Annotated in this window: 58 protein-coding genes, 6 tRNA genes and 3 rRNA genes (2 of these 67 cut by a window edge); 41 read left to right on the top strand and 26 right to left on the bottom strand. The window is 58.5% G+C overall.

Annotation, left to right across the window (positions count from 1 at the left end):
* Nucleotides 1-221, bottom strand: partial view of a DUF1823 family protein gene (locus SynPROS71_RS03185; protein ID WP_186596561.1) — the start only. Its footprint begins 244 nt before the window's first position; 221 of the gene's 465 nt are visible here — the first part of the coding sequence; its start codon is at nt 219-221; the stop codon falls past the left edge of the window.
* Nucleotides 222-300: 79 nt separating this feature from the next.
* On the opposite strand from SynPROS71_RS03185, the gene SynPROS71_RS03180 reads away from it, so the two are divergent.
* Genes SynPROS71_RS03180 through SynPROS71_RS03170 form a run of 3 tightly spaced genes read left to right on the top strand, consistent with a single transcriptional unit; the run spans nt 301 to nt 3,962 of the window.
* On the top strand, nt 301-882 hold the full coding sequence (locus SynPROS71_RS03180; protein ID WP_186596559.1) for a hypothetical protein: 582 nt from the start codon (nt 301-303) through the stop codon (nt 880-882).
* 51 nt (nt 883-933) lie between these two features.
* Nucleotides 934-1,950 carry a tRNA dihydrouridine synthase DusB gene (gene dusB / locus SynPROS71_RS03175; protein ID WP_186596558.1) on the top strand — a complete coding sequence of 339 codons (1,017 nt, stop codon included), beginning with the start codon at nt 934-936 and terminating at the stop codon, nt 1,948-1,950.
* A complete protein-coding gene (locus SynPROS71_RS03170; RefSeq protein ID WP_186596556.1) occupies nt 1,947-3,962 on the top strand; it encodes a glycosyltransferase in 2,016 nt (671 codons plus the stop codon). Before dusB ends, SynPROS71_RS03170 begins: the two co-directional genes overlap by 4 nt.
* 9 nt (nt 3,963-3,971) lie before the next feature.
* Here SynPROS71_RS03170 and SynPROS71_RS03165 read toward each other — a convergent pair whose 3' ends face one another.
* Both SynPROS71_RS03165 and SynPROS71_RS03160 read right to left on the bottom strand, forming a co-directional pair.
* Entirely contained in the window at nt 3,972-4,580 is a 609-nt protein-coding gene (locus SynPROS71_RS03165; protein ID WP_186596554.1) for a DUF4079 family protein, read from the bottom strand.
* Between the two features lie 14 nt (nt 4,581-4,594).
* The gene (locus SynPROS71_RS03160; RefSeq protein WP_186597836.1) at nt 4,595-5,320 is read right to left on the bottom strand and encodes a precorrin-2 C(20)-methyltransferase; all 726 of its coding nucleotides are present in this window, start codon (nt 5,318-5,320) and stop codon (nt 4,595-4,597) included.
* Nucleotides 5,321-5,439: 119 nt separating this feature from the next.
* Between SynPROS71_RS03160 and SynPROS71_RS03155 the strand changes: the two genes are divergently transcribed.
* Nucleotides 5,440-5,976, top strand: coding sequence for an acireductone dioxygenase (locus SynPROS71_RS03155; RefSeq protein WP_186596552.1), 537 nt, complete (start codon nt 5,440-5,442; stop codon nt 5,974-5,976).
* 96 nt (nt 5,977-6,072) lie between these two features.
* Here SynPROS71_RS03155 and SynPROS71_RS03150 read toward each other — a convergent pair whose 3' ends face one another.
* Nucleotides 6,073-6,309, bottom strand: coding sequence for a hypothetical protein (locus SynPROS71_RS03150; RefSeq protein ID WP_186596550.1), 237 nt, complete (start codon nt 6,307-6,309; stop codon nt 6,073-6,075).
* Between the two features lie 346 nt (nt 6,310-6,655).
* Here SynPROS71_RS03150 and SynPROS71_RS03145 point away from each other — a divergent pair, with 346 nt between their 5' ends.
* Complete coding sequence (locus SynPROS71_RS03145; protein ID WP_186596548.1) at nt 6,656-6,838, top strand: hypothetical protein; 183 nt, start codon at nt 6,656-6,658, stop codon at nt 6,836-6,838.
* A 51-nt stretch (nt 6,839-6,889) separates the two neighbouring features.
* Here the strand turns inward: SynPROS71_RS03145 and SynPROS71_RS03140 are convergent, their stop codons facing one another.
* The 3 genes from SynPROS71_RS03140 to aroQ form a co-directional block, all read right to left on the bottom strand.
* The gene (locus SynPROS71_RS03140) at nt 6,890-8,218 is read right to left on the bottom strand and encodes a hypothetical protein (protein ID WP_186596546.1); all 1,329 of its coding nucleotides are present in this window, start codon (nt 8,216-8,218) and stop codon (nt 6,890-6,892) included.
* A gap of 335 nt (nt 8,219-8,553) precedes the next feature.
* Complete coding sequence (locus SynPROS71_RS03135) at nt 8,554-9,204, bottom strand: tRNA-(ms[2]io[6]A)-hydroxylase (protein ID WP_186596544.1); 651 nt, start codon at nt 9,202-9,204, stop codon at nt 8,554-8,556.
* Nucleotides 9,201-9,644, bottom strand: coding sequence for a type II 3-dehydroquinate dehydratase (aroQ, locus tag SynPROS71_RS03130; protein ID WP_186596542.1), 444 nt, complete (start codon nt 9,642-9,644; stop codon nt 9,201-9,203). The genes SynPROS71_RS03135 and aroQ overlap by 4 nt, the downstream gene beginning before the upstream one ends.
* Before the next feature lie 77 nt (nt 9,645-9,721).
* Between aroQ and SynPROS71_RS03125 the strand changes: the two genes are divergently transcribed.
* Nucleotides 9,722-9,803: transfer RNA gene (locus tag SynPROS71_RS03125), tRNA-Tyr, on the top strand.
* Between the two features lie 10 nt (nt 9,804-9,813).
* Nucleotides 9,814-9,885, top strand: a tRNA-Thr gene (locus SynPROS71_RS03120).
* Here the strand turns inward: SynPROS71_RS03120 and SynPROS71_RS03115 are convergent.
* Nucleotides 9,867-11,321, bottom strand: a complete 1,455-nt coding sequence (locus tag SynPROS71_RS03115; protein ID WP_186596540.1) for a glycoside hydrolase family 13 protein — start codon at nt 11,319-11,321, stop codon at nt 9,867-9,869. The genes SynPROS71_RS03120 and SynPROS71_RS03115 overlap by 19 nt on opposite strands.
* A 52-nt stretch (nt 11,322-11,373) precedes the next feature.
* Between SynPROS71_RS03115 and SynPROS71_RS03110 the strand changes: the two genes are divergently transcribed.
* Together SynPROS71_RS03110 and SynPROS71_RS03105 are read left to right on the top strand one after the other, a co-directional pair.
* Complete coding sequence (locus tag SynPROS71_RS03110; protein ID WP_186596538.1) at nt 11,374-12,879, top strand: glycerol kinase GlpK; 1,506 nt, start codon at nt 11,374-11,376, stop codon at nt 12,877-12,879.
* Nucleotides 12,872-14,446 (top strand): glycerol-3-phosphate dehydrogenase/oxidase, encoded by a 1,575-nt coding sequence (locus SynPROS71_RS03105; protein ID WP_186596536.1) that lies wholly within the window; start codon nt 12,872-12,874, stop codon nt 14,444-14,446. The genes SynPROS71_RS03110 and SynPROS71_RS03105 overlap by 8 nt, the downstream gene beginning before the upstream one ends.
* 20 nt (nt 14,447-14,466) lie before the next feature.
* Here SynPROS71_RS03105 and SynPROS71_RS03100 read toward each other — a convergent pair whose 3' ends face one another.
* Nucleotides 14,467-16,137, bottom strand: a complete 1,671-nt coding sequence (locus SynPROS71_RS03100; RefSeq protein ID WP_186596534.1) for an alpha-amylase family protein — start codon at nt 16,135-16,137, stop codon at nt 14,467-14,469.
* An 87-nt stretch (nt 16,138-16,224) separates the two neighbouring features.
* Between SynPROS71_RS03100 and SynPROS71_RS03095 the strand changes: the two genes are divergently transcribed.
* Nucleotides 16,225-17,649 (top strand): aldehyde dehydrogenase family protein, encoded by a 1,425-nt coding sequence (locus SynPROS71_RS03095; RefSeq protein ID WP_186596533.1) that lies wholly within the window; start codon nt 16,225-16,227, stop codon nt 17,647-17,649.
* Between the two features lie 78 nt (nt 17,650-17,727).
* Nucleotides 17,728-18,762, top strand: a complete 1,035-nt coding sequence (locus SynPROS71_RS03090; protein ID WP_186596532.1) for a LysM peptidoglycan-binding domain-containing protein — start codon at nt 17,728-17,730, stop codon at nt 18,760-18,762.
* An 8-nt stretch (nt 18,763-18,770) separates the two neighbouring features.
* On the opposite strand, the gene SynPROS71_RS03085 is transcribed toward SynPROS71_RS03090, so the two are convergent.
* Together SynPROS71_RS03085 and SynPROS71_RS03080 are read right to left on the bottom strand one after the other, a co-directional pair.
* Nucleotides 18,771-20,258: an ATP-dependent DNA helicase RecQ gene (locus SynPROS71_RS03085; RefSeq protein WP_186596531.1), complete on the bottom strand. Its 1,488-nt coding sequence runs from the start codon at nt 20,256-20,258 to the stop codon at nt 18,771-18,773.
* A 42-nt stretch (nt 20,259-20,300) separates the two neighbouring features.
* Nucleotides 20,301-21,308: a hypothetical protein gene (locus SynPROS71_RS03080; protein WP_186596530.1), complete on the bottom strand. Its 1,008-nt coding sequence runs from the start codon at nt 21,306-21,308 to the stop codon at nt 20,301-20,303.
* A gap of 169 nt (nt 21,309-21,477) precedes the next feature.
* Between SynPROS71_RS03080 and SynPROS71_RS03075 the strand changes: the two genes are divergently transcribed.
* From SynPROS71_RS03075 to mtnC, 4 genes are read left to right on the top strand one after another with little or no spacing between them, the layout of a single operon-like run.
* Entirely contained in the window at nt 21,478-21,687 is a 210-nt protein-coding gene (locus SynPROS71_RS03075; RefSeq protein WP_011932452.1) for a photosystem I reaction center subunit IV, read from the top strand.
* Between the two features lie 5 nt (nt 21,688-21,692).
* On the top strand, nt 21,693-22,544 hold the full coding sequence (locus SynPROS71_RS03070) for a DNA-formamidopyrimidine glycosylase (protein WP_186596529.1): 852 nt from the start codon (nt 21,693-21,695) through the stop codon (nt 22,542-22,544).
* Between the two features lie 3 nt (nt 22,545-22,547).
* Nucleotides 22,548-23,165, top strand: a complete 618-nt coding sequence (gene mtnB, locus SynPROS71_RS03065) for a methylthioribulose 1-phosphate dehydratase (protein WP_186596528.1) — start codon at nt 22,548-22,550, stop codon at nt 23,163-23,165.
* Nucleotides 23,132-23,890: an acireductone synthase gene (mtnC, locus tag SynPROS71_RS03060; protein ID WP_255442319.1), complete on the top strand. Its 759-nt coding sequence runs from the start codon at nt 23,132-23,134 to the stop codon at nt 23,888-23,890. Before mtnB ends, mtnC begins: the two co-directional genes overlap by 34 nt.
* Nucleotides 23,891-23,958: 68 nt before the next feature.
* On the opposite strand, the gene rrf is transcribed toward mtnC, so the two are convergent.
* The 5 genes from rrf to SynPROS71_RS03035 all read right to left on the bottom strand — a co-directional run bounded on the left by rrf (nt 23,959) and on the right by SynPROS71_RS03035 (nt 29,329).
* Nucleotides 23,959-24,075, bottom strand: a 5S ribosomal RNA gene (gene rrf / locus SynPROS71_RS03055).
* A 115-nt stretch (nt 24,076-24,190) separates the two neighbouring features.
* Nucleotides 24,191-27,056: ribosomal RNA gene (locus SynPROS71_RS03050) — 23S ribosomal RNA — on the bottom strand.
* A 448-nt stretch (nt 27,057-27,504) separates the two neighbouring features.
* Nucleotides 27,505-27,577 (bottom strand) — tRNA-Ala (locus SynPROS71_RS03045).
* 9 nt (nt 27,578-27,586) lie between these two features.
* Nucleotides 27,587-27,660 (bottom strand) — tRNA-Ile (locus SynPROS71_RS03040).
* Nucleotides 27,661-27,844: 184 nt separating this feature from the next.
* Nucleotides 27,845-29,329 (bottom strand): 16S ribosomal RNA (locus tag SynPROS71_RS03035).
* The 16S, 23S and 5S rRNA genes sit together here with 2 tRNA genes alongside, the layout of an rRNA operon.
* Before the next feature lie 676 nt (nt 29,330-30,005).
* On the opposite strand from SynPROS71_RS03035, the gene SynPROS71_RS03030 reads away from it, so the two are divergent.
* On the top strand, nt 30,006-31,502 hold the full coding sequence (locus SynPROS71_RS03030; RefSeq protein ID WP_186596525.1) for a glycoside hydrolase 100 family protein: 1,497 nt from the start codon (nt 30,006-30,008) through the stop codon (nt 31,500-31,502).
* Nucleotides 31,503-31,722: 220 nt separating this feature from the next.
* On the opposite strand, the gene petD is transcribed toward SynPROS71_RS03030, so the two are convergent.
* Both petD and petB read right to left on the bottom strand, forming a co-directional pair.
* Entirely contained in the window at nt 31,723-32,205 is a 483-nt protein-coding gene (petD, locus tag SynPROS71_RS03025) for a cytochrome b6-f complex subunit IV (RefSeq protein WP_186596524.1), read from the bottom strand.
* A gap of 75 nt (nt 32,206-32,280) precedes the next feature.
* Nucleotides 32,281-32,937, bottom strand: a complete 657-nt coding sequence (petB, locus tag SynPROS71_RS03020; protein WP_006042106.1) for a cytochrome b6 — start codon at nt 32,935-32,937, stop codon at nt 32,281-32,283.
* A gap of 67 nt (nt 32,938-33,004) precedes the next feature.
* Here petB and ctpZ point away from each other — a divergent pair, with 67 nt between their 5' ends.
* From ctpZ to SynPROS71_RS02985, 7 genes are all read left to right on the top strand, one after another.
* A complete protein-coding gene (ctpZ, locus tag SynPROS71_RS03015; RefSeq protein ID WP_186596523.1) occupies nt 33,005-34,300 on the top strand; it encodes a carboxyl-terminal processing protease CtpZ in 1,296 nt (431 codons plus the stop codon).
* Complete coding sequence (locus SynPROS71_RS03010) at nt 34,301-35,557, top strand: HD domain-containing protein (RefSeq protein WP_186596522.1); 1,257 nt, start codon at nt 34,301-34,303, stop codon at nt 35,555-35,557. It begins immediately after the preceding gene.
* 18 nt (nt 35,558-35,575) lie between these two features.
* Complete coding sequence (minC, locus tag SynPROS71_RS03005) at nt 35,576-36,277, top strand: septum site-determining protein MinC (RefSeq protein ID WP_186596521.1); 702 nt, start codon at nt 35,576-35,578, stop codon at nt 36,275-36,277.
* A gap of 33 nt (nt 36,278-36,310) precedes the next feature.
* The gene (gene minD / locus SynPROS71_RS03000) at nt 36,311-37,126 is read left to right on the top strand and encodes a septum site-determining protein MinD (protein ID WP_186584164.1); all 816 of its coding nucleotides are present in this window, start codon (nt 36,311-36,313) and stop codon (nt 37,124-37,126) included.
* A 5-nt stretch (nt 37,127-37,131) separates the two neighbouring features.
* The gene (gene minE / locus SynPROS71_RS02995) at nt 37,132-37,413 is read left to right on the top strand and encodes a cell division topological specificity factor MinE (RefSeq protein ID WP_186596520.1); all 282 of its coding nucleotides are present in this window, start codon (nt 37,132-37,134) and stop codon (nt 37,411-37,413) included.
* Nucleotides 37,414-37,447: 34 nt separating this feature from the next.
* Nucleotides 37,448-37,693, top strand: a complete 246-nt coding sequence (locus SynPROS71_RS02990) for a response regulator transcription factor (protein ID WP_186596519.1) — start codon at nt 37,448-37,450, stop codon at nt 37,691-37,693.
* Nucleotides 37,684-37,755, top strand: a tRNA-Thr gene (locus SynPROS71_RS02985). Before SynPROS71_RS02990 ends, SynPROS71_RS02985 begins: the two co-directional genes overlap by 10 nt.
* A 20-nt stretch (nt 37,756-37,775) precedes the next feature.
* Here SynPROS71_RS02985 and SynPROS71_RS02980 read toward each other — a convergent pair.
* From SynPROS71_RS02980 to SynPROS71_RS02960, 5 genes are all read right to left on the bottom strand, one after another.
* A complete protein-coding gene (locus SynPROS71_RS02980; RefSeq protein WP_186596517.1) occupies nt 37,776-37,946 on the bottom strand; it encodes a hypothetical protein in 171 nt (56 codons plus the stop codon).
* A 4-nt stretch (nt 37,947-37,950) separates the two neighbouring features.
* The gene (locus tag SynPROS71_RS02975; protein WP_186597835.1) at nt 37,951-38,550 is read right to left on the bottom strand and encodes an L-threonylcarbamoyladenylate synthase; all 600 of its coding nucleotides are present in this window, start codon (nt 38,548-38,550) and stop codon (nt 37,951-37,953) included.
* Between the two features lie 20 nt (nt 38,551-38,570).
* The gene (gene prmC / locus SynPROS71_RS02970; RefSeq protein ID WP_186596515.1) at nt 38,571-39,470 is read right to left on the bottom strand and encodes a peptide chain release factor N(5)-glutamine methyltransferase; all 900 of its coding nucleotides are present in this window, start codon (nt 39,468-39,470) and stop codon (nt 38,571-38,573) included.
* 9 nt (nt 39,471-39,479) lie between these two features.
* The gene (locus SynPROS71_RS02965) at nt 39,480-40,481 is read right to left on the bottom strand and encodes a DNA-processing protein DprA (protein ID WP_255442317.1); all 1,002 of its coding nucleotides are present in this window, start codon (nt 40,479-40,481) and stop codon (nt 39,480-39,482) included.
* A gap of 116 nt (nt 40,482-40,597) precedes the next feature.
* Nucleotides 40,598-41,044 carry a thioesterase family protein gene (locus SynPROS71_RS02960; RefSeq protein WP_186596513.1) on the bottom strand — a complete coding sequence of 149 codons (447 nt, stop codon included), beginning with the start codon at nt 41,042-41,044 and terminating at the stop codon, nt 40,598-40,600.
* A 52-nt stretch (nt 41,045-41,096) separates the two neighbouring features.
* On the opposite strand from SynPROS71_RS02960, the gene SynPROS71_RS02955 reads away from it, so the two are divergent.
* Nucleotides 41,097-41,945: a universal stress protein gene (locus SynPROS71_RS02955; protein WP_186596512.1), complete on the top strand. Its 849-nt coding sequence runs from the start codon at nt 41,097-41,099 to the stop codon at nt 41,943-41,945.
* A 24-nt stretch (nt 41,946-41,969) separates the two neighbouring features.
* On the opposite strand, the gene psbM is transcribed toward SynPROS71_RS02955, so the two are convergent.
* Both psbM and SynPROS71_RS02945 read right to left on the bottom strand, forming a co-directional pair.
* Nucleotides 41,970-42,074: a photosystem II reaction center protein PsbM gene (gene psbM, locus SynPROS71_RS02950; protein ID WP_011932433.1), complete on the bottom strand. Its 105-nt coding sequence runs from the start codon at nt 42,072-42,074 to the stop codon at nt 41,970-41,972.
* A 58-nt stretch (nt 42,075-42,132) separates the two neighbouring features.
* Nucleotides 42,133-42,621 carry a 2Fe-2S iron-sulfur cluster-binding protein gene (locus SynPROS71_RS02945; protein ID WP_186596511.1) on the bottom strand — a complete coding sequence of 163 codons (489 nt, stop codon included), beginning with the start codon at nt 42,619-42,621 and terminating at the stop codon, nt 42,133-42,135.
* Nucleotides 42,622-42,881: 260 nt separating this feature from the next.
* Between SynPROS71_RS02945 and psbB the strand changes: the two genes are divergently transcribed.
* The 11 genes from psbB to SynPROS71_RS02890 all read left to right on the top strand — a co-directional run bounded on the left by psbB (nt 42,882) and on the right by SynPROS71_RS02890 (nt 51,256).
* Complete coding sequence (psbB, locus tag SynPROS71_RS02940; RefSeq protein ID WP_186596510.1) at nt 42,882-44,441, top strand: photosystem II chlorophyll-binding protein CP47; 1,560 nt, start codon at nt 42,882-42,884, stop codon at nt 44,439-44,441.
* A gap of 21 nt (nt 44,442-44,462) precedes the next feature.
* Nucleotides 44,463-44,558 carry a photosystem II reaction center protein T gene (locus SynPROS71_RS02935; RefSeq protein ID WP_006042122.1) on the top strand — a complete coding sequence of 32 codons (96 nt, stop codon included), beginning with the start codon at nt 44,463-44,465 and terminating at the stop codon, nt 44,556-44,558.
* Between the two features lie 116 nt (nt 44,559-44,674).
* Nucleotides 44,675-45,151, top strand: a complete 477-nt coding sequence (gene nrdR / locus SynPROS71_RS02930) for a transcriptional regulator NrdR (protein ID WP_186596509.1) — start codon at nt 44,675-44,677, stop codon at nt 45,149-45,151.
* A gap of 104 nt (nt 45,152-45,255) precedes the next feature.
* Nucleotides 45,256-46,359, top strand: a complete 1,104-nt coding sequence (locus SynPROS71_RS02925; RefSeq protein WP_186596507.1) for a 30S ribosomal protein S1 — start codon at nt 45,256-45,258, stop codon at nt 46,357-46,359.
* A 14-nt stretch (nt 46,360-46,373) separates the two neighbouring features.
* The gene (locus tag SynPROS71_RS02920; protein ID WP_186596505.1) at nt 46,374-47,156 is read left to right on the top strand and encodes an HAD family hydrolase; all 783 of its coding nucleotides are present in this window, start codon (nt 46,374-46,376) and stop codon (nt 47,154-47,156) included.
* A gap of 58 nt (nt 47,157-47,214) precedes the next feature.
* Entirely contained in the window at nt 47,215-48,474 is a 1,260-nt protein-coding gene (gene metK / locus SynPROS71_RS02915) for a methionine adenosyltransferase (RefSeq protein ID WP_186596504.1), read from the top strand.
* Nucleotides 48,475-48,491: 17 nt separating this feature from the next.
* On the top strand, nt 48,492-49,760 hold the full coding sequence (locus tag SynPROS71_RS02910; protein WP_186596503.1) for an FGGY-family carbohydrate kinase: 1,269 nt from the start codon (nt 48,492-48,494) through the stop codon (nt 49,758-49,760).
* A 164-nt stretch (nt 49,761-49,924) separates the two neighbouring features.
* On the top strand, nt 49,925-50,212 hold the full coding sequence (locus tag SynPROS71_RS02905) for a DUF2470 domain-containing protein (protein ID WP_186596502.1): 288 nt from the start codon (nt 49,925-49,927) through the stop codon (nt 50,210-50,212).
* A 22-nt stretch (nt 50,213-50,234) separates the two neighbouring features.
* Nucleotides 50,235-50,897, top strand: coding sequence for a ComF family protein (locus SynPROS71_RS02900; protein ID WP_186596501.1), 663 nt, complete (start codon nt 50,235-50,237; stop codon nt 50,895-50,897).
* Between the two features lie 30 nt (nt 50,898-50,927).
* Nucleotides 50,928-51,000 (top strand) — tRNA-Phe (locus SynPROS71_RS02895).
* 16 nt (nt 51,001-51,016) lie between these two features.
* Nucleotides 51,017-51,256 carry a hypothetical protein gene (locus SynPROS71_RS02890; RefSeq protein ID WP_186596500.1) on the top strand — a complete coding sequence of 80 codons (240 nt, stop codon included), beginning with the start codon at nt 51,017-51,019 and terminating at the stop codon, nt 51,254-51,256.
* Between the two features lie 17 nt (nt 51,257-51,273).
* Here SynPROS71_RS02890 and SynPROS71_RS02885 read toward each other — a convergent pair whose 3' ends face one another.
* Complete coding sequence (locus SynPROS71_RS02885; RefSeq protein WP_255442314.1) at nt 51,274-51,702, bottom strand: hypothetical protein; 429 nt, start codon at nt 51,700-51,702, stop codon at nt 51,274-51,276.
* A gap of 65 nt (nt 51,703-51,767) precedes the next feature.
* Here SynPROS71_RS02885 and SynPROS71_RS02880 point away from each other — a divergent pair, with 65 nt between their 5' ends.
* The 6 genes from SynPROS71_RS02880 to SynPROS71_RS02855 form a co-directional block, all read left to right on the top strand.
* Nucleotides 51,768-52,439, top strand: a complete 672-nt coding sequence (locus SynPROS71_RS02880) for a chromophore lyase CpcT/CpeT (RefSeq protein ID WP_370586849.1) — start codon at nt 51,768-51,770, stop codon at nt 52,437-52,439.
* On the top strand, nt 52,436-52,894 hold the full coding sequence (locus tag SynPROS71_RS02875; protein ID WP_186596499.1) for a hypothetical protein: 459 nt from the start codon (nt 52,436-52,438) through the stop codon (nt 52,892-52,894). The genes SynPROS71_RS02880 and SynPROS71_RS02875 overlap by 4 nt, the downstream gene beginning before the upstream one ends.
* 351 nt (nt 52,895-53,245) lie before the next feature.
* A complete protein-coding gene (locus SynPROS71_RS02870) occupies nt 53,246-53,968 on the top strand; it encodes a phycobilisome rod-core linker polypeptide (RefSeq protein WP_186596498.1) in 723 nt (240 codons plus the stop codon).
* Complete coding sequence (locus SynPROS71_RS02865) at nt 53,965-54,669, top strand: pentapeptide repeat-containing protein (RefSeq protein WP_186596497.1); 705 nt, start codon at nt 53,965-53,967, stop codon at nt 54,667-54,669. The genes SynPROS71_RS02870 and SynPROS71_RS02865 overlap by 4 nt, the downstream gene beginning before the upstream one ends.
* Nucleotides 54,670-54,820: 151 nt before the next feature.
* On the top strand, nt 54,821-55,705 hold the full coding sequence (locus SynPROS71_RS02860) for a phycobilisome linker polypeptide (RefSeq protein WP_186596495.1): 885 nt from the start codon (nt 54,821-54,823) through the stop codon (nt 55,703-55,705).
* Between the two features lie 115 nt (nt 55,706-55,820).
* Nucleotides 55,821-55,823 carry the beginning of a phycobilisome rod-core linker polypeptide gene (locus SynPROS71_RS02855; RefSeq protein ID WP_186596494.1) on the top strand. The gene runs 1,614 nt beyond the window's last position, so only the first 3 of its 1,617 coding nucleotides appear in the window; it begins with the start codon at nt 55,821-55,823; the stop codon falls past the right edge of the window.

Genomic DNA, 55,823 nt, shown 5'->3' with positions numbered 1-55,823 from the left:
ACTGACGCCGGCCGAGTGGCCACGACCTCAGGAGCTTCGGGAAATGCATCGCGCCAGGCCTCAGGCGTTTGAGGCCCGGCCAACCAGGGACCTCCACCTCCTGACTGCTGCCGATAGCCCAGACGCTCCCAGACCAGCTCAGCAACCAATCGGTCGCTGAGACGATCCGCAAGCACGGCATCCAGAAGCGGTCGGCTCAAAGGCCAGGACAGGGACTCCATGGTTTTGAGCCTAAAACCCCCAAAAAGACTGGAGCCGATCACCCTGGCGACTCCTTAAAGAGTCCATTACCTTCGAGGGATGTATGTGTTCGACACCTCCCTCGAGGACTCCACGACCCTTCATGGGACCGCGCATCTTCAGAGGCTGGTCTTCCGCCTGCCCCGAGAGGTGATGAAAGCGGCCAAGCGCGATCACGCCCGCCTGCTGGCAGCGCGTGATTCAGAGCAAGTCGCCAGCACGCCCTGGAACGAGGAGGGGCTTGTCACCTTCAGCTTCAGTGCCGCCAACGGGAGCAGCGCGCCTGTGTTCTCCGACCGCCGCGATCACCCTCTGAGCCGCAGCGCCGTTCAGCGCATTCGCATGGGAAGCAGGGTGAGGCTCTCCATCCGTCAGGTGCGACGGCGCCATCCCCGTCCTGGCAGCCGACTGCAGGTGCTCAAAGTGCAGGTACTCGACCTGGACGCAATTCCGAAAGGAGGCCCAGCTAGCCCTCACAGCATCCAGAGTGTGAGCCTCCAGCTTCCCCTCGACCTCATGCAGGAAGTGGAACGACTGGCGACGCAGGAGGACTGGTCGACGCAAGCTTGGTTGCGCAATGCGATCGAGTCCCAGGCGCGTCGCAGCCGTCAACGGCTGGGGCTGGATGAGTCGGTTGCCTGAACCAATCGTCTGCGCTGATTGGCCAGAATGAAAAGGATTAGGTCACGTTCGATGCCCCCGAACCTGCATTCGGATTTGCATCTGAGCGGCCGTAGCCAGTGTCGTGTTCTCACAAGCAGAGTGCTGCAGTCACCGCTTGCAGGCGTCAGCGACAAAATTTTCCGGGCCCTGGTGCGCCGTTGGAGCCGTGATGCACTGCTCTTCACCGAAATGGTTAATGCCACCAGCCTCGAGCTCGGCCATGGCCGCGGAAAGGTGGAGGAACTCCAGCAGGAAGCCGGGCCCATCGGCGTGCAACTCTTTGACCACAGGCCTGAGTCGATGGCTGATGCAGCGCGGCGGGCTGAAGCTGCCGGTGCTTTTCTGATCGACATCAATATGGGCTGCCCGGTGCGCAAGATCGCCCGAAAGGGCGGAGGCAGCGGCCTGATTCGTGATCCCGACCTGGCCTGCTCAATCGTGGAGGCCGTGGTTGCCGCCGTCGGCATCCCCGTCACCGTGAAGACCCGCCTTGGGTGGTGCAGTGATCCCCAGGGCGCAGACAGCCACGCCGCGGCCATGGCCTGGTGCCGCAGGCTCGAAGCCGCCGGGGCTCAGTTGCTCACCCTGCACGGCCGCACCCGGGAACAGCGGTTCAGCGGTCGCGCCGACTGGGAGGCAATCGCAGCCGTGAAACGCACCCTGAGGATTCCTGTGATCGCCAACGGCGATGTGTTCAGCCCAGAGGATGCCCGGGAGTGCCTTGGCGTCACCGGCGCTGATGGTGTGATGGTCGGCCGGGGAACCATGGGTGCTCCCTGGCTGGTCGGTCAGATCGACGCCGCACTGAAAGGGTTGCCGGTCCCCCCCACACCCGGAGCGAGTGAACGACTGATGCTCGCTGCAGATCAGCTCCAAGCCCTCGTGGCCGAACGCGGCGATCACGGTCTGCTGATCGCCAGGAAACACATGAGCTGGACCTGCACAGGATTCAGTGGAGCCTCCCAGTTTCGCCAGCAACTGATGCGAGCCCCCACTCCAGATCAAGCCCTCAGCTTGCTGCGCCGGCAGCAGGAGCAGCTGGCATGAGCTGGCTACCGCTGCTGGCCCTGATCTGGCCAGCCTGGCTAAGCCGAACTCCGGAGCAACTGAGCCCGATCTGGCGCAGGCGAAGCCTGATTGTTCTGATTGGTTTCTTCACCCTGCGCTATCTGCTCTGGCGGGTCAGCGCAAGCCTGAATCTGAGCACCCCACTGAGCACAACCCTGAGCCTTCTGCTGCTGGCAGCCGAAGGCTGGCTGCTGCTCAGCGGGATGGTGCCGCTGGTGCTCGCTTGGCGTCGCTTCCCCGACCGCCGTCCAGCCATGCATCAGCTGCGGGAGCAATGGCGGCAAAGCCCCTGGACCCCAACGGTGGACATCCTCGTGCCCACCTACGGCGAACCGATCAATGTTCTGGAACGAACGCTGATCGGCTGTTGCGACCAGACCTACCCCCACACCCGTGTGTGGGTCCTGGATGACAGCGGACGCCAGGAGGTGAAGTCCCTGGCCTCACGCCAAGGCTGCACCTATGTGCATCGATCGGTCCGCACCTCCGCCAAAGCGGGGAATCTGAACCATGGTCTACGCCGGTGCCGCGGGGAACTCGTGGCCGTCTTCGACGCCGATTTCATCCCACAGACCACCTTTCTCGAGAACAGCATCGGCTTTCTTTTGGATCCCAAGGTGGGGCTTTTGCAGACACCCCAAACCTTCATCAACGCCGATCCCGTGATGCGGAATCTGGGGATGGAGCGCTGGTTGCTTTCGGACGAGGAAAGCTTTTACCGCTGGATTGAACCGGTGCGTGACGGCTGGGGAGCGGTGGTCTGCGCTGGTACGGCATTCCTGGCCCGCCGCTCTGCGCTGGACTCCGTGGGTGGGTTTGTGGAAAAAGCGATCTCAGAGGATTTCGTTACCGGAATCAACCTCCGGCGCAAGGGCTGGAGCCTCCTCTATCTGCAACAAAAGCTGAGTGCCGGTCTGGCCGCAGAAACCATGGCGGACTTCGTGCGCCAGCGGCAGCGCTGGGCAAGCGGCACATTGCAGAGCCTGCGGCTACCGGAAGGGCCTCTGCGCGGAGGCGGCCTGTCGCCCTGGCAGCGGGTGGCGTATCTCGAGGGCGTTGTGCACTGGATCAACAACCTGCCACGTCTGGTGCTGATGCTCATGCCCCTGAGCTACGGACTGCTTGGGACCGTGCCGATCCTGATCACCGCGGATGATGCCGTCAGGCTGCTGTTCCCCCTCTGGGCGACGCTTTTGATGGGGGTGGGCTGGTTGAACCGAGGATCGCGCACCGCGTTCTTGAGCGAACTCACGGGCTGGGTTCTCACCGTTCCGCTGACCATGACCGTGCTGGCCAATTTGATAGGACGCGTCGGGGGGTTCAGGGTGACTCCGAAACACCAGCGGCGCGACCGGGGCAGCTGGAGCTTGCAACTCTCGCTACCCCTGTTGGCCTTGCTGGCCCTCAACCTGTTCAATCTCTACGGTCTGCTCAAACCGCAAAGTGCTCTGGATTCCGCCGCGTTCGACGGTCGCCCCCTAGGGCTTCTGTGGGCTGTGCTCAACCTGCTGAGCCTCGTCATCGCTCTGCGCGCCTGCTGGGATCCCCCGTCTCAGGATCCATCACCCTGGCAGGCCATCGAAACCTCGGCATGGCTTCAAGACGACGGAGGTCATCGTTATGCCTGCACCCTCAAGGCCATCAGTGAAAGCGGAGCAGAGCTGCAACTGCACGCAGAAACAACACCCCTCGTGGCCAGCACCAGTCTTGGCTGGTGCAAAGAGGTCCCCCCCTTGCCGGTGCAACTGGAGATGGCCAGAGGACTGCAATTGGCGGTTCGCTGGGGCCCCTTGAGCGCCATGCAGCGCAAGCAGCTGATCCGCTGGCTGTTCTGCCGTCCAAACTGCTGGCGCGATCGCATGGCCCCTCCGGAGTGGAAAGCCCTTGGAGCCCTGCTCAAAAGGCTGCTCATGGCACCATCGAGACGCCCTTTTCAGCGCTGCCTAATGCAGCAGGCTGAAGTCAACGAGTCCGGCAGTCGTGTTGGTTGAAACGCGGTTTTAGCTCAACAGAAGGTCGCGGGTACCGCTGATCGACTGCGTGGCCAGGAGCAAAGCCACCAACACGTTCACCAGCACATGCATCCGGCGCAGCCAAAGCCGTGCAGCAATTTCCCTCTGCACAGCCATGGTGAGCAGCAACAGCGCCAGAAGGAGCAGTCCACCCCAAGTATGGGAGTGCCAGATCATGGCCTCCCCGAATGCCGCGCCAGCAGCTGGGAGGGGTTGCAGAGCAATCAACAGAAGCATCAGCCAGCAGCCCCAGGCACCGATCAGCCGTGGCACCAAGCGCCTGGTGCGCAACAGAACCACAAATGAACCAGCAGCCACAAAGGCAGCAACAGCCGTCGTGCTCCAGAGGGCCACACTCGCCTGCCCCGAAGCCAAGGCATGGGTGAACGCGAGCAAGACGGCCACCAGCAACCCACCGGTGGCCCAACGGCCGTGCTCCGCATGCTCAACGGGAACCGTGGCAGCGATGGGATTGAGCTGAAGCCGCCGCTCCCTGGCCAAGATGCCAAGGCGGATGGTGGCACCGATCACGGGATACACAAACAAAATGATCAGCACTGGATGCGCCAGCGCCAGCCACTGCAAAGGAGTCAGCAAAAGAAGGGATTCGTTCAGGGCAACACCTGGGGCCAGGACTGTCGGATGAGCAGAAGTGAAAAATAGGGTTTCGTGTCCTCAGATACCTCGGCAGCGCGGGCAATCCACTGGTCAGGCCAACCCACCCGCTGGGCAAACAAAGCCTGATCGAGAAGGTTCCGCCGTTGCAGAACGGTGCGGACCCAGGGCCAGCGCTGTCCCACTTTGATCAGGCCGAGCACGGTTTGGTTCTCTTCAGCCACCTGGAGAAGGGTCTCCAGTGGACGAATGGAATCAGGACAAGGACGCATGAGAAAGCCTTCCTGTTGAAAAGCCAGGGGAAGATCCAAGCCCAGCGCGGGTGCGGCAGCTGCAGCAGCACACACCGCAGGAATCCCGGGAATCAGCCTGAAAGGAAGATCAGGATGACGCTCACGCAGGGCCAGCTGCACGTAACTGCCTGTCGCGAACAGGGAAACATCGCCCTCACAGAGAAGAACGACTTTGAAACCCTCCCCGACTAGCTGAGCCAGCTGATCGGCAGCACTGCGCCATGCATCAACGCGGGGGCTCGCTTCCGCCACCATCGGGAACAGCAGCGGCAACCGCTGCTGTTCAGGCTTCAGCCAACGTTCGGCAATGGTGAGCGCCATCCCTGTGCCTCCCTCCCGGCCGATGGGATGAGCCACCACATCCGCCTGCTCCAAAGCCCGCACAGCAGCAATCGTGAGCAACTCCGGATCTCCGGGGCCTACACCCACAAGCGTGAGGGAAGTCGACGATGGCCCTGAAGAATTGAGCAACGTTGGGAAGAAGGCAGCAACCGGTCCAGCATGCTGAAACAACGCCACCGAGAACACCCCAGACAGGACTCGAAGCCATGAGTGAGCTCAGCATCTACTCCGAGCAAGGAGGCGAGCCAGTCTTCAGCACGGACGATCCGGCTCGCATCCAACAAGAACTAAGCCTGCGGGGCATCGCTTTTGATCGCTGCGTGAGCAGGGCGAAGCTTGCGCATGATGCCGATCAGAGCACCATTCTCTCGGCCTATGCCGTAGAGATTCAACAGATCCAGGCCCTCGGCGATTACCCCACGGTTGATGCCATCCGGATGCAGCCGGATCATCCAGATCGAGACGCCTTACGCCAGAAATTCCTAAGCGAACACACCCATGCTGAAGACGAGGTGCGCCTGTTCGTGGAAGGACGCGGCCTGTTTTGTCTGCATATCAAAAGCGAAGTGCTTCAGGTGACGTGCGAAACCAACGATTGGATCAGCGTGCCTGCTGGAACCCGGCACTGGTTTGACATGGGCGAAAAGCCTTGTTTCTGCGCAGTTCGTTTTTTCAACAACCCCAACGGCTGGGTCGCCAACTTCACAGGCGATCCAATCGCCGAACGGCATCCAATGCTCTAAGGCACGGAAGCCAACGCACTCAAAAGTTTTGCTCTTAAACGAGCACTGCTGCAAGGCAACATCGCCCGCGGGTTTCTTGGTTTCTCTTGCTCCGCGTTAGGCGGCAAGCAGCAAACGGGCGTCTACTGAAGACCTCAGCACTTTGCCTCGGCGGCCGCAAACACCATCAACAGCGGGCTGATCGCTGATCAACCAGGCTGCCTCCAGATCGGCACATCGACTGATCAAATCGCGCACCAATGGGTTGGCTTTCAAGCCATCCCACTGCTCGTCGGTCGTGCCGTTGCGCAGCGCTTGCAGAGAGTCGGCAACAGCCGTTACGGGGTCAGACACCTGGCAACCAACAGTAATTGGGTCAATCCTAGAACTGCCACGCGACCACTGGCGCATCTCTTCAGACTTCTTTTGGACTCGCGTGGCGAAACGTTTCCGGGCGAGCGCCCTCATCTTTTGAGGGGCTGGAGACAGCAGCGCCTGCTAAGCCCTCCACAACGAAGCGCCCAATGGGCCCTAAAAGACTTCACAATCACGACACCGATCAACAACAATCTTCATTTCTCGCAAGGCTGAAGCGTTGTTGGTTCATAGGCCTTTACAAGGTAATGACTTATTGACAATCACTCGTTTCAACGGCGCAGCCGAGGAATGATGTTCATAACAAAGGGGCATAGGAGATTCCATGGCTCGTCGTCGCACCCTTCCAAGACCAGGAACCGAGAGCACTCAGAATGTCTACGAACTGCTGATTGCAATCGGAGTTTTCATCACTTTTGCGGGCATCTTCAGCACGAGCTACATGGCACTTCTAGAAGGAGCTAGAGCGCCCTTTCAGGCCTGGATCACGGGCAGCACATTTTTCTAGCCCTCGCCAAAGCGAAAGGACTTTGGATGAATTTAGGACCGAGTTGATGTCCTAAACGTATGTGGCATTCCTTGGCATTGCATGGGCATACCAAGCCACAGAATCCGCGTCATGAATTTCTGATGAAACATCACTGGGATCGGTGTACCAAGTAAGAGCCCCACTCGACCCATCAACAGCTCGATAAATAGGAATCAGACCGTCTGCATCGTTCGCATCATCGAAAACATGGAAGTCATAACCCTGCAGGTCATAGCGGCCATTCGTTGCCCACTCAGCCTGCTCAGAGGGATCGATGGTCCAAACGGTTTGACCAGTCACACGATCCTGGAAACGCCATGTCGCCGTGGCATTGGCTGTTTGCAATGAACTCAGGAATAGAGGATCCGGATCTCCATAGGAAGAACTTTCAGCCTGAAGCTCAGTCCACTCCTGCGGTAGGGCTGAGAGGTATTGCTCACTGGATGCAGCGTCGGCAAAGGCATACACCGGCAAACCCTGCTGATGCGTGACCAGACGGCTCACCACATCGGCATGGAGACTGGTGAACCAGATGTTGGCGTCAGGCCCCTGGGCCATGCGGTGCATCACCCGCTTGCCAATATCGGGAAGTGCTTTTGTGGATTGCTCGATACGACCAGCTTCATCCACGGCCAGCTCAACGAGTGCCTGTTCTTGATACTGAAACCAAACTGTGTGTGGGGCTACACCCAGAACACCTCCCGCTCCCTTGGAGAGGGTTTGAGGATAAGCCTTGAAGGATTCTGTTTCAGGGTCAAAGCGGGCTATTCCACCCAGACTTTGTTGAGTACCTGTTACCGAGCTGCTGTTATCACCTTCGATCGTGACCCAGATGTAACCCAAGGGCCCCTGAAAAACATTAATCGGACGTGTATTGTCAGTTTCAAAGCCCTCAATTTTAAAAAGACTTAGCTGATTTTGTTCGTCAATCCGACCGATTTCACTGGTTTGCAGATTAACAAACCAGGCATTACCTTTGTCATCAAATTCGATATTGATAGGCGCACTGGCAGCTGGCTTAACGAGCTCGTGATCGTAATTCGGGGCTATCAGCGATCGTGTCTCCAACACAAACTGTCGATGCTCACCACTCTTTGGATCAACCCAACCAAGCACATCAGATGTTCGCCCCGTATACCAGAGCCTGTCCTGGCGATCGATCGCAAACCCATGAGGGCCAACAACCCCTTCTGAAGCTGGATCATCAAAAGCCACGCTGTAGGTTTTCAGAATCGATCCATCCGCTTTGCTGAGCTCCACCAACTGATCGAAGTTTTCAAGAGTGACGTACCAACGTCCATCACTGCTGAAACGAAGGCCATGGGGTCTTGAGCCTTGAGGCAAATCGAACAACTCCACCCGTCCATCCAAAGTGAATCGACCGGCTCGGTCATGCATTCGCTGTGTGAAATACACCATCCCGTCAGGGCCGGCATAAATCTCATGGGTGTCGTAATTGTCGTCCTCCGGAAGATGAACGGAGTAGTCAGTCACAAGGCCTGGGTCCCGACGGGTGACGTCGCGGAGATAACGGCGAAAGTCTCGAAACGTCCAAACAGCTCCATCGCCAACTTCAGCAGGAGTCAGCGGCTGAAAAGCCCCTGATTCTCGTTCCGAACCATGCCCAGCTGATCCGCTCATTATCAGAAATTCGGTGCCAGGAAGCTATCAGTTCTCAAGCAGGACGCACTGCATCAAGCGATCACACCAACGGAATGCATGCGCACGTCCTCAGGGCAGCTCAAATCCCCTCTCAGGGCATCAACCTCTGCCGCTGCAAGCTGCTCCAGCCTGGGAATGATCACATCACGCGAATAGCGCTGCTCACACAGCACCCAATAGAGACCGAAGTGACGCGCTTCACTCTTTAACAGGCCGCCGTAGAGCTCTCTCAGCCCCGGGTCCGGACTGTTTTGGGCCAGCAATGCCATGCGTTCGTGGCTTCGGGCCTCAATCAAGCCTGCGATCAGGAAAGAATCCAGCATGCGCTCGGGCTCCCCCCGTCGAACCTGCTTGGCCAGAAGGGCTCCGTAGGCAGGTGAACGGAGCGGTTCGAGGTAGCGCCCCCTGGACTTGAGCAGCCCAAGCACCTGCTCAAAATGCTCAAGCTCTTCCCGCGCCAAAGGGCTAAGGACTTCGCCCAGACCCGGTTCACAGAGATAACGGAACATCAACTGAACCGCCGATCCCGCTGCCTTGCGCTCGCAGTGGGCATGGTCGATCAACACCTCCATGGGCCTGGCGTTGGCCTGCTCAACCCAGCACTCGCTGGTGGGAGCTGCCAACCAGCGGATCGAGGCAATCTCTGGGCCTGAGCGGCCCAGCGTTGAACTGGCGAGGGTCATGCCTTCATTCCTCTGAGATGGTTCACCAAGCCGTCAAAAGCCATGTCGTAACTGAAGGCGCCGAAACCACTCACCACGCCCAGGGCACAGTCGGCGAGATGGGAGTGGTGACGGAAGGTCTCGCGGGCATGGATATTGCTCAAATGAACTTCCACAAACGGGATCGCAACCCCCAGAAGAGCATCGCGCAGGGCGATAGAGGTGTGGGTATAGGCACCCGCATTGATCAGGATTCCGTCCACCGAGCCCATCGCCTGATGGACCCGTTCCACCAGAGCACCCTCAAAATTGCTTTGAAACGTTTCGAGGTGCACCTCGGCCGCGGTGGCCCGATCACTCAAGCGCGTTTCAATGTCATGGAGCGTCTGGTGCCCGTAAAGACCAGGTTCCCGCTGCCCCAGAAGATTGATGTTGGGGCCGTTGAGTAGCAGCAGACGCATCACCCGCAGGAACGCTGGCCCCTGATCGTATCGACCACCCCAGTCATGTGAGCTGGTAAGTTCTTCCGGTGTGGTTCGGGTCGGTGCCCGAGTGGTTAATGGGGGCGGACTGTAAATCCGCTGGCTCTGCCTACGTTGGTTCAAATCCAACCCGGCCCATCCACCACATGCCCTTGTAGCTCAGCGGTAGAGCACTCCCTTGGTAAGGGAGAGGTCTCGAGTTCAAGTCTCGACAAGGGCTTCTATCTCCTCTCCGGGCACCGAGGAGAACACAACAGCTGATTGCGGGCCCAGCGCCTGATCACCGACATCGATCGCTCCGGCACCCCAAAGAACGTTTGCCACGTTCTTTGGGCACGTGAGGCGGCGGCGGCGACTGCGGTTGATCAGCACCGACACAGTGGGACTGCGGCGAGACCGCCCCAACAAACCGTCCTCACCCTGCACGCACCAAGTCCAGCCGTCCGCGATAGGGCCAGCCAGCGATTGCCTCAGCCCGAACAGATCCTTCACCATCTGCCGGAGGTCCTCAGGGACAGGTCCCGACCAGGGATAGGCCTCACGGCACGCTGGCTCTGGACCTCCGCTTAAACCCACCTCCGTGCCGTAGTAGAGGCAGGGTGCTCCAGGTTGGAGGCACAACAGGAGCAACGCCAGTCGCAGTGCTTTGGCGTCACCCCGCAGGGTGTGTAGAGCCCTGGGAACGTCGTGACTGTCGAGCAGGTTGAGTTGGCTGCGGTTCACCTCAGGGGAATACCAACCCAAGGTCTGGTTCACGCAGGCGATCCAACCCTCCCCATCCAGACGGTTAAGCGGATACATCGGATTGCGATAACCCGGCCTCAACCTGGCACCAGCAGCCCAGCACAAGCTGCTCCAGCCCAGGCGGTAATTCATCACGCCATCAAACTGATCGCCCTGCAACCAGGGGCGGGCGTCTCCCCAGATCTCTCCAACAATCCATGCGTTCGGATTGACGTCCTTCACCATGCGGCGGAAATCGACCCAGAACGCATGGGGAACCTCATCCGGAACATCCAAGCGCCACCCATCGATACCGCGTTCAAGCCAGTGCCGCCCCGCCGTCAGCAGGTGGTCACGAACCGCTGGATTGGCATGGTTGAACTTGGGTAGCGCCGGATCATTCCACCAGCAGCTGTACCCGCACGACTGCCCCTTACGGGGGTAGGGGATCAGGGGCCACTGATGCACCGTGAACCAGTCCCGGTAGGGGGACGATGGGCCGTTCTCCAGCAGATGGTGAAAAGCCCAGAAGCCGCGGCCGCAGTGATTGAACACACCATCGAGGATGAGGCGCATGCCGCGGCCATGCAGCGCTCTGATCAAGGCATCCAGAGCAGCATCCCCCCCCAGTAGAGGATCCACCTGGAAATAGTCGTAGGCGTGATAGCGGTGATTGGCGGCGGAACTGAACACAGGGGTGAGATACAGACAGGTGACACCCAGCTCCTGCAGGTGATCGAGAGCATCGATCACGCCATGGAGATCACCCCCCTGAAACCCCTGCTGCTGAGGGCTGGTGCCCCAGGGCTGCAAGACGAGGCTGGATTGCGCCTTCACCCTTCCGCTGCGCCGAAATCGATCAGGAAAAACCTGATAAACCACGGCTTCAGTCACCCAAGCGGGTGTGCTCGCCGTTGAGACATCCCGAAGCATGGTCTTTGCAGCCGGGCATCACCACCGCTAGCACTTAAAAAACAGGAGTGCCATGGTTAGTCCGCCCCTCCTGCTGGCACTGGATCAAGGCACCAGCAGTTCACGCGCTGTTCTCTTTGATGCGCAGGGGCAGGCTGTGGCCAGCGCCTCAGCCCCCCTGAACATCCACTACCCAGCGGATGGCTGGGTCGAACAGGTGCCCATGGAGATCTGGGCCAGTCAGCGACAGGCCATGGCGCGTCTCGAGCAGACGATCACCACAGAGCAACGCCAGGCTGTGGTGGCGTGTGGCATTACCAATCAGCGCGAAACCACCATCCTTTGGCGCCGCAGCGATGGCTCTGCCTGTGGGCCAGCTCTGGTCTGGCAGGACGGCCGCACTGCAGATGTCTGCGCAGCCTGGAAAAGGGAGGGACTGGAACGGGACTGGAGGACCCGCACAGGCCTGATGCTCGACCCTTATTTCAGCGCCAGCAAAATCCACTGGCTGCTCCAGCACCACGGCGAAGCCTCCAGCGCAGCAGCCCAGGGAGACCTCTGCTTCGGGACGGTGGAAAGCTGGCTGCTGTGGCACCTGAGCGGGGCACGCCGCCACTGCTCGGACATGAGCAATGCCAGTCGCACCCTGCTCATGGATCTTGAGCAACGCCAATGGGTACCCGCGTTCTGCGATCACATTGGGCTCCCCACCAGCGCCCTACCTGATCTGGTGCCCTGCCGCGGTGACTTCGGAGCGATCGCCAGCGACTGCCCCTTCGCCGGAGTGCCGATCTGTGCACTCCTTGGCGACCAGCAAGCTGCAACCCTCGGACAACTCTGCCTGGAACCAGGAGAAGCCAAATGCACCTACGGAACCGGTGCCTTCCTGGTGATCAACACCGGGACGGAGATCAAGCGCAGTGACGCCGGGCTTCTGAGCACTCTCGGCTGGACAGATGACAAGGGTGCTGCCACCTACTGCCTGGAGGGCAGCCTTTTCAATGCCGGCACCGTCGTGCAGTGGCTCCGCGATGGTTTGGAGATCATTCCCACAGCTGATGAGGTGAACCGTCTCGCCCTCAGTGTTGAAAACGCCGCGGGGGTGATGCTCGTCCCAGCCTTCACAGGCTGGGGCACACCCCATTGGGATCCCAAGGCACGCGGTCTACTGATTGGCCTCACCCGCGACAGCCGTCGGGGGCACATCGCCCGTGCCGCGCTCGAGGGAATCGCCCTCTCCGTGGCGGGGTTGGTTCGACTGGCCGAGGACGCCATCGGCCATGGGCTGGGAGAACTGGCCGTCGATGGCGGTGCCGCCGCTTCCGATCCCCTTCTCCAGGCCCAGGCCGACAGCACAGGGCTGAACGTACGACGCCCCTCGCAGCTGGAAAGCACCGCAAGGGGCGTCGCCTTGCTGGCAGGCCTTCAATGCGACGTTGTTCCCGACCTTCAGGTCCTTCTTCCCCAGCGTCAAATGAACACTCAACTGTTCAGGCCTCGTCTGGATCTTGATCAGCGACAGACTTGGTTGCGACGGTGGGATGACGCCGTTTCACGGAGCCTCCACTGGCATGAATGACACGTGCTTCGATCTACTCGTGATCGGCGGAGGCGCCAGCGGTGCCTGCGTTGCTTATGAGGGCGTGCGCCGCGGCCTGCGTGTGGCCTTGCTGGAGAGCCATGACCTGGGAGGAGGCACCAGTTGTCGCAGCACCAAGTTGCTGCACGGAGGGGTTCGTTACCTCGAACTTGCCTTCAAAACCGCCGACACGGCGCAGCTGCGATTGGTCAGGGAAGCCTTGCTGGAGCGGGGACACTGGCTCCAGCAAGCTCCGTTTCTGGCCAAACGCCTCGAACTGGCCCTGCCGACAAGCGGAGTGATCGGCCAGGCCTACTACCGCCTCGGGCTGGGCCTCTACGACGCACTCTCGGGCCGCTCAGGGATTGGCAGCAGTCGCCTGCTTTCAAGCCAACAGCTGCGTCATGCCCTTCCCGCCCTTCGAGACGACATCACGCGGGGTGTGGCCTACAGCGACGGGCAATTTGATGACGCGCGCCTCAACCTCCTGATGGCACTCACAGCGGAACAAGCGGGCGCAGTCGTGCGCACCCGCACGCGAGTCGTGGCATTGGAAACCGACAGCAGCGGCAGGCTCTGCGGTGCGATCAGTGAGAGCGCCAGCGGGCAGAGCGAGCGCTGGCAGGCAAAGGTTGTGGTGAATGCCACAGGGATCCACTCCGACACGATCCGGAGGATGGCGGATCCCTCCTGCGAGGAGAGGATGCTCACCAGCCGAGGCATCCACCTCGTGCTCAAGCAAACCCTCTGCCCGGAGGGAATTGGCCTGCTGCTGCCATCCACCGATGACGGACGGGTGCTGTTCATGCTTCCGTTCTTCGGGCGAACCCTGGTGGGCACCACGGACACACCCTGCCCCCAGGAGCAGGCCTCATCTCCATCGGAAAGCGAAGTGAGTTACCTGCTGGATTACGTGCAGCGCTGGTTTCCTGCCCTCAACAACATCGACGTGGGCAGCTGCTGGGCCGGGGGACGCCCTCTACTGAAGCCGGCAGGTGCCGATGTGAACAGCAGCCGGGTTGTGCGCGAACACGAGGTGGAAACCCTGGCCTGCGGACTGGTGAGTGTGATGGGAGGCAAGTGGACCACATGCCGGCCCATGGCCATCGACACGCTCCAAGCGGTGGAGCAGCAGCTCGGGCACGCCCTCAAAGCGCCTGGGATGTTGCCTCTGATCGGCAGCGCTTCTGATCCATTGCAAACGCCTGCTCAGCTTCAGAGCCAGCAGGCACCTCTGGAATCACTGTTGCCCAACACACCGCAGCGCCCGCAGCAGATCGCCCATCTCCTGAGCAGCCATGGGCTTGCGGCACAACAGCTGGTTTCGAGCTGGTCGGACGATGACCGACACCCGCTCAGTGATGTGATTCCCGTCTGCCGGGGCGAGCTGCGGCATGCAATCACCCATGAACACGCGCGAAGCGTCACTGACGTGCTCTGCCGCCGCACACGTCTCGGCATGGTGGACCAGCAGGATGGGGAGAGACTGCGCCCGGCGGTGAGCGAACTCCTGGCTCAGGCTGGTCACGCCAGTGCTGATGCTGACGTTCTGGATCCGTCCCGCTGAAAGCAGGCCGCTCGCTCCCTTCAGCTGTCCTGCAAGGCGTCGTTTGGCTCTTCGACCTCGCCCAGCAACCACCAGTTGAAGCCGTGGGCCGGCAAATACACAAACCAATCTGCGGAGGCAGGGGGATACTCACACCCCCACATCACTTCCCGGGTTCGCTCACCCTCCCAGCGGCTGAGATCAAGTTGCAGCGAAGCTCCTGCCGCAGAGAGATTGGCCGCAACCAGCACGGTCATCCGTCCATCACAGCGCACGTAGCTGATCACGCTGGGATGAGCGCTGGGGAGCAGCTCGAAATCGCCGTAGCGCAGCGCCGGCAACAACCGACGGCAGGTGAGCATGCGCCGGTGCCAGTTGAGCAGAGACCCGGGGAGTTGTTTCTGCACCTCCACATTCACCACCCGGTAGTCGTATCCAGGCGCTGTGATGGGTGGCAACACGAGCAGGGGGTCCGGGGCCGACGAGAAACCTCCATTCCGGGCCGGGGTCCAGGCCATGGGCGTGCGGTTGGGATCCCTGTCTCTCAAGCCGGGCCAGTCCCCCATCCCAAGCTCATCGCCGTAATAGAGACAGGGCATCCCCGGCAGGCTGTAGAGCAATCCGTGCAACACCCGGTTCGAACCAGGATCGCCGTTGAGCAAAGGAGCGAGGCGGCGATTGATCCCCCAGTTGAGCCAGTGGCCCTGGCCCTGATGCAGTCCGGCGCGAATGATCTGGATCACCTCCTCAGGAATCAGATGCCCATCTCCAAGCCAGAGCTCGTCGTGGTTGCGCAGGGGTAAGGCCCAGCGGCAGCCACACACAGCGTCCTGCGCATCCTGAAGACACTGACGCAGATTCTCTGTGGACCCGCTGGCAATGGCCGCGAACAGATGAGCCGTGAGAACGAAATTGAAAGCACCATGCAGTTCATCGTCCGCGAGGTAAGGCGCAGCCTCCTGCACCGGTTGGATCGCCTCGGCCAGCAACAGAACATCGCGGCCATGGGAATCCACCCGCTCTCGCAACCGCTTCAAAAAGGCATGCGTTTCCGGCAAGCCCTCGCAGCGTGAATTCTCCTCTTCGAACAAAAAGGGCACCGCATCCAAGCGGAAACCATCAACACCGCGCTCAATCCAGAAGTCCACCACCTCGAGCATCTCGTCCTGAACCAGTGGATTGGCGTAATTGAGGTCGGGCTGATGACGCAGAAAGCGGTGGAGGTAGTACTGCCCTGCCACCTCATCCCATTCCCAATTCGAGGATTCGAAATGGCGGAACAGCACGGGTGCATCGGCATAGCGATGGGGGTCGTCGCTCCAGACGTACACCTCCCGTTCAGGCGTTCCCTGCGGTGCCCAGCGAGCCCTCTGAAACCAGGGGTGAAGCGTGCTGGTGTGATTCAGCACTAGATCCATCACCACCTTCAACCCATGCCCATGGGCGGCAGTGAGAAAACGATGAAAGGCCGCCAGATCGCCCAGATCTGGATGAATCGCCTTGAAATCAGTGATGTCGTACCCACCGTCCTGGAGGGGAGATGGATAAACCGGAGTGAGCCAGATTGCTTCCACCCCAAGCCAGCGCAGATAGGGCAACCGATTCGCCAGCCCCTGCAGATCGCCCACGCCATCGCCGTTGCCATCGGCATAGCTGCGCACGATCAATTGATAGATCACGGCGCCGTTCCACCACGGCTGCTGCTTCGGCATCCGGCTGATGCTTTCTCACTCCGTAGTAATGACGACAGAGGCTTCCGTCATCCCCTTCGCAATGGATGCAAGGGAAGACCTGCAAACATGCAACGGTCGCAGGGAAGCGTGATGGTTCAGTTCGCCGGGACCAATCCCTTCTCAGCAAGGGATCTTGAGGCATTACGCGCCCCTGTGGTGGAAGGGACCACCCGCCCTGAAGCCTGGAGACGGCTTCAGCTGGATCGCCTCCACGCCCTGGTCTGCGATCACGAGCAGGAAGTGTTGGAAGCGCTCCATCAAGATCTGGCCAAACCTCCCCTCGAGGGGATGGCCGAGGTGGTGGCCCTGCTGCAGGAATTGAAACTGGCCCGACGGAACCTGCGCCAGTGGATGCGCCCTCAGTCGATCCGGGTCCCGCTCGTGCAACAGCCTGGACGCGCCCAGTTGATCCGCGAACCGCTTGGCTGCGTGCTGCTGATCGGCCCCTGGAATCTGCCCTTCAGTCTCACGTTCTGGCCTTTGGTCAGCGCCTTGGCCGCGGGGAATACTGCCGTGATTAAGCCGTCCGAACAGGCACCGGCAACCGCGGAACTGATTGAACGACTGGTGCCTCGGCACTTTCCCAGCGATGTGGTCCGAGTGGTGAACGGGGATGCCCGGGTGGCAGCGGATCTGGTCAGGCTCCGGTTTGATCACATCTTTTTCACCGGAGGAGGGCGCATCGGCGCCAAAGTGCTTGAAGGAGCTGCAGCCAATCTCACGCCCGTGACCCTGGAACTGGGGGGCAAGAACCCTGCGGTGGTGATCCAAGGAGCCGATCTGGACGTCACAGCACGGCGACTGATCTGGGGGAAGGGATTCAATGCCGGACAAGCCTGTGTGGCTCCCGATCACATCCTGGTGGAGCAAAGCCTGAGAGAACCACTTGTTCAGGCCATGGCCGATCAGCGGCGGGCGCTCTACGGCGCGAATCCACTGGAATCAGAGCACATGGCCTCACTGATTTCAGAGCGTCACTACGGACGCTTGGCAGGCCTGCTCAAAACTGCACAAAACGAAGGGCGCGTCCTCATTGGAGGGGAATGCGATGAAACCCGCCGCAGGATTGCTCCAACGCTGATCAGCATCGAAGACGACACCGACCCGCTGATGGCCGATGAACTCTTCGGTCCTCTGTTGCCGATGATTGAAATCCCTGATCTCAACCATGCCATCACCCGGATGCAAGGCCAGGACAAACCTCTCGCCATTTACCTGTTCGGAGGTGATCACGGCGATCAGCAACGCCTGCTGCGCTGCACAAGCTCTGGAACCGTCTGTTTTAACGATGTCATCCTCCAGGCTGGCGTTCCAGGTCTGGCCTTCGGAGGCGTCGGGGCCAGTGGAATGGGATCCCATCACGGCGAAGCCGGGTTCCGCACGTTTTCGCATGAACGATCGGTGCTGAAACGGCCGTTCTGGCTCGATATACCGCAGCGGTATCCGCCCTACACCCTGAAGCCAGAAACATTCCGTCGCCTGTTGAGCTGAGTTTCCCTGACGAGCAGATGAAGCAGGGCTGGCGTCCCGCGGAAGGCACCTTATGGTTCGCCCAGCCGCCGGAGATGTATGCGCCGCACCCTCTTAGCACTCCTCGCCCTCATCGCCCTGTCACCGCTTCCATCGGGCGCAGCGAACGTGACGGTGAGGGCTGGTGACACGCTCTCCGATATTGCAGCTCGCTACGGGGTGTCCGTCGGCAGCTTGATGCGAGTGAACGGACTTCGCGACTCCAACCACGTGGAAGTGGGACAGACCCTGCGTCTTCCAAGCGGTGCAGCCGCAGGCGTCACAGCCGGAGCAGGTCGGCATACGGTGCGATCCGGAGACACGCTTGGTGCGATCGCTTTGCAGTACCGCGTGAGTGAGCGCCAGCTGATGGCACTGAATGGCCTCGTCAGTGCTGATCATGTGGAACGAGGCCAGACACTGAAACTTCCCAGCAACGCGGTACTACCGAAACCGAAAACAGCCGCCAAACCCAAGCTCAAGCCTGTACCGGTGAAGGCTGATCCCAACGCCACAAGCCACACTGTGGCCCGCGGCCAGACCCTGACGCAGATCGCCAAGGCCTACGAAATCCCTGTGGCTTCCTTGGTGAGCATCAATTCCATTAAGGATCCCAACCAAGTGACCGTGGGTACCAAGCTGATGCTCCGAGCCACTGAAACCCAACCCCAAACCGCAGCTGTTCCTGAGGCGAACGTGCAACCCAGGCCTCAGCCCCAGACATCGGCAGCAAAGCCCAAGCCAACAAGCCAGCCGAAACCAACAAGCCAGCCCAAACCAACCGCCAAGGTCAAGCCGGTCACCACTGCGAAGGCCAACACAACAAAACCAGACTCCGCCGTCCAACCGAACAAAGCGGAATGGAAGACCTACGGCCCCCTCCAGGTGGACTGGGGAAACTGGCAGTTAATGGGAGGCAGTGAGGTCGCACCCACCTTGAACAGAGATGGACAGTCCCTGTATGTGGCGGTGAACTGCTCTGCTGGAAAGATCAACGTGACCGGCGCCAATGGCAGCTGGAAGACGTGGATCGCACCTCAGTCAGCCTTCGAACGCGACCTCTTGAAAGACCGCTGCAAGTCCTCGAAGGGCTGATCTCAGGATCAGGCTGCGTAGTGAAGAGGCCATGGACGATGCATGAAGCGTCGTCCGCTTTCCCTGATGTAGAGGCGCTGGCTTCCATCATCACTCTCCTGAATCAGCTCTTCTTGAACCAGACGTCGAGCGAGCCAACCCCAGTGGGCTGATTGCCCCTCTTCGCTGTTCAAGGCATCGCTCAAACGCCTGGCATCCGTTCCGCGTTCCTCAGCGAGCTTTTCCAACAGGATCTGCGCTTCATCCGACCAGTTTTCCCGGCGACACTCCATCTGGCAGCGATCGCAGCGACCGCACGGAGGCACCAACTCACCAACCGAGAGCAGCAGGGCTTGCTCCCGGCATCCCTCCCCTTCAGCCACAGCCTCCATGCGGCGTAACTGCCGCTGGGCCAGTTCAACCCGATGGGCTTCATCGACAGAGTCTTGAGCCTGTGAGCGGCGCAGGGTGGCTTGCATCGCCCAGCCGAGGCTCGTGCGATCAGCAGGGGAGAAGAGAACCAAGCAGTTGGCTGGCAATCCATCACGGCCGGCGCGACCCGATTCCTGGAGATAACCCTCCGGGGTGCTCGGTAGATCGAGGTGAAGGACCAACCCCACATCAGAGCGATCCACTCCCATGCCAAAGGCGACGGTGGCCACAAGCACGGGATCGTTGCTGCCCAGGAAGTGCTCGAGAGCCCGCAGTCGAACGTCTGGTTCAAGACCAGCGTGGTAAGCAATGGCCTCGATACCAGTTGAGCGCAGCCTCTCGGTCCAGTGCTCCACGGAGCGACGCGTCCGGGCGTAGATCAGCGAAGCGCCCCGGGCTTGTTGGATGGCCGCAACCACCTCTTGGAGAGGATCTTTCACACGCCTGCGCATGGCGTAGTGCAGATTGCGTCGACGGGCTGATCCCACCTGAATCAGCGGCCGACGAAGATGCAACAAGCGAAGGATGTCGGCGCGAACGCGAGGTGCTGCTGTGGCGCTGAGCGCCACCATCGGCACGCCTGGGCAGAGATCCCTCAGCTGCCCGAGGCGTCGGTAATCCGGACGAAAGTCATGACCCCATGCGCTGATGCAATGGGCTTCATCCACAGCCAGCGCAACCAGCTGACCAGTCGCCGCCTGCTCTTGCAGCAGAGAACGGGTCGCTTCCCCCTGTAGCCGCTCCGGTGCCAGATAAAGAAGTCTGAGGGTTCCTGCATCGACCTGCTCGAGGATGCGGCGACGCTGCCCGGGCTCAATGCCTCCATGCAAACAGGCCGCCTCAATCCCTCGTCGGCGAAGCTGGAGCACCTGATCCTCCATCAGGGCCACTAGCGGAGAGATCACCACCACCAAGCCTGAGCGCACAAGAGCTGGCAGTTGATAGCAGAGGGACTTTCCACCGCCGGTGGGGAGCACCGCCAGGCAATCCTTGCCGGCAAGAAGGCACTCCACCACAGGACGTTGGCCCGATCGGAAGGATGACCATCCGAAATAACGCTGCAGCGTCGTCTGTAGCAAATCCACGACACACCACAGGTGGTGTGTCCACCTTACCGAGCTCCAGATCTAGAGAACAGGTGGCTCCAGTTGGTCCGGGGATTCCTCGACCAGTTGCAGGCGAACCCGCTTTCCACCAGCCAGTTCCCCCAGGGAGACGCGCATGGTGGCTCCACTAAGGCTCTGCAGAGCTGAGAGCACATCCCTCAGATAGGGCGTGCTGCTCCCGCTCTCCACCCAGAGTCGCTCCTGAAGACCACCCAGTCGCCGCCACGAGGTATGCAGCTTGAGCACGGCGGATTCCAGGGCATGGGCCTGACCGACGGCATCCGCAAGGAGTCCAAGTGCATCAAGCCTCTGGGCCTCCTGCATGGCCTTCTCAAGATCCAGTTCACCCTGCTGAAACGCACGCACGGCCTCTCCCGATTCAGTGGCCTTGGTGATCCATCGCGCCGTGTGGGTGACATCTTTGATGCGATCAAGCTCTGGCTCGTCGCGAAGCACCTTGCGCAGATCCTCTTGCTGGGGCTCGGGAAGCTTGGCGAGTTCCCTTACCAGAGGCGCCACAGCCTTCGGAGGAAGAAGGTTCTGCTGGGTCCTTTCACGGATCTCCTCTGGCAGAAGGGGGCTCGTCGCTGCAGTGAACTCATCTGCCAACCGTCGCACCTGCTTCCGGGTGATCTCCTGTCCTTCATTGGCTGCCTCCGAGATCATCAGCTGCACTTCCGGTTCAGCCAGGGAGGTCTCCATGAAGGCTCTCTTCGAAAACTGATTGACGCTGGTTGGCTCTAAAACGCCGTCTCCAAGCATCTGTTCGGCCGATTCCGCCAGTTGGATCAAGCCGTAAGCCCGTGTCTTGCTGATCTCTTGCTCTCTGAGCCACTGCAGAAAACCGGCACCGCGCCCCTCACCTCCACGCTTCTCGCGATCACGGACAGCCTTGAGGATCCGCCCTCTCCAGATCTCGGTCTGAAGGTCGAACTTGTCGCAGATCGTCCATGCCTCCTCCAGCTTGGCTAGAAACTCCATGGTGCTGATGTCGTCCTGCTCCGGATCGGGCAGATCGAGCTCCAACATTGGAGATTCAGGGGACGAGGGCAACACGAACCGGATCACAACAGAGGTTGGATGCTGCCACGGCAACCGACAGATCAGGCAGAACCGTGGGACGACATTGTGTGACGCTCAGTCCCCGTGGTGCCAGCACCGAGATACGCTCCTTTTGCATCCCAGTTTCAGCGCAGCGATGGCGATCTCCCGCGGTGACATGGTGCGCATCAAGCGCCCTGAGTCCTACTGGTACAACGAAGTTGGCAAGGTGGCATCCATCGACACCTCTGGCATCCGATACCCGGTGGTGGTGCGATTTGAGCAGGTGAACTACAACGGCATCTCCGGTTCCGAGGGCGGCATCAACACGAACAACTTTGCCGAGTCGGAACTCGAACCGGCCTGAGTCCGTTGCCGGAACTTCCGGAAGTCGAGACGGTTCGCCGGGGCCTGGCGAGCCGTCTTCAGTCGTTTGTCATTCACGACGTTGAAGTCCTCCGTGATCGGGCAGTCGCAAGTCCGGGAGGTCCCCAAGCGTTGCGCCTTGGATTGCAAAGGCAGAAAGTTGGCGAGTGGAGGCGTCGAGGCAAATACCTCATGGCGCAACTGCACGACCCGGAGACGGGAAACGGCAATGGCATTTGGGGCGTCCATCTGCGCATGACAGGCCAGTTCCAATGGCATCCAACACAAACGGAGCCCTGCCGTCATACACGTGTTCGCCTCTGGAATCACCAGGGCCATGAACTGCGTTTTGTGGACATGCGCAGCTTCGGAGAAATGTGGTTTGTGCCCGAGAACGTTCCCGTTGACTCTGTCATCACGGGCCTGCAACGTCTTGGGCCAGAACCCTTCAGCGACAGCTTCAATGCAGCGTATCTACAACAAAAACTGAAAGGATCGAACCGTTCGATCAAGGCCGCGCTTTTGGATCAAGCCGTCGTTGCTGGGGCCGGCAACATCTATGCCGACGAAAGCCTCTTTGCATCAGGCATTGCTCCGCATCGCAAGGCTGGCGAACTCAACCTCTCTGAACTCGAGCGCCTGTGCACAAGCCTTGTGCACGTTCTCGAGATCAGCATCGGAGCCGGAGGCACCACTTTCAGCGATTTTCGGGACCTCGAGGGTGTGAATGGCAACTATGGAGGCCAAGCATCGGTCTATCGACGAACAGGTCAACCATGCCTGGTCTGTGGCAAACCAATCGAACGCAATCGACTGGGGGGACGCAGCACCCATTGGTGCTCTGTCTGCCAGAGTTGAAGCATGGGAAAGGGCGCTCACAAACGACAATTAATCAAAACCATTCGCGACCTACACAACCGCGGGTGGTGTGACGGCACCGGTGGCAATTTCAGTGTTGTCTGTGAACAGGATCCGTTGAGACTCTTGATGGCACCCAGCGGAGTGGACAAGGGATCCGTCGAAGCAACAGATCTGATTGAAGTCAATGGCAACGGAGAGGTTGTCCATGGCGAGGGGAAAGCCAGTGCAGAAACATTGATGCATCTGCAAATCATCAAACAATGCTCTGCAGGCGCAGTTCTTCACACCCATTCATGCAATGGAACGCTTCTTTCCAGATTGCATCAGGCATCAGGCCACCTAAAGCTGGAAGGATGGGAGATGCTTAAGGGACTTGATGGCATCATCACCCATAACACAACAGTTGAGCTGCCAATTATCGATAACGATCAGAATTTAAAACGTCTTAGCGAACAAGCAAGCCAACATTTAGGGGATGCACCCTCAGGCCTACTGGTCGCAGGACATGGCCTGTATGCATGGGGTGATGATCTTTTTCAGGCCCAACGGCATACTGAAATCATTGAATTCCTACTCGAACTGTCGTGGAGACAAACCCTACTCAACAAAACACAGTGATCAAGGCCATTGTTCTTGATATTGAAGGGACAACATGCCCTGTCAACTTCGTGTCACAGACACTATTTCCCTTTGCCCAACGACAACTTGCGAAGACAATCTGCACACCAAACCGCAAACCCGGTGTGTCGGCCGCAGTCGAAGAGGCCATTGCCGAATGGAAGAGAGACAGCGATCCCGCGAGCCAAGCACTCTTGCTTCAGGCAACTGACCAAAACACACCAACCCCAGAGGAACTTTCTCAGTACCTCGACCATCTCATTCAATGTGATCGAAAATCAACAGCCTTAAAGGAACTGCAGGGAATCATTTGGGAGCAAGGCTACGCCTCAGGCGAACTGACATCCCCTTTATACGCTGATGTGATTCCAACACTCAATTCCTGGAAACAACAAGCGATAAAGCTGGCGGTGTACTCATCGGGAAGCGTTAAAGCACAACAACTGCTGTATTCCCATACAACCGGTGGAGACATCACTGATCGATTCAGCCAGTGGTTCGACACCCGAACAGGCCCAAAGCTAAATGCAGATAGCTACAGAGCAATCAGCGATATGATTCAGATCAAGCCAGCTTCAATTCTTTTTGTCAGTGATCATCCTGGAGAATGCGACGCAGCACTAGCTTCAGGAATGGAGACCCGATTCTGCCTGCGTGAAGGCAATCCATTCCGCGATGGTGGAGTGCACAGAGTGATTCATGATCTGAGCGAAATCAGTCTCTGATCATTGTTCTAAAAGAAGGCACAAAAAAAGCCACCCCTCGGGGTGGCTTTCTTCGTTTGGAATGTTTTACCTGGCATCGAGCTATTTTCTCAGGGGGCTACCCCCCAAATATCGTCGCCGCTGCTGCGTTTCACAACCGAGTTCGAGATGGATCGGAGTGGTTCCACAGCGCCATGGACACCAGGATAGTTTCATTCCCAAGGGGTGAACCCTGAGAACTGCATAGGTCATCACCTAAAGCTCTCGCTTTAGATCATGTGTCTGTCTGAATAAAACTTGCCTCAGACAAGAGCCAAATTAATGGTCAAACCCTCGGTCTATTAGTACTCCTCCGCTGCATCCATTACTGGACTTCGACGTAGAGCCTATCAACGGGTGTTCTTCCCGTGACCTTACTGGGTTACCCCATGGGAATACTCATCTTGAGGTGGGCTTCCCACTTAGATGCTTTCAGCGGTTATCCACTCCGCACATGGCTACCCAGCGTTTACCGTTGGCACGATAACTGGTACACCAGAGGTGCGTTCCTCCCGGTCCTCTCGTACTAGGGAGAAATCCTCTCAATATTCCTACGCATACACCGGATATGGACCGAACTGTCTCACGACGTTCTGAACCCAGCTCGCGTACCGCTTTAATGGGCGAACAGCCCAACCCTTGGGACCGACTTCAGCCCCAGGTTGCGATGAGCCGACATCGAGGTGCCAAACCTCCCCGTCGATGTGAACTCTTGGGGGAGATCAGCCTGTTATCCCTAGAGTAACTTTTATCCGTTGAGCGACGGCCCTTCCACTCAGAACCGTCGGATCACTAAAGCCGACTTTCGTCCCTGTTCGACTTGTAGGTCTCACAGTCAAGCTTCCTTCTGCTTTTGCACTCGTCGGCTGATTTCCAACCAGCCTGAGGAAACCTTTGCGCGCCTCCGTTACCTTTTAGGAGGCGACCGCCCCAGTCAAACTGCCCACCTGATACTGTCCGCTCCCCGGATAACGGGTGAACGTTAGAACCCTAGCTCTGAAAGAGTGGTATCTCACCATTGACTCACCAGCACCCGCAAGCACTGGTTCAACGTCTCCCACCTATCCTGCGCATTCAGAGCCCGGGCACAATACCAAGCTACAGTAAAGCTTCATAGGGTCTTTCTGTCCGGGTGTATGTAGTCCGCATCTTCACAGACAATTCTATTTCGCCGAGCCTCTCTCCGAGACAGCGCCCTGATCGTTACGCCTTTCGTGCGGGTCGGAACTTACCCGACAAGGAATTTCGCTACCTTAGGACCGTTATAGTTACGGCCGCCGTTCACCGGGGCTTCAGTCGCCAGCTTCGCTTACGCTGACCGGCTTCCTTAACCTTCCGGCACTGGGCAGGCGTCAGCCCCCATACATCGTCTTGCGACTTAGCGGAGACCTGTGTTTTTGGTAAACAGTCGCCAGGGCCTCTTCACTGCGACCACCTTGCGGTGGCACCCCTTCTCCCGAAGTTACGGGGCCATTTTGCCGAGTTCCTTAGAGAGAGTTACCTCGCGCACCTCGGTATTCTCTACCACCCCACCTGTGTCGGTTTCGGGTACTGGCAGTTATGCCTTAACGGGTATAGAGCTTTTCTTGGAAGCATGACATCACCAACTTCGCTGCCGTAGCAGCTCGTACTCACGCCTCAGCTCGGAACGTTTTCTCCGCTCCTCAACGCCTCGAACGCTTGAACCAGTAACCAACATCTGGCTTGGCTAGCCTTCTCCGTCCCTCTTCCCAAAACATAACCGGTACAGGAATGTTGACCTGTTATCCATCGACTACGCCTTTCGGCCTCGCCTTAGGTCCAGACTAACCCTCCGCGGACGAGCCTGCCGGAGGAACCCTTAGGGTTTCGGTGCATGGGATTCTCACCCATGTTTTCGCTACTCAAGCCGACATTCTCACTTCTATGCAGTCCACGCCCGCTCACGCTAACGCTTCGCCCCACATAGAACGCTCCCCTACCATAAATCCGCAGCTTCGGTACAACACTTAGCCCCGTTCATTTTCGGCGCAGGATCGCTCGACCAGTGAGCTATTACGCACTCCTTTGAGGATGGCTGCTTCTAGGCAAACCTCCTGGTTGTCTGGGCAATCCCACCTCCTTTATCACTTAGTGTTGATTTGGGGACCTTAGCTGGCGGTCTGGGCTGTTTCCCTCTCGACCATGGAGCTTATCCCCCACAGTCTGACTGCCTCGCTACACACAGGGTATTCAGAGTTCATCTCGATTTGGTACCGCTCTCGCAGCCCGCACCGAAATGGTGGCTTTACCCCCCTGCTGGAGCACGAGACGCTACGCCTCAACGTATTTCGGGGAGAACCAGCTAGCTCCGGGTTCGATTGGCATTTCACCCCTAACCACAGCTCATCCGCTGATTTTTCAACATCAGTCGGTTCGGACCTCCACTTGGTATCACCCAAGCTTCATCCTGGCCATGGTTAGATCACCCGGGTTCGGGTCTATAAACACTGACAAACGCCCTATTCAGACTCGCTTTCGCTATGGCTCCACCATTTCCGGTTTAACCCGCCAGTGCCTATAAGTCGCCGGCTCATTCTTCAACAGGCACACGGTCACCCTATGAGTAGGGCTCCCATTGCTTGTAAGCTCACGGTTTCATGTTCTATTTCACTCCCCTCCCGGGGTTCTTTTCACCTTTCCCTCGCGGTACTGTTTCGCTATCGGTCACACAGGAGTACTTAGCCTTACGAGGTGGTCCTCGCTGATTCACACGGAATTTCACGTGCTCCGTGCTACTCGGGATACAGCTAGGTCAGTTCAGTTTTCGTGTACGGGGCTTTCACCCTCTGTGGCGTGTCTTTCAAACACTTCCACTAACATTCCTGATCCACATTGCTGTCCCACAACCCCGACAGTCGAAACTGTCGGTTTAGGCTCTTCCCCGTTCGCTCGCCGCTACTTAGGGAGTCGTTTTTACTTTCCTTTCCTCCAGCTACTAAGATGTTTCAGTTCGCTGGGTTGGCTCGCGCCAGCCTATGGATTCAGCTGGCCGTTCTAGGGGTTGCCCCATTCGGAAATTCCCGGATCAAAGCGTGTTTCCAGCTCCCCGAGACTTATCGCAGGTAACCACGTCCTTCATCGCCTCTGTGTGCCAAGGTATCCGCCGTGAGCCCTTTGTAGCTTGACCATATAATCTCCAACACGCTTGCTGTCGTTGAAACAGATTCTCCCTGATTCATTGCTGAATCAAGAATCAAACTCTTGATTGCTCGACACAATCAAAAGAACGTGATGGAGTCTCGGCTCTTGCTCTATAGAATTCGCAATCACTCCTCTTAATCATCCTTTCGGATCATTATTTAGAGTCATCGCATCATCCATGAGATGCTTTATTCTTTCCAGACTCACCTATGCAGTTGTCAAGGTTCTGCTAGAACTTCAAATCAAATCATCAATTGCTTGATCATTTGACTTGAGCCCAGCATCTTATCAACCAAATACATTCAGCAAAACCTTTTTTGCTTTCATTTGGAATGACAGGAAGCTGGGGTCATCCAGCGGACACGTCTAAAATCACACTCCAGTCGAACTCATACTCCAATATCCTTTTGGAGATGGGGATACAGTTTGGTCAGTGGAGGTTAGGAGACTCGAACTCCTGACATCCTGCTTGCAAAGCAGGCGCTCTACCAACTGAGCTAAACCCCCAACACCGAATGGGCCATCCTGGACTTGAACCAGGGACCTCACCCTTATCAGGGGTGCGCTCTAACCACCTGAGCTAATGGCCCAGGAGTCTCATCCCTTCAGGGGTGTGACCTAGACAAAGTTTAGGAACTAAAAATCTCCACCATCCTCATCTGCATCGCTGCAAATTTGATGGCTTCAAAGCTGAGGTACCGATCGACCTAAGGTGACAGGATTTCGGCCTAAGAATAAAATACTCAGACATCAAAATCGTTGTTTGTCTCCCTGTTAGGAGGTGATCCAGCCGCACCTTCCGGTACGGCTACCTTGTTACGACTTCACCCCAGTCATCAGCCCCACCTTCGACGTCCTCCTCCACAAGGGTTGGAGTAACGGCTTCGGGCGTGGCCAACTTCCATGGTGTGACGGGCGGTGTGTACAAGGCCCGGGAACGTATTCACCGCAGTATGCTGACCTGCGATTACTAGCGATTCCTCCTTCACGTAGGCGAGTTGCAGCCTACGATCTGAACTGAGCCACGGTTTATGAGATTTGCTTGTCCTCGCGAACTTGCTGCTCTTTGTCCGTAGCATTGTAGTACGTGTGTAGCCCAGGATGTAAGGGGCATGATGACTTGACGTCATCCACACCTTCCTCCGGTTTATCACCGGCGGTCTCTCTAGAGTGCCCAACTAAATGCTGGCAACTAAAGACGTGGGTTGCGCTCGTTGCGGGACTTAACCCAACATCTCACGACACGAGCTGACGACAGCCATGCACCACCTGTCACTGCGTTCCCGAAGGCACCCTCTCGTTTCCAAGAGGTTCGCAGGATGTCAAACCCTGGTAAGGTTCTTCGCGTTGCATCGAATTAAACCACATACTCCACCGCTTGTGCGGGCCCCCGTCAATTCCTTTGAGTTTCACACTTGCGTGCGTACTCCCCAGGCGGAACACTTAACGCGTTGGCTACGACACCGAGGGGGTCGATTCCCCCGACACCTAGTGTTCATCGTTTACGGCCAGGACTACAGGGGTATCTAATCCCTTTCGCTCCCCTGGCTTTCGTCCATGAGCGTCAGTTATGGCCCAGCAGAGCGCCTTCGCCACTGGTGTTCTTCCCGATATCTACGCATTTCACCGCTACACCGGGAATTCCCTCTGCCCCTACCACACTCAAGCCCAACAGTTTCCACTGCCATGATGGAGTTAAGCTCCACGTTTTAACAGCAGACTTGAAGGGCCGCCTGCGGACGCTTTACGCCCAATAATTCCGGATAACGCTTGCCACTCCCGTATTACCGCGGCTGCTGGCACGGAATTAGCCGTGGCTTATTCCTCAAGTACCGTCAGATCTTCTTCCTTGAGAAAAGAGGTTTACAGCCCAGAGGCCTTCATCCCTCACGCGGCGTTGCTCCGTCAGGCTTTCGCCCATTGCGGAAAATTCCCCACTGCTGCCTCCCGTAGGAGTCTGGGCCGTGTCTCAGTCCCAGTGTGGCTGATCATCCTCTCAGACCAGCTACTGATCGATGCCTTGGTGAGCTCTTACCTCACCAACTAGCTAATCAGACGCGGGCTCATCCTCAGGCGAAATTCATTTCACCTCTCGGCATATGGGGTATTAGCGGCCGTTTCCAGCCGTTATCCCCCTCCTGAGGGCAGATTCCCACGCGTTACTCACCCGTCCGCCACTAACCCGAAGGTTCGTTCGACTTGCATGTGTTAAGCACGCCGCCAGCGTTCATCCTGAGCCAGGATCAAACTCTCCGTTGTAGATCAAATCCTCTTAACGACTTTCACCGTCTCAATTTGATTTGCGTCACCCATTACTCAGACATTCTGGCAATAGTTGAGGCCTCCTTCCGCTGACACAGAAGTGTTCTTAAGAGTGCACATCTAGATTTCTCTATCTATGACTTTCCAGGATCTCAGATCCGGTTGTTGCTCCACACTGCGCACACCGACAACACAAGAGCTCGTGAAAACCCTCAAGTTGTAAGCGCAATGCTTCTTTGCAACGAATTTTTGTTGACGGGACCTCACACCTTCATCGCTCTTTCATTCATCACTCACTCCTCAACTTCGCAGTTGATTCATCAGCAACAAACGCGATGAAAGCGTCAGTTCCTAAACTTTTCAGTTGTCCAGGTTCTGCCGTCGCACTCCCTCTCAGGAGCGGTTGGCGGTGCGGTCTCGCGACCGCTTGAGAAACTTACAACACCGTGGGATCGCTCCCTCTTGGCTTGTAAGCACTCCTGAACACATCAAGCTCTCGCTCTCCTTGTTCAGAAGCTGCGCTTCGGGCTTCTGCCTCCCGCGCAGTCCATAACCATAACACCACACACACCCCCAAGCGCAACAACACCTTTACAAAAGGCATCTCAAGACTTGCTTCCACTGGCGAGAACAGAAGTCATCACTAGGTTTCGGGGATCTCCGGAGGAGAACCATGGCCGGACGGTTCAGCCAACAGAACCAAAGGGTGCGCCCGAGTTCCAAAGAGGATCAGGTCGTTCTCAAAGCCCGCGAGCATTTCGAACGCACGCTGATTCCTGTGCGCGGGCAGCTCGCTGGAAGCGTCGCGGCCCTCGAGCACCCACGGCACGACGAAGCCCTCAACTATGGCGAAATCTTCCTGCGCGACAACGTGCCGGTGATGGTCTACCTGCTCACGCAGAAACGTTTCGACATCGTCAAGCAGTTCCTGAGTATCTGCCTTGATCTACAAAGCACCACGTATCAAACCCGAGGGGTTTTCCCCACAAGCTTCGTCGAAGAGAACGGTCAACTGATCGCTGACTACGGACAGCGCTCCATTGGTCGCATCACATCTGTTGACGCCAGTCTTTGGTGGCCCGTGCTGTGCTGGATGTATGTGAAGTCCAGTGGTGACGAGGACTTCGCCTCCAGCCAAGCAGTTCAACGCGGGGTGCAACTGCTGCTCGACCTTGTACTGCACCCAACCTTTGAAGGCACACCGGTTCTGTTCGTGCCGGACTGTGCCTTCATGATTGACCGTCCGATGGACGTTTGGGGAGCTCCGCTTGAAGTGGAAGTTCTCCTTTATGGCTCACTGCGCTGCTGTGCCCAGCTCATGGAGCTGGGGCGAAAACATCAAAGCAGCCGGCTGCTGGATCAACGGCTTGTTCTGACCCGGCAGTGGGTTCATGACCTGCGGCAGTTTCTGCTCAAGCACTACTGGGTCACAAGCAAAACCATGCAGGTGCTGAGGCGACGGCCTACGGAACAGTACGGAGACAACCAGCACCAAAACGAATTCAATGTTCAGCCTCAGGTGATCCCCGACTGGCTGCAGGACTGGCTTGAAAACCGCGGTGGGTACCTGATCGGAAACATACGCACGGGCCGACCCGACTTCCGCTTCTACAGCCTTGGCAACTCACTGGGCTGTTTGTTCGGACTGCTCACGGCTCCGCAACAGCGCGCTCTGTTTCGACTGACGCTGCACAACCGTGATCACCTGATGGCCGAAATGCCGATGCGCATCTGCCATCCCCCGATGGAAAGCCTGGAATGGCAGAACAAAACCGGATCCGACCCCAAAAACTGGCCCTGGAGCTACCACAACGGTGGGCACTGGCCAAGCCTTCTCTGGTTTTTCGGCAGTTCCATCCTGCTGCATGAGCGCCGCCACCCCCATGCTGATGTGTTGCTCATGGGGCAGATGAAAGCATTGCTCGAAGAGTGCTATTGGAGTCATCTCAACCAGTTGCCCCGGCAACAATGGGCTGAATACTTCGATGGTCCAACGGGCACCTGGGTCGGACAGCAATCAAGGACCTATCAGACCTGGACCATCGTTGGCTTTCTCCTCCTCCATCATTTTTTACGGGTTAATCCCGATGATGTTCTCTTGCTCGACCTCGATGAGGGAGCTGTTCCGGATCCGGACTCGCACGAGAGTCAGACGAGCCACAACCCATAAACCGCCAGACAAGCCAAGCCCAGTGGGGGTCCAATGACCGTGAATTCAATGCTTGAAAACGGCTTGCTGCCCCGTTGCTCAGCCAATCGCTTAACAAGATCAAGATGACAAGCGCTAAACCAGGCATCTGAAGCAACCGATCAAACCCAGACAGTGATCGCACTCACAAAAAAGCCCGGTCTTCGACCGGGCTTTCAATCAACCTCAGGTATTCAGGTAATCAGAACAGTCCGAGGGTGAGCGATTTATCGATGGGGAGAGCAGCACCAATACCGAGGTAGATCGTGGTGACGGTTCCGAACAGGAATACAGCCATGGCCACGGGACGGCGGAAAGGATTCTGGAACTTATTAAAGCTTTCGATGAAAGGAACCAGCATCAGTCCCAAAGGAACCAGAGTTTGCAGAGCAATTCCCAGCAGCTTGTTGGGGACTACACGCAAGATCTGGAAGACCGGATACAGGTACCACTCGGGAAGAATTTCCAGAGGCGTGGCAAAGGGATCCGCCTTGTCACCCAGCATTGCGGGGTCAAGAACTGCAAGACCCACAACGCAAGCAATGGTTCCGAGGATGACGACAGGGAAGATGTAGAGGAGATCGTTCGGCCAGGCCGGCTCTCCGTAATAGTTGTGTCCCATGCCCTTGGCGAGCTTGGCGCGCATCTTGGGATCTGTTAGATCCGGCTTCTTGAGAATGTGCATGGATCAGCAGGAGATGAAAAAAACCTTAGACAGACCTGAATCTTCTGATCAGAAACGATCAGAGACTGAAACGGATCACAACGGACCAGAAATGCCCTGCTTCCGGATCATCAGGAAGTGCATGAGCATGAAGACAGCAAGCAGCCAAGGCATCACGAAGGTGTGCAGGCTGTAGAAACGCGTCAGCGTTGACTGCCCCACACTCTCGCCACCACGGAGCAGCTCAACCATGAAATCTCCCACCACAGGGATGGCAGCCGGCACACCGGACACGATCTTCACAGCCCAGTAGCCAACCTGATCCCAGGGAAGGGAGTATCCAGTGACTCCGAAAGAAACCGTGATCACGGCCATTGTCACTCCGGTCACCCAGGTGAGCTCACGAGGACGCTTGAAGCCTCCGGTGAGATACACACGGAAAACATGCAGGATCAGCATCAGCACCATCATCGAGGCGCTCCAGCGATGCACCGAACGGATCAACCATCCGAAGCTCACGTCAGTCATGAGGTACTGAACGGAGCTGTACGCCTCAGCAACAGTGGGCTTGTAATAGAAGGTCATCGCAAACCCAGTGGCGAACTGGATCAGGAAGCAAACCAATGTGATGCCACCCAGGCAATAAAAGATGTTGACGTGGGGGGGCACGTACTTGCTGCTGATGTCGTCAGCAATGTCCTGAATTTCAAGACGTTCCTGGAACCAGTCGTAGACGGGTGAGGAGTTCGCCATGCAGTTATGGGCTTGGATTGCGAGAGTCTACCGACGACACTCTGGGAGGCGCGCAAGAATGAAGCCAATGTTGCCGACTGTTAACAGCTGGTCAGATCAGTTGCAACGCCTTGCATCTGGGCTGTTCATCGGCATGTTGATCAGCCTGCTGACCGCACCTCAGGCCCTCGCCCTTAATGACGCACAGCAGCTGGTGGTGGAGAGCTGGCGTCTTGTGAATCAGAGCTATGTCGATCCCGAGACGTTCGAAACAATCCGCTGGAAGCGGCTGCGTCAGAAAGCACTGGAAAACACCATCGAGACCAGTGAGCAGGCCTACAGCGCCATCGAAACCATGCTGCAGCCGCTGAATGACCCCTACACGCGGTTGCTCAGGCCTGACGACTACAGCGTGATGAAAGCCAGCAACGAGGGAAGCCTCAGCGGGGTGGGATTGCAGCTCGGACATCCACCTGACGGGGACTCCATCGTGGTGATTGCCCCTCTGGAGGGCTCACCTGCGGCCGATGCCGGTGTTGTCAGCGGAACAGAGATCCTTGCCGTGGATGGCGAACGTGTTGAGGGTCTTGGGCTGGAAGCGACCGCAGCGCGTCTTCGGGGAGCCGTGGGCAGCCAGGTGCTGGTGACGTTGATGCCCCCCCAGGGAGAACCTGAAGAGATCAGTCTTGAAAGGCGAACCATCGACCTTCGCCCTGTGAGAACACGCCGCCTGCGCAGTGATGCTCACACCCTCGGCTACCTGCGCATCACGCAGTTCAGTGAAGGGGTTCCTTCCCAGGTGAGGGAAGCACTCGAAGAGCTTTCCGACAAGAACGTTGAGGGGCTCGTGCTGGATCTCCGAAACAACTCTGGTGGCTTGGTGAGCGCCGGTCTGGCAGTGGCTGATGTGTTCCTGGATCAGGAGCCGATCGTGGAAACACGCAATCGCGACGGAATCGCCGACCCCATTCAGGCTGGTCCTGGGGAGCTGTACAGCGGACCAATGGTGACCCTGGTCAACAGTGGGACCGCAAGCGCCAGTGAAATCCTGGCTGGCGCACTCCAGGATGACGGTCGGTCTCTTTTGCTTGGAGAGAAGACATTCGGAAAGGGATTGATTCAGACCCTCACCAACCTGAGCGATGGCAGTGGTCTTGCTGTCACGGTGGCGGGTTACGTCACCCCGAGCGGACGGGACATCCAAGGGCAAGGCATCCAACCCGACCGGGTCCTGGATCAACCGGAGCCCCTTAACCCGGGAGGCGAAGGCGATCGCTGGCTGAATGACGCCGAGCGAGTGCTGCAGGCACTGATCGAACAGGAGAATCCGATCGATCAGACCCAGCCTCTGGACAGCACGGATGTGGCATCGGAACCAACCTGAATGGCTTCCCGCACGTACCACGACCCACTGCATCGAGGCATCAGCCTCGATGCGAACGATCCAGCGGAAGCCATGGTGCTTTCACTGGTGGACTCATCACCCTTTCAACGGTTGCGTCGAATCCGGCAGCTCGGACCTGCCTTTCTCACATTCCATGGCGCCGAGTCGAGTCGATTCACCCATTCCCTTGGGGTGTTTTCCATCGCACGGCGGGCGATGGAGAGGCTCAAAACGCTGGATCCCTCACTCGAGCAGCAACGGGGTGTTCTCTACGGAGCCGCTCTGCTGCACGATCTCGGGCATGCCCCGCTGAGCCATACCGGGGAAGAGATGTTCGGCACCCACCACGAGCAGTGGTCAGCGCGGGTGATCCGGGAGCATCCTCAGATCCGGGATTCCCTCGACAATTACGCCTCGGGCACCGCTGATGCGGTCGCAGATCTCCTCGAACATGGCCAGGCGGAACGCGGGGTGATCAAATCCCTGGTCAGCAGCCAGCTGGATTGTGATCGCCTCGACTATCTCCTGAGGGACAGCTACAGCACCGGTGCCCGGTATGGGCAGCTTGACCTCGATCGCATTCTTGCGGCTATCACCCTTGCTCCTGATGGAGAGCTGGCCATTCACCCGAAGGGATTGATGGCGGTGGAGCACTATCTGGTGGTTCGCAACCTGATGTACCGCAGCGTTTACAACCACCGGCTGAACGTGATGTGCAACTGGCTGCTGGAGCGTCTCATTCAGGAGGCCCGCCATCTCGGTCCAGATCGCATCTGGACGGATTCCACGATGCACCGCTGGCTGTGGGAAACCGAACGACTTGATCTCAACAGCTACCTCGCCAATGACGACCTTCGTATCGGCTATCACCTTCAGCGCTGGCAGGCTGAAGCCCCTGCCCCCCTGGCAAGCCTCTGCGATCGCTTTCTCAATCGCCAGCTGCTGAAAGCCCTGGATGTGAGCTCACTCCACACCTCCGATCGTCTGGAACTGCTTGCTGCTGCACAGACGATGTCGGAATCAGTCGGACTGGACCCCACCCTCTGCTGCGGGCTTCGGCAACACCAGCTCCACGGCTATCACCCCTACCGAGGAGGTCTCCGGCTCTGGGATGGGCACAGTCTGCGGGCCCTAGAGCAGGAGTCGGCACTCGTGAGCAGCTTGGCCACCCCCGCGGAATCGGCCTGGTTGATCCACCCCCGGGAGATTGCTGCCGAGCTGAAGGCCAGGGTGAGACAGGAGGTCTCGCCTCTCTGAAGGGGGTAACGTCTGGCCATGAAAGCTGCGTCCCCTTCACGGGCCCGACGTGTCCTGATCCTCCCCCCCCACCGGAGTTGTCACTGGCACCAGTGGCTTCCAGACCAGCGGGAGTCTCTGCCGGCGGGATCGATCGACCTCGACATGGGTGACTGGTCCATGGGTTGTCGAGAGCTCACTGAACTGATGGACGCGCTCGAACACGAGGGGTACACGGTGCAGCAGGTCATCACCCACTGCCCCACAACGCAGATCGGAGCCGCTGCCCTTGGCCTGCCAACAAGCCAGCGGCCAAAGGCAGACACGAAAGAAGAAACCGGAGAAACCGAAACCAGTGACAGGCGCGGAGACCTGCGGATTCACCGGGGCACGCTTCGATCCGGGGATCACCTCAGCAGCGAGGGGCATGCGCTGGTCATCGGGGATGTGAACCCAGGAGCGTCTGTTACGGCGAATGGCGACGTTTACATCTGGGGCCGCCTGCGTGGACGCGCCCATGCCGGGGCCGCTGGAAACCCATCAGCACGGATCATTGCGCTGCAGCTCAGGCCGTTGCAGCTGCGCATTGCTGATCTTGTCGCCAGAGGACCGGAAGAGCCCCCCATGCCCGGACAGGCTGAACAGGCTTGCATCCGCGATGGCGACATCGCCATCGAAGCGGCCCAGCCACCGTTCCTGGATGATCAAGCGAATCAGCGGAAAAGTTTTTCAGCCGATTGAAGCCATTAATGTGGCCGCACCAACCGGGACCCCGTGACGATTTCGCGAACGATCCTGATCTGCTCAGGCAAAGGAGGCGTTGGCAAAACAACGCTCACTGCCAATCTCGGCATCGCACTCTCCAGGCAGGGTGCACGCACTGTGGTGCTGGATGCTGATTTTGGACTGCGAAACCTTGACCTGCTCCTCGGCCTAGAGAACAGGATCGTGTACACAGCCCAGGAAGTGCTGGCTGAAACATGCCGCCTGGACCAAGCCTTGGTGAAGCACAAGCAGGAACCGAATCTTGCCTTGCTTCCCGCCGGCAACCCACGGATGCTCGAGTGGCTGAAACCGGAGGACATGCAGGCCATCGTCGGCATGCTCTCCGAGCGCTTCGATTACGTCCTGATCGATTGTCCTGCGGGCATCGAAGACGGATTCAAGAATGCTGCGGCCGCGGCCAAAGAAGCGATCGTGATCACAACGCCCGAAGTGTCCGCGGTGCGGGATGCAGATCGTGTGATCGGCCTACTGAACACGCGAGGGGTCACCCCCGTGCAGCTCGTCCTCAACCGGGTTCGCCCCCGGATGATGGCCAATCAAGAGATGCTTGCTGTGGACGATGTCACCGACATCCTTGCGCTTCCACTCCTGGGCCTCGTTCTCGAAGATGAGCAAGTGATTGTGAGCACGAACCGAGGTGAGCCACTCACACTCAACGGCAGCGCGTCTCCTGCAGCAAGGGCTTACACAAACATCGCCCGACGCCTGCAGGGTGAGGACGTGCCATTGATGGATCCCGCACGGGAAGGGCGAACAGGACTGCGTGCCAAGGTTCGCCGACTGATGCAAACCAAGATCTTCTGAACGCCATGACACTTCAGGACCTTCTGGATCGAATTCTTGGTCGCCAGCCGGCCAGTGCCACCACGGCCAGAGAACGCCTCCAGCTCGTGCTCGCTCACGATCGCAGCGATCTGAGTCCCGAGCAGTTGGATCAGATGCGCCGGGAAATTTTCGAGGTCGTGGCCAAATACGTGGATATCGACCTTGAAGAGGGTGACGTCACTCTTGAAACTGAAGATCGCGTGACAGCTCTTGTGGCCAATCTGCCGATCAGGCGATCCATGGCTTCGACCAAACCTGGCAGTTGACCGTGGAATCCTCGCGAGAGCGAGAGCCAACGGCATGGTCCATTCACCCAACCTCACCCAGGCCGAGATCGGAGTGATTCAGCTGCTTCTCCATGGCATGTCAAACAAAGCCATGGCAGAGACCTTGATGGTCAGCATCCGAACCATCGAGAGTCATATCAGCCATGCGCTCATGAAAACAGGCTGCCGGTCGCGATTGGAACTTGTTCTCTGGTGGCTGAAGCAGACACCAGAGCCCCACGGTCAACCCATCGGTAAACTTCCCCCAATGCCGGCTTAGCTCAGCGGTAGAGCAGCGCTTTTGTAAAGCGAAGGCCGTCGGTTCAAATCCGTCAGCCGGCTTCCAAACGGGAATAGATCCTTCAAGGGAGATCGCGATTGCGGTGCCCAGCAAGGAGCCACACCCCGATGAAAGCGAACAACCAAGGCAGCACGTTGAGCTCGAACAGCGGCGTGAATAGACGAATCACTGGCTCAAGAAGCCAGTGAAAGGCTGTCTGGAGAAAAAGCACGAGCGCTATCAACCAGATCATCGCGTTAGGCGCTGCCGTCTGGAACCATCACAGCGCCCTGACGAAGCATCTGCCAGCACCCCGGGGATGTCCACTTCAGAACGGTGCTAGCCAGACCCGATGGTTGGGGCCACGGCAAAGGGCCAAGCAAGGGGAGGTCAGGGAACGCCGCGGCCGCCTGTTCAGCGCTGCAATTGGGAGTTGCACCGGATCGGTTGGCACTCGTTGTGGCCAAGGGGCCGCTCCTGGCCAGGAGAGATCGGGTCAAGGCACAAGCAGGAATCCTCATGCCAAGCGTGTCTTGACCGGGATTGAGGTGGTGCGTCAGCGCCCCCTCGGCAGGCAGAACCAACGTGAGCGGTCCAGGCCAATAACGATCGACCAGAGGGAGAGCATCCACCCTCGCGCTGTCAGTGGTGAGGTCGAGAAGATCGCTGACCTCTGCCGCCATCAGGATCAAGGGTTTGTCCTGCGGGCGTTGTTTCAGAGTCCAGATCTGGGCCGCAGAGGGAGGAGAGCATGCCAACGCCGGAAGCGTATCCGTCGGCATGAGTGCAGCACCCCCGCCGTGCAGGTGCCTGGCAATCGCATCGACTGCCATCAGTTGTGCATCCAAAGGCATCATCACCATCGCCTGGAAAGTTCTCACCCTCGCAAGGGACGCTGTGCCAAAGCGAAACGCATCACACCCTGAAGGTCGGGGCGGGCCTGAACAGCATCAAGACCTGCATTGCGCAGCAGCAACAAAACATCCTCGCTCTGGTCGTGGTGATGCTCCAGCAAAAGCCATCCCCCTGGAGCCAGAGCCCTTGGCGCTTCATCAATGATCGCTCGACAGCAGTCCAGCCCGTCATCACCCCCCGAGAGGGCGAGATGAGGTTCATGGTCGCGAACCACCGGCTCGAGACCAAGCAACTGAGCGCGGGGGATGTAAGGAGGATTCGAAAGCACCAGATGCAAGTTGCCCCACAAATGACGCAATGGCTCCCACCAGCTGCCCAAGTGCAGCGTGCAACAGGGCGAGGGCGCGAATGATCGCAAATTCAAACGCGCGAGCTCAAGGGCCTCGGCGCTGAGATCGACAGCATGCCCTTTCCAGCGGGGCAGAGATCGGGCGAGCGCGACAGCCAAGGCACCACTTCCGGTTCCAAGATCAGCCCAGACACCTGCCTGCGAACAAGTCTTTGGATCCGAGAGCGTCAGGCAGTGCAGAGCTAGGTCAATCAGCAACTCAGTCTCCTGGCGCGGGATCAGCGCTCCTGGGCTGACCTGCAACTCCACATCACGCCATGGACACCGTCCCACCAGATGCTGAAGAGGAACATGCTCCGTGACATGCCGATGCCACAACAATTCCAGCTCGTTGAAGGATGCAGCGAGCTGAACGGTTGATTCCGGCAGGATTCGCATCTTCTGCAATGCAGCCCAGCTCAGATCGCCCTGCATCATCAGCAGCCAGTCGAAATCAACAGCCCGCCCCCCCTGGGCAAGCTGGGATTGGCGCCAAGCGAGCAGGTCTTGGCCTGAGCAACGCGTTGTTTGCATGGGCAGAACCTAGAGGGAGCGCCAGCGCAGGCCAGGCATCGCTGTCACGACGCCTTCAATCTCTAATTGCAGCAAGCTCTTGGCGATGTGCTGAGGATCCTCCTGAAGACGCATCGCCATTTGCTCGAGAGTGGCACCGTCATTCACCTGCTGGAGGAGCTTCTCTGTTGAAGGTTTCCGTGTCATGGGGCTGACCATTGAGTCCTGGCAGGGGACAGGACCGGTTCCCAGCGCTTGGATGAACGCCATGGGATCAACCAGAGCAGAAGCCTTCCCTTGCAGGAGTGCATTACTGCCCTGCGAGGAGTGACGCATGGCATCACCTGGAACCACCCAGAGCGGAAGCCCCATCGACTGGGCGATGGCAGCGGAATGCAAAGCACCACTGGCTTTGGGACATTCAACGATCACAACAGCCCTGGCGACAGCCACCAGCAACCGATTCCTAAGCGCAAACGTCGACCTTCTCACCCTGGCGTCATCCCTGAGCTCAGTGAACAGAAGCCCGGTCTCTGCGACGGACTGCTGCAACCCTCGATGCTCCTGGGGATAGACCCTGTGCAGCGGAGTACCGAGGACTCCAACGGGCACACCCCTGGATCGAACACAGGCCCGATGAACGGCAGCATCAATGCCTTCAGCGAGCCCACTCACCACTGGCCACCCAGCCGAGGCGAGAGACCGCCCGAGCGCCTCCGCCATTCTCAGCCCATGCACCGAGGGTCGACGGGTACCAATCACAGCCACGGCCTGACGACTGGAGAGCAGGGGCCAAAGATCTCGGCGACCACACCACTGCAATGAAAGAGGCGGGCGATCGAGACCACTTAGGGACTCTGGCCAGCAGGCATCCATCGGCAGCAAAACATGGCCTGGAACCGCGGCACTGCCTGGCGATCGACACGCTTGGCGGTACCGCGCCAGCGAGCCAAGCAGTGACTCGGGCCATCCAAGAACATCACGAAACCTGGAGAGAGGCCAATCCCAGAGATCGCCCAATCCACAAGCCATCTCGGAAGACAAGCTTGCGAGCTGTTGCATACGCGTGGAGCCGATTCCAGGACAACCCGACCAAACCCACCACCAAGAGCGATCCAACACTAGAAATCAGTACGCATGTACTAATTTCAATGCGTTCTCTTGCCGCCTGTCAATGTCTCGAACACTTCCGCCACTTCCGCAGGAGGGTGTCGCAGCACCTTCCGCGCGCCTTGGACTTGAACAAGTGCTAAGTCAACCCTCGCCTCAACCACGCACAGGCCGGATCGCATGACGCGTGTTGTCCAGGGCCAGCGCACGCCATGACGCGGCAGGGGCCATGACTCAAGCAGAACCTCATCACCGAGTCGCAAGGCCTCTCTGTAGCGGATGTCGAGACGCACTACAGGCATCTCCAGCCCAGCTTCGACAAAGCGCTCATAAGGGAAGCCAATGGCACAGAGCGCCTCAACCCTGGCCTCCTCCAGCCAGGCCACATAGCCCCCGTGCCACATCACGCCACCGTGATCAGTGTGCTGAGGAAGCACACGCTTAACGAGGCGGAACGGAATCGCCGTAACGCTCTCATTCACCATCGAAAAGCACCAATGAAACAGCCATAGGCTGCTACATGTCTGAAGCAATGCAGTGTTCAAGAACCTGTTGATCGCCGACTCCGGCAAAGGCCACGTGGAAGAGATGGTCCGCATGCTGCGTGACCTGCCCGCTTTTCAGACGGCAAGAGTGAACTTGCTGCATGTGGTTTCCGAACAGAGCAAGGACAACTCAGACCAGCACTGGACCACGGCCGGCAGCCTCTTGGCCAAGGCTGTTGAAAAGCTGGGCCTCAACCCGAGTGATGTCAACTCGATCATCCGCCAAGGAGACGCCAAACAGACCGTTCTCAAGGTGGCTGACGAGCTGGATGCGGATCTGATCGTGATGGGCTCCCGTGGCCTGGGACGCCTGCAATCGATCCTGGGCAATAGCGCCAGTCAGTACGTTTTTCAGCTGTCAACACGCCCCATGCTCCTGGTTCGTGACGACCTCTACGTGCGGCACATCAATCGCGTCTTGGTGACAATCGACGGAACTGGCGTTGGGGACGACGCCCTCAGGCTGGCCTGCGAAATGGTGAAAGACATCCCTGGCGGGCAACTCACAGGTGTGCACGTTTCGCGCTCAGAACCCACGCCATCGCGAGGGGCCTCAGGGTCTAGCGACACCCTGCTTGATCAGGCCGTTCAAAGGGCGCGGATGCTTGGCGTCACTCTCAACCCGCTCCATGTCACGGATGCGGACGTTGGCAAGGGTGTGTGCCAGGCCGCAAACAACATTCAAGCCGATCTCGTGGTGTTGGCTTCGCAGGATCGACGCCCTCTCGTGGCGAGGGGACTCGTTGATCTCGACAAGCTGCTAGGGGGATCCGTCAGTGACTACATCAGGGTCCATGCCCCTGCGCCTGTGCTGCTTGTACGCGAACCAGAGCGGCGCTGAATCCAAACCTTTAGCAAGGAGGAATCAACCCTCTTTGCTGTTGGTTTGGATAAAAAGAATGATCAAGAAAACGGTTGGCACGAGCACAAACAGCAGGCTGGCCACGAAACCGAGGTCGTTGGTTTCCATGAACGATCGAGAACCTGATGGAACGTATCACCGCTTGGATGGGTTCGACGCGAACCCATCACGGCTCGTCACCGGGTGTAGCAGGAGCATCCGTTGACGACTGATTTTGAACATCCTCATCATCTCCAGCCTCTTCGTCGTCATCCTCACTGCTTTCCACCACTGGCCATACCGTGGGCCCGAGCGGCAGAGGTGCACCGAGAGCTGCCTCAATGCGTCGGCGCTGATCGCCCATCGACACCTGCGGCCTCGTGAGGATCACAACAGAACGTTCAACGAGAGCTTGACAGGCGAGTCTCCAGCTTTCAGGCCGGCGGCGGAGCTTGGCATCTTCCACAGCCGTACGGCCGGAAAGGGAGTTGGCGGCCGACTGATCCCCCTTGACCTCGACAAAACAGGTGATGCACTGCCCACATCCACCACAGTTCCCCAGCTGACCTTTCAAGCCATAGAGCTGAATGCCCTCCCTGAGGGCTACATCGCGGAGGTTCTCGCCTGGGTAGCACTCAACATCGCGACCTTCACGCACAAACCGGATCACAGGCATGGAATCTCCTGGAAGCGACGCAGGACAGCGCCAAAGCTCCGACACTCTGGAGCCTGAAGTTGCGATTTGTAACCCCCCTGCTGAAGCCTGGCCAAGCCATTCGAACCGCGATGAAAACAGCCACAAGGGGGCAGCGCCAATCTCGCCATGCCAATTCCAGACGTTGCAGCTCGCGACAAGGGCACGCGCACACTGAGATGGACGCCTTACGATCGCCAGGTCTGGCTGCCATTGCAGCTCCGTTCCCCCGAACCTGACCCATGGGATTGCCCTGGTATCGGGTGCACACCGTCGTCATCAACGACCCCGGCCGCCTCTTGGCCGTGCACCTCATGCACACTGCCCTCGTTGCCGGCTGGGCCGGCTCGATGGCCCTTTATGAACTTGCCATCTTCGATCCGTCCGATCCTGTCCTGAACCCAATGTGGCGTCAGGGCATGTTCGTGATGCCCTTCATGGCACGCCTCGGCGTGACCGACAGCTGGGGTGGTTGGAGTATCACTGGCGCCACCGGTGTCGATCCAGGTTTCTGGAGTTTCGAAGGTGTTGCCGCCGCTCACATCGTGTTCAGCGGCCTGCTGATGCTCGCTGCCATTTGGCACTGGACCTACTGGGACCTCGAAATCTGGCAAGACCCCCGCACTGGGGAGCCAGCTCTCGATCTCCCCAAGATTTTTGGTATCCACCTCCTCCTCGCCGGTCTTGGTTGCTTCGGTTTCGGAGCCTTCCACCTCACTGGTGTGTTCGGGCCTGGAATGTGGATTTCAGATCCTTACGGCATCACAGGTCACCTCGAACCGGTGCAACCGTCGTGGGGTCCTGAGGGCTTCAACCCCTTTAATCCAGGGGGCATTGTTGCTCACCACATTGCCGCTGGAATCGTCGGCATCATTGCTGGAATTTTCCACATCACGACGCGTCCCCCCGAACGCCTCTACAAGGCGTTGCGGATGGGCAACATCGAAACGGTGCTTGCCAGTGCCATTGCAGCAGTGTTCTTCGCGGCCTTCATCGTTGCTGGCACCATGTGGTACGGAGCAGCTGCTACTCCGATTGAGCTGTTCGGCCCTACGCGTTACCAGTGGGATCAGAACTACTTCAAAACGGAGATCAATCGTCGCGTCCAAACAGCGATGGATCAAGGCGCTACCGCGTCCGAGGCCTACGCCTCGATTCCTGAAAAGCTCGCTTTCTACGACTACGTCGGCAACAGTCCTGCCAAGGGCGGTTTGTTCCGTGTCGGCCCGATGGTGAATGGCGACGGTCTTCCTACCGGATGGCTCGGCCACATCTCCTTCACCGACAAAGAAGGGCGAGAATTGCAGGTCAGGCGTCTTCCCAACTTCTTCGAGAACTTCCCCGTGATTCTCGAAGACAGTGATGGAATCGTTCGTGGCGACATCCCCTTCCGCCGCGCCGAAGCGAAGTACTCCTTCGAACAACAAGGCATCACTGCAACGGTGTTTGGTGGTGCCCTTGATGGTCAAACCTTCACCGATCCAGCTGAGGTGAAGCGTCTGGCCCGCAAGGCACAACTTGGTGAAGCGTTCGAATTTGATCGCGAGACCTACAACTCCGACGGAACGTTCCGCAGTTCACCCCGCGGCTGGTTCACCTTCGGCCACGCCACCTTTGCGCTGCTGTTCTTCTTTGGCCATATCTGGCACGGTGCTCGTACTCTGTATCGCGATGTGTTCGCCGGTATCGACCCAGACCTCGGCGAACAGGTGGAATTTGGCCTCTTCCAAAAACTGGGAGACCGCTCCACCCGTCGTCTGCCCGATGGCTATGTGCCACCGGCAGGCACCCCGCTCAGCTAATCGCCCTCCAGGAGTTATCCGATGGAAAGCTTTGCTTACATCCTCATCCTCACCCTTGCGATTGCCACCCTTTTCTTCGCTATCGCCTTCCGCGATCCACCGAAGATCGGCAAGTAGTCCTTCAAACCCCGCCGAATGGCGGGGTTTTTTTATGTTTTTCGAGGGAAATTACCGCTGCTCTGTTCACCCCTAGACGCAAACCGTATGATTAGTGCACATTCGAGTAACCGGGCGTGCAGTGCCCTTCCTGCCAAAACACAGACAGCCGCGTGCTCGAGTCACGAGCAGCGGATGGAGGTCGCAGTGTGCGGCGTCGCAGGGAATGCTTGAACTGTGAGTTTCGCTTCACCACCTACGAACGCGTCGAGACCGTACCGATCACCGTGATCAAACGGAACGGCAACCGCGAAACGTTCAGTCGCTCCAAACTTCTTCACGGACTAAGTCGTGCGTGCGAAAAAACAGGGCTGGCCCCAGAACGGCTCGAAACAATTGTGGATGAACTGGAACTGACCTTGCAGCAACGGAATGGTCGAGAAGTCTCAAGCCATGACATCGGCGAATTAGTGCTCGAGCAGCTCAAGGAACTGAGCGAAGTTGCTTATGTGCGCTTTGCCTCTGTTTACAGGCAATTCAGCGGTGTCAGCGATTTTGTCGCCACGCTCGAAGGGATCAACGCCTCCAAGACACGCCTGGAAGCACTGGTTTAAGAGGCTGCAGCTCCACTCTGTAAAGTGAGGGATTGCCTGAACCAGGTCGGCGGGCCTGGAACAGTTTCCTTCGCTCTGCTCACTGGGCAGACCGCCAACCCTCCATGACTGTCACCTCCACTGATCCCGTTCAGGATCCTGCTGTGGAAACGGCTGAAGCCCTCGCCAACGTGCCCGAAGCAGCAGCGGAAGTTGCCGACCAGGTTGATTTCGGCACGGATGAGGATCTCAGCATCCCCGACGACATCCCCACTGCCGACGACCCGAGCAGTCGTGCAGCAAATCGGGACATGGACAACGCCGGCTTCACGCTGGATGAGTTTGCGGCCCTCCTCAGTAAGTACGACTACAACTTCAAGCCAGGCGACATCGTGAACGGCACGGTGTTTGCCCTGGAATCGAAGGGCGCCATGATCGACATCGGCGCGAAAACTGCCGCCTTCATGCCCCTTCAGGAGGTCTCGATCAACCGGGTGGAAGGGTTGAGCGATGTGCTGCAGCCAGGCGAGATTCGCGAGTTCTTCATCATGAGTGAGGAGAACGAAGATGGTCAGCTCTCACTCTCCATCCGCCGAATCGAATATCAGCGCGCTTGGGAGCGGGTTCGTCAACTCCAGAAGGAAGACGCCACGATCTACTCCGAGGTGTTTGCCACCAACCGCGGTGGTGCCTTGGTGCGTGTGGAAGGTCTGCGTGGATTCATCCCCGGATCCCACATCAGCACCAGAAAGGCCAAAGAAGAACTGGTTGCCGATTTCCTGCCACTCAAATTCCTCGAAGTCGACGAAGAGCGCAATCGCCTTGTGCTCAGCCACCGTCGCGCGCTGGTTGAGAGGAAGATGAATCGCCTGGAAGTGGGCGAAGTTGTGGTGGGAACCGTTCGGGGCATCAAGCCTTACGGCGCTTTCATCGACATCGGCGGCGTCAGCGGTCTGCTTCACATCTCGGAGATCAGCCACGAACACATTGAGACACCTCACTCGGTCCTCAATGTGAATGATCAGATGAAGGTGATGATCATCGACCTCGATGCCGAACGTGGTCGCATCTCACTGTCGACCAAAGCCCTTGAGCCTGAGCCGGGTGACATGCTCACCGATCCTCAGAAAGTGTTCGACAAGGCCGAAGAAATGGCAGCCCGTTACAAGCAAATGTTGCTTGAACAAGCCGAGGAAGGCGAAGAGCCCCTGGGCTCGATGATGATCTGAGTTGCTGAGCCCCCTTGGCTCATCTAAACCTCCGGGGCCATCGCATTGGTCCTATCGATGGGGTGCTGTTCGACAAGGACGGCACCCTTTCTCATAGCGAGCCTCAGCTCAAGATCCTGGCTGATGCACGGATCGCAGAGGCCAAGCGTCAGTTCGCAGCTCTGGGCACTTCGAGCGAAGACATCAAGGAGCTGGGAGCGCTGCTGGTTCGCACCTATGGCCGCAGCAAAGATGGAGTGCTGCCGGATGGGACCCTGGCTGTGGCTTCCAGGCAGCACAACATCCTGAGCACAGCCACGGTGCTCGCACAAATGGCTCTGGGTTGGCCCAAGGCCCTGCTAATGGCAGAAGACATCTTTGATCGTGTCGATGTTCAGTGGCAGGCACTGCATCCCAGAGGGCATTCCGTCTCCATGTTGCCGGCAGCCTCCACCATGCTTCGATCGCTGAAGGACGCCGGTGTGATCTGTGCAGTGATCAGCAATGACACCACCGATGGCATTCAAGCTTTTCTGAGACATCACAATCTCACCGACATGTTTGCGGCGGTATGGAGTGCTGACTGCTTGCCCTGCAAACCAGATCCCGCAGCAGTTCACGCCCTGTGTTCACAATTGAACCTATCGGTCGATCGCTGCGCTCTCATCGGCGATGCCGACACCGATCTGTTGATGGCCAAGCGTGCGGGGATCGGAGCCGCCATTGGCTACGTAGCAGGTTGGCATCGATCCCCTGATCTCACGGCTCATGACCATCTGATTCATCACTGGCAAGACCTCACCGTGGTCCAGCCATGAGGACGACCATGATCCGGGAACTCCACGCTTTACAGTCCGACGAATTCACCAGCCCGGTATGAGTCGCTACGTCTTCACCTCCGAATCGGTCACAGAAGGGCATCCCGACAAAATCTGTGACCAGGTGAGTGACGCCGTTCTCGACGCCCTGCTGGCCCAAGACAGCAGCAGCCGAGTGGCGTGTGAAACGGTGGTCAATACCGGGCTTTGCATGATCACGGGTGAAGTGACCTCCAAAGCCCAGGTTGACTTCATCCACCTCGTTCGTGATGTCATTCGAGAGATCGGTTACAGCGGTGCCAGGGCCGGTGGATTCGATGCCAACAGCTGTGCCGTTCTCGTCGCACTCGATCAACAGTCTCCCGACATTGCCCAAGGTGTTGATGAAGCCGACGACCACGAGGGAGATCCTCTCGACAAGGTCGGCGCGGGCGATCAGGGAATCATGTTCGGCTACGCCTGCAACGAAACCCCAGAGCTGATGCCGTTGCCCATCAGCCTGGCGCACCGACTGTCCCGTCGGTTGGCCGAGGTGCGTCACAACGGCACCCTGGATTATCTGCTTCCAGACGGCAAAACCCAGGTGAGCGTGGTCTACGAGAACGACAAACCCGTTGCCATCGACACCATTTTGATCTCAACGCAGCACACCGCTGAGGTGGCTGGAATGACTGATGAACAGCAAGTTCGTGAACGCATCAGCGACGACCTCTGGACCCATGTGGTGGAACCTGCAACGGCCGATCTTCCGCTGAAGCCTTCGAAAGACTCCACGCGCTACTTGGTGAATCCCACAGGCAAGTTCGTGGTGGGAGGCCCCCAGGGTGACGCTGGACTCACAGGTCGAAAAATCATTGTGGACACCTACGGGGGTTATGCCCGTCACGGCGGTGGTGCCTTCTCTGGAAAAGACCCCACAAAAGTGGACCGTTCGGCAGCTTATGCAGCCCGCTACGTGGCCAAATGCCTTGTGGCTGCAGGACTTGCTCAACGCGCTGAGGTGCAGCTTAGCTATGCCATCGGGGTGGCCAAGCCGGTCTCGATCCTGGTGGAGTCCTTCGGAACCGGCAAAGTTTCGAATGCTGAACTCACCGAATTGGTGCAACAGCACTTTGATCTGCGTCCTGGAGCCATCATCCAGCAGTTCAAATTGCGTGAGATGCCCTCGTTGAGCGGAGGACGTTTCTACCGCGACACCGCTGCCTATGGCCACTTCGGCCGTCCCGACCTGAAGCTGCCCTGGGAAGATGTCGAGAGCAAAGCATCAAGCCTTCTTCAGGCTGAAGCCAGCCGTCTTCAACAGGGCAACACCCTCTGATCACAGGCGTTAACACCATGGCGAACACGCCGCTTGCCCTCGGCATCGACCTGGGAACAAGTGGTGTGCGGATCGCCGTGATCGATACCAGCCGGTCGCTGCTGTTCAGCGCCGCGACCGGCTACCGCCAGGGTCTGCATGCACCGTCTGACTGGATTCGGGCTCTCGAAGAACTCATCCCATCCATCCCCGCGCCGCTCCGCAGGCAACTGGGGGCTCTCGCTGTGGATGGGACCTCCGGCACGCTGCTCGCCTGCACCCATCAGGGGAATCCCCTTGGCGATGCACTGCCTTACCACCAGGCCTGTCCAGAACAGATCGAGCGCGTGCGTGATCTGATCACCGAGGACGGTCCTGCCTGCAGCGCAAGTGGCAGCTTGGCCCGTGCCCTGAGGTTGCTGCAACAACATCCGCAGCCTGTTTTGCTGAGACACCAGGCCGATTGGGTGCATGGGTGGCTTCTTCAGGACTGGCGCTGGGGAGAAGAAGGCAACAACATCAGACTGGGCTGGCTTTTGCAACGCCAGTGCTGGCCGGAAAGTTTTCACGGAGAAGCGTGGATGGCGTCGTTGCCCGACATCCGCCCCAGCGGATCGCCTCTGGGAACGCTTTCAAGGCAGCGCTCCAGAGACCTCGGCCTACCCGATGACCTGATCGTGGTCGCCGGCACCACGGATGCCAACGCCGCGGTGCTGACGGCAGACGCGGCAGACGATGAGGGCATCACCGTGCTTGGAAGCACCCTCGTCATCAAGCGCTTCATAGATGAGCCACTCAGGCCTGGAGCCGGCACCTCCACCCATCGGGTGGGTGGCCGATGGCTTGGAGGAGGAGCGTCGAACAGCGGAGGAGCCGTGCTCCGTCAGGTATTCCCAGGCATCGACTTAACAGAACTGAGCCGTCAGATCGATCCCGAAAGGTCGAGCGGGCTCGATCTACGACCGCTGGCCTGCCGGGGAGAGCGCTTCCCCGTGGATGATCCGCATCAGGAACCCGTGCTCACGCCTCGTCCCGTCAGTGATGCGCTCTATCTCCACGGACTGCTCGAAGGGCTCAGCAAAATCGAACGGGATGGCTGGCAACGCTTGCAGCAACTCGGAGCTCCGGCACCCAAAAAGCTCGTGACCTTGGGAGGTGGCGCCAGAAACCCGCAATGGCGACGACTGCGCGAGCGAATGCTGGGACTGCCGATTCGGAGCTGCACCACTCCCCCGGCTGCAGGAGTCGCCCGTCTGGCGCTAACCGCTCTGCAACAAAAGTCCCCTGCGGCGAACCATTCCGAGTGAGAATCGGTTGAGCTTCTCTGAACCCTTGCCCAACCGACTACGTGACGTCCTGGCTGTGGGTCTGTTCCTGGTTCTGGCGGGCTATGTGGGGTTCAGCGGCTTCCGCCTGGCGCTGTTGCTTTGGCAGCGCTTCGGTTGAAACACCTTGACCGCTCTTGATCCCCATGGCTGCCGACCCTCTCACCCCTGAAGTCAGCGACCGCATCTGCCGTCATATGAATGACGACCACAGCGATGCAGTACTGCGCTATGCCCACCATTACGGCGGGGTTTCATCCGCAACAGCGGCAACGATGAAAGAGGTCACAGCTGAGGCGATGACCTTGGACGTGAACAACCAGGCCGTGCGCATCCCCTTCGACCATGTGCTCACTGACAGCGAAGATGCGCACAGAACCATGGTGGCCATGCTTCGGGCCATGCCAGCGCCTATGACCGGAGGGGAATCCTGAGAACAGCGCTGAAGAGCATGCATTGCTGATTCTCCTCAAGGATTGCCTGAAGGATCTGCTCACCACGGCCTGCTGCCCCAACTGCAAAAGGGAGATTGAACGTTGTCCTCAACAGGGACCGTTCTGCCGAGCGTGCTGGCAACACGTCGCTCTTCCTGCGCGAGGTTTGCAGGGCATCCATCCCTACCGCTGGAGGGCGGCGGGTTGGTACGACGGAGAGCTACGGAAACTCATTCTGAAGCTGAGGCGCCATCCGGACCCCCGTCTTCTGCGAGCACTCACCGAAGGCCTCGGTGCAACGCTGCCAAACGATGCCGTTCTGGTTCCCATTCCCGGCTGGAAAACCGAATCAAGAAGCAATCCACTGCCCTTGATGATCTGTCGGTCCCTGCAGCGGACCACCCGAGCGCTACTGAAACGGTCACGGCCGACCGTCGGCCAGCACCATCTCAACCGCCAGCAGAGGATGGCGAATCAACAGGGAAGCTTTGCTGTAGAACCAGGGATGCCGGTCTCCCAAGCTTGTCCTGGCACCAGGGAAAGAGCGCCAGAACTCTGGCTTGTGGATGACATCCTCACCAGCGGAGCCACGGCCCAGGCTGCCATGAACACCCTGAACGAGTGCAAAATGATCGTGAGCGGTGTGATCTGCCTCGGCAGAACGCCCCTGGGACGCACACGGTGATTTAAGATCTCCATGTCGCGTAGACAACGCGCCGGGATAGCTCAGTTGGTAGAGCAGGCGACTGAAAATCGCCGTGTCCCCAGTTCAAATCTGGGTCCTGGCATTCCGCCAATCGTTCGTTGATACGTTTTCCTGTCAATGACGATCGTCAGTTCAACAATGCCGACGGCTTTGCTATGGCATTCGATCCTGCATGGAAAGAATGCCATAGCAAAGGGTTGCTTTCTGGGCTCGATCTTGATGAGCAAATTGAAACGGTGATCAAAACCTTCGATGATCATCCATTCATCCAGTCCAGCCCCCAACAGGCACGGCAGGTCGCCAGATTTCGCGTGAGGTTGCTTGATCTTGAAGGCTGAATCAGGGGCTTGATCGCCTAAGCACTGAGCAGATCAATCTGTTCTTGATCAACAGCTGAATCTTCAACGTTTTCTTCGACTGCAGGGTCTATCTCTGCATGATCCATCTCTGCATGGTCCATCTGGGGATCATCCACATACACCGTTTCGTCGACCGGCTCTTCGGAAGCCTCAACAAGCCGAAGATCAGGTGCGGAAGGCTCCTCTGTCAGCAGCCCATGCAGATGACGCAGTCGGTCACTGCTCTTGGTGAGCAGCTGTTGACTCTCCTCGTCATTGACAGATGGATGGTCAACCTCCTCCTCGAGCTGCTGGATTCTCTGTTCCAGCGACAGCAACCGAAGCGTGAGTGACTCTGCAATCTCACTCACGGCATGGAGCTGTCGACTGAGCTGCTGCACCGTGGCCAAGGAGGCATCACCAGAGGTCATAAGGAGTAAGGACAATGCATTCTCCGCGGATCGTATCGATCGTGAAGATGTTGTCCAGCAAGGAGATCTCAACCAGCAGGATGGGGAAAGAAGCTGTGATCGACACCACGATGAATGAGGCCCTCATCCGGTTGATCCGAAGCCTCAGCGCCAGCTTCAGCAACCAAGAGCAAGCGTTTGAAAACCCGCCTCTTTACGGCAACATTTTGGTGCGGCTACGTCCTCTGCCCCAGCTGGATCCGGGCTCTCTCTTGCTCGAGCAGGCCTACGCCATCGCCTCCAACGAGCCCTACCGAGTTCGGGTGCTGCAACCGACCATCTGCCCGACGCGTGGCCTATTGATCCTGAACTACGCGATCCGCGACGACCAGCGCTTCTGGGGCAGCGTTGAAGACCCACAGCGACGCAGCCTGCTCACGGCAGCCGATCTCACATTGCTAGAGGGGTGCTCATACCAAGTGCAAGAAACGGATGAGGGGTTCCGTGGCGAGGTTGAACCTGGATGCCGTTGCCTGGTCACCCGTCGGGGGAAAACCTCGTATCTCGTGAGCAGCTTTGAGCTCACGGATGACGGGATGAGCACCATCGACCGGGGGTACGACCCGGCGACACACGAGCATCTATGGGGATCGATCGCAGGTGCGTTCCAGTTCAAACGCACGGACGATCACAGCGCTGAGATTCCTGATCAATGGGTCACTGATCTCAAGAACAGCGGCGGTACTGTGATGGGCAATGGGGAGGACAGGTGACGCAATCGTCTGAAGCCATCATCCGTTCGCTCACGTCGAAGCTGGCTCCAGACATGGAGCTTCGCCTATCCATCGGTGACGGCGTTCTGCGCATCAATGTGAAGCCGGACGATCGAACGCTCTGGCAAGACACACTTCTGACGATCACTGATCCCGGCAACATTCTTCTGGCATGTGAGAGCAGCTCCTGCGCCCTGGAGGACACAAAGCTGACCTGGGTTGTCGGGGCTGCAATTCGCGACACCTCGATCAACCAAGCTGGAGCCATCGTGAACCTGCTCCAGACACTCGGGGTGGCATCACACCTGGCTGAAGCGGTACCGAAGCACTGCCCAGGCCTTGCGGAGGAGATGACCTGGGCGTTCTATCTCGAACGCCATGGCTGGCTGACGGCGTGCCCCGTATTGCCTCAACGACCTCTGGATTGTCAGGGCCATGACAGCCGCAAGCTCTGACCCAATCAAAGCCTGAGTCCAGCGAGCCAAGGCGTGCGGACTCGATCAACCCCCTCCAGCCCCAAAACACTCCGCCAAGTCATGGCAGGGGCTGATGCCTACTAAGGAGATTGCGTCCATGTCTTGCCGGTCAGCCTTGACGGAGAAGGCTCTGCACATCGATCCGACAGGAGTCACTGCCTGGGCCGCGTGATGAAAGACCTCAGCTCAAGCAGCCAAGGAGAAGCATTAAGGGCAACTCTTGGGCACAGCAGCCACACGATTCTCAATGTGATGAAGAGAAGCGAAGGCGCCGCCACAGAACCGATCCGAAGGCTGAAAATCCTCATGCGTAGTTAAGCATTTCTACTGATGGCACTTCCACTCCTGAAGTACCCGTTGACGAGCCAAAACCAACGCGTCAGCGATCAGGGTGGACTGACGTCCGAACTCAACCGGGCAACCTTTCCCAGCCGCGGCGATCGCAGCGCTCAGATCGAAAAGGCTTACCAGCAAATCTTCTTCCATGCCATGAAGTGCGACCGGGACGTGAACCTGGAGTCACAGTTCCTGGACGGCGGCATCACCACCCGTGACTTCATCCGCGGCCTGCTGCTTTCGAGGAGGTTCCAGGAAGGTTATGTCTCCTGCAACAACAACTACCGACTCGTCGATCAGGTCGTGGGACGCGTGCTTGGGCGTCCGGTTCACGGCCAAAACGAGCGGATCAGTTGGTCAATTGTGATCGCTGAAAAAGGTTTTAGCGGTTTTGTAGATGCTGTCTTGGACAGCACTGAATATCTCAATGCCTTTGGGTATGACGACGTACCAAGCCATCGATCACGGGTGATTCCTGGCGCTCCTCGCGGAGAGATGCCGATCTACCAGCGCTTCCCTCGCTACGGCAGCGAGCACAGGGACATGATCTGGGAGCAGAAGCTGCAAACGAAGGCTGCACCCAACCAGCGTCCCGCCTGGATGCAGACGCCACCGGCGTGGGCCAAGACTTTCTGGTTGGGCCTGGCCTTGGTCGGCAGTGTGGAAATCCTGCGAATCCTCCTGATCGTGGCAGGCTCGATGCTCAGCACCCGTTGACCCCCTTGGATTCCAAGCTGCAGCTGGCCCACTGGCTTCCGCCTGAACGAACACGACCTGAAACCCTCTCGGGCCCTCTTAAAGATGCCCGGGGGGCGGATTGGAGCGGCCTCGTCCTCGGCTCCATCGATCTGAGTGGCGCGCTTCTCTGTCGCGTCGATCTCAGGGGCAGTGATCTGAGCTCCTGTGTTCTGGAGGGAGCCGATCTGCGCTTGGCGCGGTACGACAGCAAGACGGTGTTCCCCGAGGGCTTTGAGATCCGCAGCACCGGTGCAGTTGGACCTGGTGCTCGCCTCAACGGTGCCTTCCTGAATGGAGCCAACCTCAGAGACATGGACCTCAGAGGCACCAATCTGATGGGCGCTTATCTCAGTGGAGCCGACCTAAGCGGTTGCCTCCTGGACCAGGTGCGACTGGTGGGAGCGGATCTGCGCCACGCCGTGCTTCGAGGTGCCCGATGCCGTGGCACCCGATTCGGAAGCTGTCAGCTTGACTTTGCCGACTTCCGCGGAGCCGACCTCACGGATGCGGGGCTTGAAGGGGTGGAGTCCATCCGAGGCGCCGATTTCTCCTTAACAACAGGCCTCGACCCCCTGAGGAGCCAACTGCTCAGCAGGCCCATTCAGGAGGTTGACTGCTGGAATCCGTTGACACGGCAAAGCACGAGGGCGTCCCTCGACGCAGCGGCCGTCAACCCTTAAGAGTGATTCAGCACTTACCAGCAGAGCAGGTCGCTGTCAAAAAAACGCAGTGTCACGCAACACTCAAACACAATTGATTGAGCTTTATTGCGAAACACGCCCGCATCCCTGATCACATCTGAGCATGGCAGCGAGTTGTCATCCGCTGTTTATGCCCTTCGGTCCTGCCTCACTCCTCGGGGTTGAGCGTTTCTCTCAGGAAAGCGAAGCTCCCCTCGAGCTGATCCCCGGAGATGACGACGCCAAGAAAGAACAGATCATCAATGCGGTGTACAAGCAGGTGCTTGGCAACGCCTACGTGATGGAGAGCGAGCGTCAGCTCGTGGCTGAATCCCAGTTCAAGCTCGGCGAAATCAGCGTGCGTGAGTTCGTGCGCATGGTTGCCAAGAGCGAGCTGTACCGCGGTCGTTTCTTCGACACCTGCGCCCGCTACCGCTACATCGAGCTGGCCTTCCGCCACCTGCTGGGACGCGCGCCCGTCGACTTCGATGAAATGCGTGCCCACGCCGAGCGTCTGGACAGCAAGGGCTACGACGCCGACATCGACAGCTTCCTCGATTCGGACGACTACCAGAACACCTTTGGTGAGTGGACGGTGCCTTACCAGCGCGGCTGGAAGACCGAAAGCTGCACCACCATGCAGGAGTTCACCTGGAGCTTCCAGCTGCTGCGGGGCAACAGCAGCAGCAGCCTGAAAGGCGATCTCTCCGGCATCACCAGCAAGCTGGGCGGCAACGCTTACCAAAACCGCCCCATGGCGGTGGTCCCCCCCTCCTCCAGCGAAACCCAGGGCTGGAGCTTCCGCCCCTCCAAGAACCTGCAGGACGCCGCCACCCGCCTGGGTAGCGGCGCTGGCGATCAGGGCAAGACCTTCCGCGTGGAAGTCACTGGCTACAGCGCCAACAACGTGCGACGCATCTCCCGCTACACCCGCTCCAACCGGGTGTACTACGTGCCCTTCGACAAGCTCTCCGAGCAGTTCAAGCGCATCCATGCCGAGGGCGGCACGATCGCCAGCATCACCCCCGCGAACTGAGGCACACCCTCAGTCCTGCTCCCACAGCAGAAGCTTCCGACTGGTGAGACCAGCCAGAAGCTTCTGGGAGTCACGCCTGCTTTCCCAAACAAGGCTCTCCAACACCAATTCTCCCATG

Origin of the sequence: Synechococcus sp. PROS-7-1 (assembly GCF_014279795.1) — a bacterium.
Classification (GTDB): domain Bacteria; phylum Cyanobacteriota; class Cyanobacteriia; order PCC-6307; family Cyanobiaceae; genus Synechococcus_C.
The sequence above is the reverse complement of the archived record's forward strand: the minus strand, read 5'-3'. Positions and strand labels throughout refer to the sequence as shown.

Coding starts and splice junctions, on each gene's coding strand:
- SynPROS71_RS03180 (WP_186596559.1), top strand. CDS start 301: ATGTATGTGTTCGACACCTCCCTCGAGGACTCCACGACCCTTCATGGG.
- dusB (WP_186596558.1), top strand. CDS start 934: ATGCCCCCGAACCTGCATTCGGATTTGCATCTGAGCGGCCGTAGCCAG.
- SynPROS71_RS03170 (WP_186596556.1), top strand. CDS start 1,947: ATGAGCTGGCTACCGCTGCTGGCCCTGATCTGGCCAGCCTGGCTAAGC.
- SynPROS71_RS03155 (WP_186596552.1), top strand. CDS start 5,440: ATGAGTGAGCTCAGCATCTACTCCGAGCAAGGAGGCGAGCCAGTCTTC.
- SynPROS71_RS03145 (WP_186596548.1), top strand. CDS start 6,656: ATGGCTCGTCGTCGCACCCTTCCAAGACCAGGAACCGAGAGCACTCAG.
- SynPROS71_RS03135 (WP_186596544.1), bottom strand. CDS start 9,204: ATGACCCTCGCCAGTTCAACGCTGGGCCGCTCAGGCCCAGAGATTGCC.
- aroQ (WP_186596542.1), bottom strand. CDS start 9,644: ATGCGTCTGCTGCTACTCAACGGCCCCAACATCAATCTTCTGGGGCAG.
- SynPROS71_RS03115 (WP_186596540.1), bottom strand. CDS start 11,321: ATGCTTCGGGATGTCTCAACGGCGAGCACACCCGCTTGGGTGACTGAA.
- SynPROS71_RS03110 (WP_186596538.1), top strand. CDS start 11,374: ATGGTTAGTCCGCCCCTCCTGCTGGCACTGGATCAAGGCACCAGCAGT.
- SynPROS71_RS03105 (WP_186596536.1), top strand. CDS start 12,872: ATGAATGACACGTGCTTCGATCTACTCGTGATCGGCGGAGGCGCCAGC.
- SynPROS71_RS03100 (WP_186596534.1), bottom strand. CDS start 16,137: ATGCCGAAGCAGCAGCCGTGGTGGAACGGCGCCGTGATCTATCAATTG.
- SynPROS71_RS03095 (WP_186596533.1), top strand. CDS start 16,225: ATGCAACGGTCGCAGGGAAGCGTGATGGTTCAGTTCGCCGGGACCAAT.
- SynPROS71_RS03090 (WP_186596532.1), top strand. CDS start 17,728: ATGCGCCGCACCCTCTTAGCACTCCTCGCCCTCATCGCCCTGTCACCG.
- SynPROS71_RS03080 (WP_186596530.1), bottom strand. CDS start 21,308: ATGTTGGAGCTCGATCTGCCCGATCCGGAGCAGGACGACATCAGCACC.
- SynPROS71_RS03075 (WP_011932452.1), top strand. CDS start 21,478: ATGGCGATCTCCCGCGGTGACATGGTGCGCATCAAGCGCCCTGAGTCC.
- mtnB (WP_186596528.1), top strand. CDS start 22,548: ATGGGAAAGGGCGCTCACAAACGACAATTAATCAAAACCATTCGCGAC.
- SynPROS71_RS03030 (WP_186596525.1), top strand. CDS start 30,006: ATGGCCGGACGGTTCAGCCAACAGAACCAAAGGGTGCGCCCGAGTTCC.
- petD (WP_186596524.1), bottom strand. CDS start 32,205: ATGCACATTCTCAAGAAGCCGGATCTAACAGATCCCAAGATGCGCGCC.
- petB (WP_006042106.1), bottom strand. CDS start 32,937: ATGGCGAACTCCTCACCCGTCTACGACTGGTTCCAGGAACGTCTTGAA.
- ctpZ (WP_186596523.1), top strand. CDS start 33,005: ATGTTGCCGACTGTTAACAGCTGGTCAGATCAGTTGCAACGCCTTGCA.
- SynPROS71_RS03010 (WP_186596522.1), top strand. CDS start 34,301: ATGGCTTCCCGCACGTACCACGACCCACTGCATCGAGGCATCAGCCTC.
- minC (WP_186596521.1), top strand. CDS start 35,576: ATGAAAGCTGCGTCCCCTTCACGGGCCCGACGTGTCCTGATCCTCCCC.
- minE (WP_186596520.1), top strand. CDS start 37,132: ATGACACTTCAGGACCTTCTGGATCGAATTCTTGGTCGCCAGCCGGCC.
- SynPROS71_RS02990 (WP_186596519.1), top strand. CDS start 37,448: ATGGTCCATTCACCCAACCTCACCCAGGCCGAGATCGGAGTGATTCAG.
- SynPROS71_RS02980 (WP_186596517.1), bottom strand. CDS start 37,946: ATGATCTGGTTGATAGCGCTCGTGCTTTTTCTCCAGACAGCCTTTCAC.
- SynPROS71_RS02975 (WP_186597835.1), bottom strand. CDS start 38,550: ATGATGCCTTTGGATGCACAACTGATGGCAGTCGATGCGATTGCCAGG.
- prmC (WP_186596515.1), bottom strand. CDS start 39,470: ATGCAAACAACGCGTTGCTCAGGCCAAGACCTGCTCGCTTGGCGCCAA.
- SynPROS71_RS02965 (WP_255442317.1), bottom strand. CDS start 40,481: ATGGCTTGTGGATTGGGCGATCTCTGGGATTGGCCTCTCTCCAGGTTT.
- SynPROS71_RS02960 (WP_186596513.1), bottom strand. CDS start 41,044: ATGGTGAATGAGAGCGTTACGGCGATTCCGTTCCGCCTCGTTAAGCGT.
- psbM (WP_011932433.1), bottom strand. CDS start 42,074: ATGGAAACCAACGACCTCGGTTTCGTGGCCAGCCTGCTGTTTGTGCTC.
- SynPROS71_RS02945 (WP_186596511.1), bottom strand. CDS start 42,621: ATGCCTGTGATCCGGTTTGTGCGTGAAGGTCGCGATGTTGAGTGCTAC.
- psbB (WP_186596510.1), top strand. CDS start 42,882: ATGGGATTGCCCTGGTATCGGGTGCACACCGTCGTCATCAACGACCCC.
- SynPROS71_RS02935 (WP_006042122.1), top strand. CDS start 44,463: ATGGAAAGCTTTGCTTACATCCTCATCCTCACCCTTGCGATTGCCACC.
- SynPROS71_RS02925 (WP_186596507.1), top strand. CDS start 45,256: ATGACTGTCACCTCCACTGATCCCGTTCAGGATCCTGCTGTGGAAACG.
- metK (WP_186596504.1), top strand. CDS start 47,215: ATGAGTCGCTACGTCTTCACCTCCGAATCGGTCACAGAAGGGCATCCC.
- SynPROS71_RS02910 (WP_186596503.1), top strand. CDS start 48,492: ATGGCGAACACGCCGCTTGCCCTCGGCATCGACCTGGGAACAAGTGGT.
- SynPROS71_RS02905 (WP_186596502.1), top strand. CDS start 49,925: ATGGCTGCCGACCCTCTCACCCCTGAAGTCAGCGACCGCATCTGCCGT.
- SynPROS71_RS02880 (WP_370586849.1), top strand. CDS start 51,768: ATGGGGAAAGAAGCTGTGATCGACACCACGATGAATGAGGCCCTCATC.
- SynPROS71_RS02870 (WP_186596498.1), top strand. CDS start 53,246: ATGGCACTTCCACTCCTGAAGTACCCGTTGACGAGCCAAAACCAACGC.
- SynPROS71_RS02860 (WP_186596495.1), top strand. CDS start 54,821: ATGCCCTTCGGTCCTGCCTCACTCCTCGGGGTTGAGCGTTTCTCTCAG.